The 56,959-nt window shown below is 65.0% G+C and carries 54 protein-coding genes, 1 tRNA gene and 1 riboswitch (2 of these 56 running past the window's edge); of the genes, 38 read left to right on the top strand and 17 right to left on the bottom strand.

The annotated features are described in order from the left end of the window. The 3 genes from mmsB to AC50X7_RS15475 form a co-directional block, all read right to left on the bottom strand. Nucleotides 1-705, bottom strand: the 5' portion of a protein-coding gene (gene mmsB, locus AC50X7_RS15485; RefSeq protein WP_494979828.1) for a multiple monosaccharide ABC transporter permease. 582 nt of this gene lie to the left of the window's left edge; only the first 705 of its 1,287 coding nucleotides appear in the window; it begins with the start codon at nucleotides 703-705; its stop codon lies beyond the left edge, outside the window. 44 nt (nucleotides 706-749) lie between these two features. Continuing rightward, entirely contained in the window at nucleotides 750-2,306 is a 1,557-nt protein-coding gene (mmsA, locus tag AC50X7_RS15480; protein ID WP_494979827.1) for a multiple monosaccharide ABC transporter ATP-binding protein, read from the bottom strand. Nucleotides 2,307-2,437: 131 nt separating this feature from the next. Further along, entirely contained in the window at nucleotides 2,438-3,628 is a 1,191-nt protein-coding gene (locus AC50X7_RS15475; RefSeq protein WP_494979826.1) for an ROK family transcriptional regulator, read from the bottom strand. 203 nt (nucleotides 3,629-3,831) lie between these two features. On the opposite strand from AC50X7_RS15475, the gene AC50X7_RS15470 reads away from it, so the two are divergent. Beyond that, nucleotides 3,832-4,626, top strand: coding sequence for a nitrilase-related carbon-nitrogen hydrolase (locus AC50X7_RS15470; protein ID WP_494979825.1), 795 nt, complete (start codon nucleotides 3,832-3,834; stop codon nucleotides 4,624-4,626). Here AC50X7_RS15470 and AC50X7_RS15465 read toward each other — a convergent pair. Next, nucleotides 4,605-6,251, bottom strand: a complete 1,647-nt coding sequence (locus AC50X7_RS15465) for a PucR family transcriptional regulator (protein ID WP_494979824.1) — start codon at nucleotides 6,249-6,251, stop codon at nucleotides 4,605-4,607. The genes AC50X7_RS15470 and AC50X7_RS15465 overlap by 22 nt on opposite strands. Nucleotides 6,252-6,358: 107 nt before the next feature. Between AC50X7_RS15465 and AC50X7_RS15460 the strand changes: the two genes are divergently transcribed. Then, a complete protein-coding gene (locus tag AC50X7_RS15460; protein ID WP_494979823.1) occupies nucleotides 6,359-7,906 on the top strand; it encodes an amino acid permease in 1,548 nt (515 codons plus the stop codon). Next, nucleotides 7,903-9,636 (top strand): flavin monoamine oxidase family protein, encoded by a 1,734-nt coding sequence (locus AC50X7_RS15455; RefSeq protein ID WP_494979822.1) that lies wholly within the window; start codon nucleotides 7,903-7,905, stop codon nucleotides 9,634-9,636. Before AC50X7_RS15460 ends, AC50X7_RS15455 begins: the two co-directional genes overlap by 4 nt. Here the strand turns inward: AC50X7_RS15455 and AC50X7_RS15450 are convergent. The 3 genes from AC50X7_RS15450 to purU all read right to left on the bottom strand — a co-directional run bounded on the left by AC50X7_RS15450 (nucleotide 9,633) and on the right by purU (nucleotide 11,792). Continuing rightward, complete coding sequence (locus AC50X7_RS15450; RefSeq protein ID WP_494979821.1) at nucleotides 9,633-10,151, bottom strand: gamma carbonic anhydrase family protein; 519 nt, start codon at nucleotides 10,149-10,151, stop codon at nucleotides 9,633-9,635. The two genes, AC50X7_RS15455 and AC50X7_RS15450, sit on opposite strands and share 4 nt — an antisense overlap. 84 nt (nucleotides 10,152-10,235) lie before the next feature. Then, nucleotides 10,236-10,904 carry a class I SAM-dependent methyltransferase gene (locus AC50X7_RS15445; protein WP_494979820.1) on the bottom strand — a complete coding sequence of 223 codons (669 nt, stop codon included), beginning with the start codon at nucleotides 10,902-10,904 and terminating at the stop codon, nucleotides 10,236-10,238. 27 nt (nucleotides 10,905-10,931) lie between these two features. Further along, a complete protein-coding gene (gene purU, locus AC50X7_RS15440; RefSeq protein WP_307096005.1) occupies nucleotides 10,932-11,792 on the bottom strand; it encodes a formyltetrahydrofolate deformylase in 861 nt (286 codons plus the stop codon). A 43-nt stretch (nucleotides 11,793-11,835) separates the two neighbouring features. Continuing rightward, nucleotides 11,836-11,921: riboswitch (ZMP/ZTP riboswitch) on the top strand. A 145-nt stretch (nucleotides 11,922-12,066) separates the two neighbouring features. Between purU and glyA the strand changes: the two genes are divergently transcribed. From glyA to AC50X7_RS15390, 10 genes are all read left to right on the top strand, one after another. Beyond that, complete coding sequence (glyA, locus tag AC50X7_RS15435; protein ID WP_494979819.1) at nucleotides 12,067-13,365, top strand: serine hydroxymethyltransferase; 1,299 nt, start codon at nucleotides 12,067-12,069, stop codon at nucleotides 13,363-13,365. Nucleotides 13,366-13,368: 3 nt separating this feature from the next. After that, nucleotides 13,369-14,286: a bifunctional methylenetetrahydrofolate dehydrogenase/methenyltetrahydrofolate cyclohydrolase gene (locus AC50X7_RS15430; RefSeq protein ID WP_307096001.1), complete on the top strand. Its 918-nt coding sequence runs from the start codon at nucleotides 13,369-13,371 to the stop codon at nucleotides 14,284-14,286. 142 nt (nucleotides 14,287-14,428) lie between these two features. Beyond that, on the top strand, nucleotides 14,429-15,412 hold the full coding sequence (locus tag AC50X7_RS15425; RefSeq protein ID WP_494979836.1) for an ABC transporter ATP-binding protein: 984 nt from the start codon (nucleotides 14,429-14,431) through the stop codon (nucleotides 15,410-15,412). Next, nucleotides 15,405-16,271, top strand: coding sequence for an ABC transporter permease (locus AC50X7_RS15420; protein WP_494979818.1), 867 nt, complete (start codon nucleotides 15,405-15,407; stop codon nucleotides 16,269-16,271). Before AC50X7_RS15425 ends, AC50X7_RS15420 begins: the two co-directional genes overlap by 8 nt. After that, a complete protein-coding gene (locus AC50X7_RS15415) occupies nucleotides 16,268-17,101 on the top strand; it encodes an ABC transporter permease (protein WP_494979817.1) in 834 nt (277 codons plus the stop codon). The genes AC50X7_RS15420 and AC50X7_RS15415 overlap by 4 nt, the downstream gene beginning before the upstream one ends. Nucleotides 17,102-17,178: 77 nt before the next feature. Further along, a complete protein-coding gene (locus tag AC50X7_RS15410) occupies nucleotides 17,179-17,739 on the top strand; it encodes a hypothetical protein (RefSeq protein WP_494979816.1) in 561 nt (186 codons plus the stop codon). A 10-nt stretch (nucleotides 17,740-17,749) separates the two neighbouring features. Then, nucleotides 17,750-18,583 carry an exodeoxyribonuclease III gene (locus tag AC50X7_RS15405; RefSeq protein WP_494979815.1) on the top strand — a complete coding sequence of 278 codons (834 nt, stop codon included), beginning with the start codon at nucleotides 17,750-17,752 and terminating at the stop codon, nucleotides 18,581-18,583. A 20-nt stretch (nucleotides 18,584-18,603) separates the two neighbouring features. Next, nucleotides 18,604-19,647 (top strand): tryptophan--tRNA ligase, encoded by a 1,044-nt coding sequence (gene trpS, locus AC50X7_RS15400; RefSeq protein WP_494979814.1) that lies wholly within the window; start codon nucleotides 18,604-18,606, stop codon nucleotides 19,645-19,647. Nucleotides 19,648-19,708: 61 nt separating this feature from the next. After that, nucleotides 19,709-20,374 carry a 2'-5' RNA ligase family protein gene (locus AC50X7_RS15395; RefSeq protein WP_494979835.1) on the top strand — a complete coding sequence of 222 codons (666 nt, stop codon included), beginning with the start codon at nucleotides 19,709-19,711 and terminating at the stop codon, nucleotides 20,372-20,374. A gap of 37 nt (nucleotides 20,375-20,411) precedes the next feature. Next, nucleotides 20,412-21,482 carry a YihY/virulence factor BrkB family protein gene (locus AC50X7_RS15390; protein ID WP_494979813.1) on the top strand — a complete coding sequence of 357 codons (1,071 nt, stop codon included), beginning with the start codon at nucleotides 20,412-20,414 and terminating at the stop codon, nucleotides 21,480-21,482. Here AC50X7_RS15390 and AC50X7_RS15385 read toward each other — a convergent pair. From AC50X7_RS15385 to sdhC, 5 genes are all read right to left on the bottom strand, one after another. Further along, complete coding sequence (locus AC50X7_RS15385) at nucleotides 21,439-22,209, bottom strand: alpha/beta hydrolase family protein (RefSeq protein WP_307095986.1); 771 nt, start codon at nucleotides 22,207-22,209, stop codon at nucleotides 21,439-21,441. The two genes, AC50X7_RS15390 and AC50X7_RS15385, sit on opposite strands and share 44 nt — an antisense overlap. A 101-nt stretch (nucleotides 22,210-22,310) precedes the next feature. Next, nucleotides 22,311-23,093 carry a succinate dehydrogenase iron-sulfur subunit gene (locus AC50X7_RS15380; protein ID WP_307095984.1) on the bottom strand — a complete coding sequence of 261 codons (783 nt, stop codon included), beginning with the start codon at nucleotides 23,091-23,093 and terminating at the stop codon, nucleotides 22,311-22,313. Between the two features lies 1 nt (nucleotide 23,094). Beyond that, nucleotides 23,095-24,894: a succinate dehydrogenase flavoprotein subunit gene (gene sdhA / locus AC50X7_RS15375; RefSeq protein WP_494979812.1), complete on the bottom strand. Its 1,800-nt coding sequence runs from the start codon at nucleotides 24,892-24,894 to the stop codon at nucleotides 23,095-23,097. Between the two features lie 108 nt (nucleotides 24,895-25,002). Then, nucleotides 25,003-25,464, bottom strand: a complete 462-nt coding sequence (locus AC50X7_RS15370) for a succinate dehydrogenase hydrophobic membrane anchor subunit (protein WP_104043020.1) — start codon at nucleotides 25,462-25,464, stop codon at nucleotides 25,003-25,005. Between the two features lie 3 nt (nucleotides 25,465-25,467). Then, the gene (sdhC, locus tag AC50X7_RS15365; RefSeq protein WP_015936418.1) at nucleotides 25,468-25,848 is read right to left on the bottom strand and encodes a succinate dehydrogenase, cytochrome b556 subunit; all 381 of its coding nucleotides are present in this window, start codon (nucleotides 25,846-25,848) and stop codon (nucleotides 25,468-25,470) included. 265 nt (nucleotides 25,849-26,113) lie between these two features. Here sdhC and AC50X7_RS15360 point away from each other — a divergent pair, with 265 nt between their 5' ends. The 24 genes from AC50X7_RS15360 (at nucleotide 26,114) to AC50X7_RS15245 (ending at nucleotide 51,098) form a co-directional block, all read left to right on the top strand. Next, on the top strand, nucleotides 26,114-27,247 hold the full coding sequence (locus AC50X7_RS15360) for a mannose-1-phosphate guanylyltransferase (RefSeq protein WP_494979811.1): 1,134 nt from the start codon (nucleotides 26,114-26,116) through the stop codon (nucleotides 27,245-27,247). Nucleotides 27,248-27,333: 86 nt separating this feature from the next. After that, the gene (locus tag AC50X7_RS15355; RefSeq protein ID WP_494979810.1) at nucleotides 27,334-28,533 is read left to right on the top strand and encodes an amidohydrolase; all 1,200 of its coding nucleotides are present in this window, start codon (nucleotides 27,334-27,336) and stop codon (nucleotides 28,531-28,533) included. A 182-nt stretch (nucleotides 28,534-28,715) separates the two neighbouring features. Beyond that, a complete protein-coding gene (locus AC50X7_RS15350; RefSeq protein WP_494979809.1) occupies nucleotides 28,716-29,150 on the top strand; it encodes a MarR family winged helix-turn-helix transcriptional regulator in 435 nt (144 codons plus the stop codon). Nucleotides 29,151-29,197: 47 nt separating this feature from the next. Next, on the top strand, nucleotides 29,198-29,626 hold the full coding sequence (locus AC50X7_RS15345) for an organic hydroperoxide resistance protein (RefSeq protein WP_494979808.1): 429 nt from the start codon (nucleotides 29,198-29,200) through the stop codon (nucleotides 29,624-29,626). After that, complete coding sequence (locus AC50X7_RS15340) at nucleotides 29,623-30,654, top strand: NADP-dependent oxidoreductase (protein ID WP_494979807.1); 1,032 nt, start codon at nucleotides 29,623-29,625, stop codon at nucleotides 30,652-30,654. The genes AC50X7_RS15345 and AC50X7_RS15340 overlap by 4 nt, the downstream gene beginning before the upstream one ends. Nucleotides 30,655-30,900: 246 nt before the next feature. Further along, nucleotides 30,901-32,010 carry a BMP family lipoprotein gene (locus AC50X7_RS15335; RefSeq protein ID WP_494979806.1) on the top strand — a complete coding sequence of 370 codons (1,110 nt, stop codon included), beginning with the start codon at nucleotides 30,901-30,903 and terminating at the stop codon, nucleotides 32,008-32,010. 180 nt (nucleotides 32,011-32,190) lie between these two features. Next, a complete protein-coding gene (locus AC50X7_RS15330; RefSeq protein ID WP_494979805.1) occupies nucleotides 32,191-33,771 on the top strand; it encodes an ABC transporter ATP-binding protein in 1,581 nt (526 codons plus the stop codon). Continuing rightward, nucleotides 33,764-35,137: an ABC transporter permease gene (locus tag AC50X7_RS15325; RefSeq protein ID WP_494979804.1), complete on the top strand. Its 1,374-nt coding sequence runs from the start codon at nucleotides 33,764-33,766 to the stop codon at nucleotides 35,135-35,137. The genes AC50X7_RS15330 and AC50X7_RS15325 overlap by 8 nt, the downstream gene beginning before the upstream one ends. Beyond that, complete coding sequence (locus AC50X7_RS15320) at nucleotides 35,134-36,459, top strand: ABC transporter permease (RefSeq protein WP_494979803.1); 1,326 nt, start codon at nucleotides 35,134-35,136, stop codon at nucleotides 36,457-36,459. The genes AC50X7_RS15325 and AC50X7_RS15320 overlap by 4 nt, the downstream gene beginning before the upstream one ends. A 7-nt stretch (nucleotides 36,460-36,466) precedes the next feature. Continuing rightward, complete coding sequence (locus AC50X7_RS15315; protein ID WP_494979802.1) at nucleotides 36,467-36,874, top strand: cytidine deaminase; 408 nt, start codon at nucleotides 36,467-36,469, stop codon at nucleotides 36,872-36,874. Continuing rightward, nucleotides 36,868-38,202, top strand: a complete 1,335-nt coding sequence (locus AC50X7_RS15310) for a thymidine phosphorylase (protein WP_494979801.1) — start codon at nucleotides 36,868-36,870, stop codon at nucleotides 38,200-38,202. Before AC50X7_RS15315 ends, AC50X7_RS15310 begins: the two co-directional genes overlap by 7 nt. A gap of 6 nt (nucleotides 38,203-38,208) precedes the next feature. After that, nucleotides 38,209-38,838 carry a DedA family protein gene (locus AC50X7_RS15305; protein ID WP_494979800.1) on the top strand — a complete coding sequence of 210 codons (630 nt, stop codon included), beginning with the start codon at nucleotides 38,209-38,211 and terminating at the stop codon, nucleotides 38,836-38,838. Nucleotides 38,839-38,964: 126 nt separating this feature from the next. Then, nucleotides 38,965-39,693 carry a DedA family protein gene (locus AC50X7_RS15300; protein WP_494979799.1) on the top strand — a complete coding sequence of 243 codons (729 nt, stop codon included), beginning with the start codon at nucleotides 38,965-38,967 and terminating at the stop codon, nucleotides 39,691-39,693. A 40-nt stretch (nucleotides 39,694-39,733) separates the two neighbouring features. Continuing rightward, the gene (locus AC50X7_RS15295; protein ID WP_494979798.1) at nucleotides 39,734-40,870 is read left to right on the top strand and encodes an adenosine deaminase; all 1,137 of its coding nucleotides are present in this window, start codon (nucleotides 39,734-39,736) and stop codon (nucleotides 40,868-40,870) included. A 64-nt stretch (nucleotides 40,871-40,934) separates the two neighbouring features. After that, on the top strand, nucleotides 40,935-41,555 hold the full coding sequence (locus tag AC50X7_RS15290; RefSeq protein ID WP_494979834.1) for a MazG nucleotide pyrophosphohydrolase domain-containing protein: 621 nt from the start codon (nucleotides 40,935-40,937) through the stop codon (nucleotides 41,553-41,555). A gap of 132 nt (nucleotides 41,556-41,687) precedes the next feature. Continuing rightward, nucleotides 41,688-42,968, top strand: coding sequence for a phosphopyruvate hydratase (gene eno / locus AC50X7_RS15285; protein WP_307095956.1), 1,281 nt, complete (start codon nucleotides 41,688-41,690; stop codon nucleotides 42,966-42,968). A 124-nt stretch (nucleotides 42,969-43,092) separates the two neighbouring features. Next, nucleotides 43,093-43,776 (top strand): FtsB family cell division protein, encoded by a 684-nt coding sequence (locus AC50X7_RS15280; RefSeq protein ID WP_494979797.1) that lies wholly within the window; start codon nucleotides 43,093-43,095, stop codon nucleotides 43,774-43,776. 28 nt (nucleotides 43,777-43,804) lie between these two features. Further along, nucleotides 43,805-44,476 carry a DUF501 domain-containing protein gene (locus AC50X7_RS15275; protein WP_494979796.1) on the top strand — a complete coding sequence of 224 codons (672 nt, stop codon included), beginning with the start codon at nucleotides 43,805-43,807 and terminating at the stop codon, nucleotides 44,474-44,476. Then, nucleotides 44,473-45,420 carry a Ppx/GppA phosphatase family protein gene (locus AC50X7_RS15270; protein WP_494979795.1) on the top strand — a complete coding sequence of 316 codons (948 nt, stop codon included), beginning with the start codon at nucleotides 44,473-44,475 and terminating at the stop codon, nucleotides 45,418-45,420. The genes AC50X7_RS15275 and AC50X7_RS15270 overlap by 4 nt, the downstream gene beginning before the upstream one ends. 27 nt (nucleotides 45,421-45,447) lie before the next feature. Beyond that, nucleotides 45,448-46,824, top strand: a complete 1,377-nt coding sequence (locus AC50X7_RS15265) for a S8 family serine peptidase (RefSeq protein WP_494979794.1) — start codon at nucleotides 45,448-45,450, stop codon at nucleotides 46,822-46,824. A gap of 58 nt (nucleotides 46,825-46,882) precedes the next feature. Beyond that, nucleotides 46,883-48,358: an NAD(P)/FAD-dependent oxidoreductase gene (locus AC50X7_RS15260; protein WP_494979793.1), complete on the top strand. Its 1,476-nt coding sequence runs from the start codon at nucleotides 46,883-46,885 to the stop codon at nucleotides 48,356-48,358. Nucleotides 48,359-48,472: 114 nt separating this feature from the next. After that, nucleotides 48,473-49,435, top strand: coding sequence for an N-acetyltransferase (locus AC50X7_RS15255; protein ID WP_494979792.1), 963 nt, complete (start codon nucleotides 48,473-48,475; stop codon nucleotides 49,433-49,435). A gap of 20 nt (nucleotides 49,436-49,455) precedes the next feature. After that, a tRNA-Leu gene (locus tag AC50X7_RS15250) sits at nucleotides 49,456-49,529 on the top strand. 219 nt (nucleotides 49,530-49,748) lie between these two features. After that, nucleotides 49,749-51,098 (top strand): ABC transporter substrate-binding protein, encoded by a 1,350-nt coding sequence (locus AC50X7_RS15245; protein WP_307095948.1) that lies wholly within the window; start codon nucleotides 49,749-49,751, stop codon nucleotides 51,096-51,098. A 64-nt stretch (nucleotides 51,099-51,162) separates the two neighbouring features. Here the strand turns inward: AC50X7_RS15245 and AC50X7_RS15240 are convergent, their stop codons facing one another. Genes AC50X7_RS15240 through AC50X7_RS15225 form a run of 4 tightly spaced genes read right to left on the bottom strand, consistent with a single transcriptional unit; the run spans nucleotide 51,163 to nucleotide 55,297 of the window. Beyond that, nucleotides 51,163-51,936 (bottom strand): ABC transporter ATP-binding protein, encoded by a 774-nt coding sequence (locus AC50X7_RS15240; protein WP_307095947.1) that lies wholly within the window; start codon nucleotides 51,934-51,936, stop codon nucleotides 51,163-51,165. Beyond that, on the bottom strand, nucleotides 51,933-53,027 hold the full coding sequence (locus AC50X7_RS15235) for an ABC transporter ATP-binding protein (protein ID WP_494979791.1): 1,095 nt from the start codon (nucleotides 53,025-53,027) through the stop codon (nucleotides 51,933-51,935). Before AC50X7_RS15235 ends, AC50X7_RS15240 begins: the two co-directional genes overlap by 4 nt. After that, nucleotides 53,024-53,992 (bottom strand): branched-chain amino acid ABC transporter permease, encoded by a 969-nt coding sequence (locus tag AC50X7_RS15230; RefSeq protein ID WP_494979790.1) that lies wholly within the window; start codon nucleotides 53,990-53,992, stop codon nucleotides 53,024-53,026. The genes AC50X7_RS15235 and AC50X7_RS15230 overlap by 4 nt, the downstream gene beginning before the upstream one ends. A 9-nt stretch (nucleotides 53,993-54,001) precedes the next feature. Next, nucleotides 54,002-55,297 carry a branched-chain amino acid ABC transporter permease gene (locus tag AC50X7_RS15225; protein ID WP_494979789.1) on the bottom strand — a complete coding sequence of 432 codons (1,296 nt, stop codon included), beginning with the start codon at nucleotides 55,295-55,297 and terminating at the stop codon, nucleotides 54,002-54,004. Between the two features lie 484 nt (nucleotides 55,298-55,781). Here AC50X7_RS15225 and AC50X7_RS15220 point away from each other — a divergent pair, with 484 nt between their 5' ends. Beyond that, on the top strand, nucleotides 55,782-56,681 hold the full coding sequence (locus tag AC50X7_RS15220) for a Bax inhibitor-1/YccA family protein (RefSeq protein WP_494979788.1): 900 nt from the start codon (nucleotides 55,782-55,784) through the stop codon (nucleotides 56,679-56,681). A 96-nt stretch (nucleotides 56,682-56,777) separates the two neighbouring features. Here the strand turns inward: AC50X7_RS15220 and galK are convergent, their stop codons facing one another. After that, nucleotides 56,778-56,959 carry the 3' end of a galactokinase gene (gene galK / locus AC50X7_RS15215; protein WP_494979787.1) on the bottom strand. 1,006 nt of this gene lie beyond the right edge of the window, so the window shows 182 of its 1,188 coding nt (coding positions 1,007-1,188); its start codon lies beyond the right edge, outside the window; its stop codon occupies nucleotides 56,778-56,780.

The raw sequence follows: 56,959 nt of genomic DNA, 5'->3' as shown, positions 1-56,959 counted from the left end.
GGAAGTACCGGGACGGCCGGTGGCAAACAGGTACGTGGCGTAGAGGATGGCGCCGCAGATCAGGACCAGCTTCAGCACGGTGACCCACATTTCCGGAACTTCAGCGCCAAGAGCCTTGGCGCGGGCCCGGGAGCGCAGTTCGCCCCACACTACGAAGGCCGCGGCTGCGATGCCCAGCAGCAGCGTGAGGTTATTGAAGCCGGTGTCGGGGCCAACCTCGGGGAGGTAGCCCGATCCGAGGAACTGGAAATCGGCGGGCACCGGAATGGTGTTGGACTTGCCCACGAACTGGTTGAAGCCGCGGAAAAGGAGCATGCCGGCGAGGGTGACGATAAAGGCCGGTATGCCCACGTACGCTGTCCACCAGCCCTGCCAGGCGCCGATCACCGCGCCGAGCACCAGGCCCAGGAGCACGCCGGCGTACCACGGGATTCCCCAGTCACGGATGGCGAGGGCCACGGTGACTCCCACGAAGGCGGCGACTGAACCGACGGAGAGGTCGATGTGCCCTGCGATGATCACCAGCACCATGCCGATCGCCAGGATCAGGATGTAGGAGTTGCCGTTGAAGAGGTTGATGACGTTGCCGGGGGTGAGGGTGCGGCCGTCGGTGGCGATTTGGAAGAAGACGATCAGGGCCACCAGGGCGAAGATCATGCCGAATTGGCGGGTATTTCCGCCAAAGAGCTTCTTGAGGGCGTTCATTGTGTGAGTCCTTGTGTCCGGAAGGTTCTGGGGTGGTCCAGGGGTCAGGCGGCTTTGCGGGCAGAGGTCATCAGTTTCATCAGGCTTTCCTGGCTGGCCTCTTCTTTGTCCAGGACACCGGTGATGGCGCCTTCGAAAATCGTGTAGATACGGTCTGAAAGGCCCAGGAGTTCGGGCAGCTCCGAGGAAATGACGATGACACCCTTTCCCTGGTTGGCCAGTTGCTGGATGATGCCGTAAATCTCGTACTTGGCTCCGACGTCAATGCCGCGGGTCGGTTCATCCAGGATCAGCAGGTCCGGGTCCGTGAACATCCACTTGGCAAGGACTACTTTCTGCTGGTTTCCGCCGGACAGTTTGGCCACGCCCTCCTCCACCGACGGGGTCTTGGTCCGCAACGACTTGCGGTACTGCTCCGCTACGGTGAATTCCTGGTTGGGGTCCACCACCGAGTTGTGGCTGATCTTGCGCAGGTTGGCGGCCACCGTGGTGGTTTTGATGTCATCGAGCAGGTTCAGTCCCAGTGACTTGCGGTCCTCGGTGACGTATCCGAGTCCGGCGTCAATGGCCTGCCGGACGGACTTGAGGGTCACCTGCTTGCCGTCCTTGTAGACCTGGCCGCTGATGAACTTGCCGTAGGACCGGCCAAATACGGACCGGGCAAGCTCGGTGCGGCCGGCGCCCATGAGTCCGGCGAAGCCTACAATTTCACCGCGGCGGACGAAGAAGTTCGAGTTCTTGCAAACCAGCCGGTCCTGGACGTTGGGGTGGCCCACCGTCCAGTCCTTGACTTCGAAGAACACCTCGCCGATTTTCGGAGTGTGGTCCGGGAAGCGCGATTCGAGGGTGCGGCCCACCATCCCTTTGATGATGCGGTCCTCGTCCACGCCGTCCGCTTTCACATCCAGCGTCTCGATCGACTTGCCGTCGCGGATGATGGTGATGGAATCGGCGATTTGTTCAATCTCGTTGAGCTTGTGCGAAATGATGATGCTGGTAATGCCCTTCGCCTTCAGGCCAAGCATCAGGTCCAGCAGGTGCTGGGAATCGGACTCATTCAGCGCGGCCGTGGGCTCGTCCAGGATGAGGATCTTTACCGACTTGTTCAAGGCCTTCGCGATTTCCACGAGCTGCTGCTTGCCGACGCCGATTTCCTTGATGGGCGTATCCGGGTCCTCGCGCAGGCCGACACGGGCCAACAGATCCAGGGAGCGCAGCCGGGCCTCGGCCCAGTTGATTACGCCGCGCTTTGTTGGCTCGTTGCCCAAAAAGATGTTCTCCATGATGGAGAGCTCCGGGATCAGCGCGAGTTCCTGGTGGATGATCACGATGCCGGCGTGTTCGCTGGCCCGGATGTCGCGGAACTGCTGGACCTGGTTCTGGTAGACGATGTCGCCGTCGTAGCTGCCGTAGGGGTAAACACCCGAAAGGACCTTCATCAGGGTGGACTTGCCGGCGCCGTTCTCGCCGCAGATGGCGTGGATCTCGCCAGCCTTCACCCGCAGGTTCACATCGGCCAACGCTTTAACGCCGGGGAATTCCTTGGTGATGGACCGCATCTCGAGGATGATCGGGTCGGTTTGCGTGGTCTGGGACGTCATGTGCCCTAACCCTCCAATGCAATGACTTCTTTGTCCGGCCGGCAAAGCGCAGGGCCGTCTGATGAGAAAGTAAACTGGATCACGCCGGTTGTCGTCAAGTCTTTAACGCATATCCCGGATAACAAAACGGTCTAGGTCTTCCTGATTCCGGCGTGTTGGAACACTAGGGCAGCCGCTCCAAGGGCCTCCGCGCGGTCGCCGAGGGAGGACATGGCCAACGCGGTGGTCTCCCCGATGACGGGCACGGCATGCCGCACCAGTCCCCGCTTAATGGGGTCCAGGAGGAGGTTGCCGAGGCCGGCAAGTGGCCCGCCGACCACGATGACTTCAGGGTTGATCAGGTTGGCAACGTTGCCGAGCGCGCGGCCGACGGCGAGCCCAGCGTCATCGAGTACCCGGAGGGTTGCCGAGTCACGGGCCAGGGCCTTGCGCACGATATCCGCGGGGGTGAGCGGCCGGTCCTCACCGCGGCTCAGGAGTTCAATCATGGTGGTGGTGGACGCGATGGTTTCAAGGCAGCCTCGGTTACCGCAGCGGCAGACAAGCCCTTGTTCATGGATGGTGGCGTGGCCGATTTCGCCAGTGATTCCGACGTTGCCGTAATAGGGTGCCCCGTTCAGGATGAGGCCGGCTCCGATGCCTGATCCGATCTTCAAGAACAGCAGGTTGCTGACCCCGGTGTGTTGACCCCAGGTCACCTCGGACCAGGCGCCCAAATTGGCGTCGTTGTCAACAAAAACGGGGATTTTGAGCCGTTCCTCCAGGTGCTGGAGGATGTTGATGCCCACCCACTCCGGAAGGATTGCCCCTTGGGCGACGGTGCCGGTGCGCCGGTCGATCGGTCCGGGGATTCCGGCCCCTGCGCCCACCACTGCGCTGCGCGCGATGCCGCTTTCCTGCAGGAGTTTCTCGAGCAGGATTACTGCCGCCTGGATGCCTTCCTCAGCCTGGTGGCCCAGAGGGAGCGTGACTGATTCCTCGGCAATGACGTGGTAACTCAGCGAGGCCAGTACCACCCGAAGGTGGCGCCGGCCGAAGTCGATTCCGACTGCCACCGCGCCGTTGCTGTTGAGCCTGACGTTAAGCGCCCGGCGGCCGGAACTGGTGATGGGCTCCGTGGATGCCATACCTGAATCGAGCATTATTCTGACGATGTTGGAGACCGTCGCTGTGGAGAGCCCGGTCTGCCGGGCCAGTTCAGCCTGCGTGGAAGGCCCGCCCATCAGCGATTCGATAATCCGTTGCTGGTTCAGTTGCCGCAGGGCGGATTGCGAGCCGGGATTTCTGGGCTTGCTCCTCGTTGAGCGCGAAGTTGCGGGCATGCTTGAAAGAGTGCCTTATCGGAAGTTTGTAGTCAAGAAGTTAACGCAACGGGCCTGAGGAGCGTCGTGGGAAAAGCCAGGATGATCTGCCCGCCTTGAGGGGCGGAGCGGTGCAAATAGGCCCTACGGACCCTGCTAAACCGTGCCTAGTCTGTTCCTAGGCCTTCTTTTGAGGGCCGGTCCGACGACGGAAGGTGGCCGCTGTGTTGCTGGCACTCCTGCAGGCCAACGCGGTTGTGATGGATGTGGACGCCAACTGTGCCGCCATCGATGCAGCCGCAGAAGCTGCTGCTGCCGCGGGGGCCCGCGTCCTGGTGACACCCGAACTCTTTCCCGTGGGTTACGCACCCCGCAGGGTCCGGGCTGAACTGGATCCCGCCCGCCTGCCAGCCCTGCACAGGAAGCTTGCCGGCATCGCGCGGCGCCATCAGGTGGGCCTCGTATACAGCCTTCCCCAAGTCACCGGGGAGGGGGAGTGGCACATCAGCGCCACGCTTCTGGACGCCAAAGGCAACAGCCTGCTCGGCTACTCCAAGGTGCACCTCTTTGGTCCTGACGAACGCGCGGCGTTCAGCCCGGCGGCCGAGCCTCCCGCCGTCGTGGATTTCAACGGCGTGCCAACTTCCATGGTGATCTGCTACGACGTCGAGTTTCCCGAAGCCGTCCGTGCCGCAGCCGTGGCCGGAGCCGAACTGCTCCTGGTACCCACCGCCCTGGCGCACGGGTTTGACGACGTTCCGCAGGTTTTGCTGCGTGCTCGCGCGCTGGAAAGCCAGTTGGCCATTGCCTATGCCAACCACTCGGGAGTGGAGGAGGGCTGCAGGTTCCTTGGCGGCAGCGTCATCGCCGGGCCGGACGGCAGGTTGCTGGCCGCGGCTGGCGAGGAAACGCAGCTCCTTTTCGCGGAGCTAAACGAAGACTCCGCCGCCGAGGCCCGCGGCGAGGTGCCGTACCTCGCCGAACGGCGGCCGGATCTCTACCGTTCCTGGGGCGGCTGAGAGTTTTCCGTTACCGGCCCATCCACGTACTGCAGCGCAATCCACAACTCTGCCCGTGACTGGGCCTGGCCCAAGTCCATGTCCAACAGTTCCGCGATGGCGGTGATTTGTCGCCGCACGCTGTTCCGGTGCAGGTCCAGTTCCTTGGCCGTGGCGTCCCAGCTTCCGTTTGCCGCCAGCCAGGACCGGAGAACCCGGAGCTGGGCGTCACGGCGTTCGGGCTCCAGCTCGAGGACCGGCGCCAGGATTCTGGCCGCCAGCATGCTGCCGGCCTCCCTGCCGAGCAGGCCGGTCACGGACCAGGTCATCTCCTCGACGCGGGCGCTTTTGCCCGTCGCCGATACCCGGGGCCGGAGCGAGGAGGCACGCCGGTAGGCCTCCGGCAGGCCCGACAGCTCCGTGGGCTCGCCCACCACCAGTCGCCACCCGAGGTGCTCCACTTCGGCCAGCAGCTGGTCATCCACCTTTAGCCGGGTCACGGCCGCGAAGCCGTAGTCGGTCAGCTCCACCATTTTGCTGTCGAACAGCCGGCGCCACTGCAGCAGTTCCCGGACCGGCCCGTCGTCTGCGGCGGGTGCAACCGCTGCCCGCACGCCCTGGATCACGCGGACCTGTCCGGACCGTGTTCCCGCGACGCTTTGCGCCAATAGATCCTTCAGCGCATTCAGCTGCCGGGTGTTGCCGCCGGCCAGCGTTTCGGGATGGAGCAGGAGGGCGGTGGCCAGCTGGCTGGGCGCCAGGGACCCGCTGGTGCGCTGGCGGACCAGCAGTTCCAGGAGGCCCACCACAGAAGAAACCACACTGTTCTGAGCGGGAGTCAAGGCCTTGTCCGTGCCGAGCACCAGCCCGCCCAAGGTGGCGTCTTTGCTGCTCCGGAGGGGATGGGCGAAGACCAGCGCCGAGCCGGGGGCATCAAGCGTTTCTGTTTCCACCCGGGGTCCGGTCCCGCTGAGGAGCTTCTTGAGCAGGGGCTGGAGTTGGGAAAGGTCGACGGCGGCACCCGCCCGGGCACGCACGCGGCCGTCGGCCCCCAAAAGGACGGCCCACGCCGGGACGCGCTGGGACAGCGCCGCGAGCAGTTCATGCTCCGGCCGGGCCGAAAGCACCGCCCGCATGAGGTGCCTGTTGGTCTCCGCCAGTTGCCGGAAAACCTGGGCGTTTCCGGACTCAAGCAGCTTGGAGAATTCCAGGCCCAGGGCGGCAAACGGCACGCTCGCGGGCACCTCCACCAAGGTGAGTCCCTGCTTCCGGCAGGCTGCCAGCACGTGGTCCGGGACGGCGTCGTAATAGGGCTGCAGGCCGAAGCCCAGCGCAGCCACTCCGGCCTCCACCAGCCGGCGGACATACTCCTCCACCCGGGCGGCATTTTGGCCCCCGTGGGCGCTGGCGCCGTCGTTTCCGCCGTCCCGGAAGGGCATGCCGGCGGTGAGGACAAACTCGCCGTCCAGCAGGTAGGGGGTGGGGTCCTCCAACTCGCTCGGCTCCACCCACCGCAGAGGCACCTGGCCGTTTCCGGCGTCGTGCACGACTGCTACTTCGGCGGGCAGGGCGGCGAGGAACTGTTCGAGCGTCACGGCGTCCAACTGGTCCGGACTACCAGCGGCGGCTGGTGCATTACGTCTCATGAGTGAACACTATAGGTCACTTTGCACTCCTTGAGATGCGCCTCACACCCCTACTGTGGGTGAGGGGAAAACCGCTCAACCAGCCAACGACAGAACGGACGTCAACGATGACTGTGCCTACACTCTCCGGCCCGGCTCCGAACGGCACCGCCGGACCAGCAGCCCGCCCGGCCCTGGGCGCACAGCTGCTGCGCCGCAAGCCAATCGCGCAGATGGTCAACGAGGCAGAAAGCTCCGACGGCAGCCCCCGCCTGGTTCGCAGCTTCGGTGTCCTGCAGCTGACCATGATCTCTGTTGGGGCCACCCTCGGCACCGGCATCCTGGTGATTTTGGGCGAATCCGTTCCGCTTGCCGGGCCTGCCATCTGGATTTCGTTCGCGATCGCCGGCCTGGCCGCACTGCTCTCCGCGGTTTCCTATGCGGAAATGGCAGGGCTGGTGCCCGTTGCCGGATCCAGCTATTCCTACACGTACGCCACCATGGGCGAGGGGATGGCGTGGATCTGCGGCTGGTGCCTGGTGCTGGAGTACGCCGTTTCCGTGGCCGCCGTCGCCGTGGGTGCCGGCCAGTACGTGAATGAAACGCTTGCCGTCTTCGGCTCCGTCCTGCCCGATGCAGTGTCGCAGCCACCGGGGGACGGCGGCGTGGTCAACATCCCCGCCATGGTCATCGTGGTGCTCGCAACCGTCCTCCTGGTCCGCGGCGCGAAGGAAAGCGCCTGGATCAACACCTCCATCGTGGTGGTGAAGGTGGGCATCCTGCTGTTCTTCTGCGCCGTGGCCTTCACCGCATTCAACGCCGGCAACTTTGAGCCCTTGCTGCCCATGGGTGCTGCCGGCGTCTCCGCCGCAGCCTCGCGCGTCTTCTTTTCCTACATTGGTTTCGACGCCGCCTCCACAGCAGGCGAGGAAGCGCGGAACCCCAAGCGCGACCTGCCCAGGGCCATTATGCTGTCCATGCTGATTGTCACCACCATCTACGTCCTGGTGGCCGTCGCTGCCATCGGCGCCCGGCCTTGGGGATGGTTCGACGGAACCGAGGCGGCCCTGGTGAAGATCCTCGAAGAGACCACCGGTCAGCCGTGGATCGCACTCGTCTTCGCAGTGGGCGCGGTGCTGGCAATCGCCAGCATCGTACTGACGGTGCTCTACGGGCAGACCCGTATCCTGCTGTCCATGTCCCGCGACGGGCTCATCCCCAAGGTCTTCGGCCGCGTTTCCCGCCGTACCGGCACCCCCGTGGCAGGGACACTCCTGGTGGGAGCCGCCGTCGCGCTGACCGCCGGGCTGGTGCCCCTGGGTGCGCTCGCGGATGCCACCAGCATCGGTACCCTGTTTGCGTTCGCCCTGGTGAACGTCGCCGTCATCTACCTCCGCCGTACCCGGCCGGAGCTGGAACGCACCTTCCGCGTGCCACTCTTCCCACTCACCCCCATCCTCGGCGCCGCGATGTGCGCATACCTGATGGCGAACCTCGGCGCTGACACCTGGGTGGTCTTCGCCCTCTGGATGCTGGTGGGCGTGGCCGCGTACTTTGGTTACGGCCGCCGGAACTCACGGGTGGCGGCACTCAGCAACGAGGAATACCGCGAGCTCTCCGGACCACCACTTTCAACCCAGCAAACCTCAGAACAGACGAAGGCAGAACTTCCATGACCATCGCCACCGAACTGCCGGCCTCAGATCCATCCAGCACATCAGCCACTCCCAGTGCAGCTCCGGGCCCAGGCGGCGCCGACGCAGGTCCCATCACCATGCTGAACCCGGACTTCCCGTTCAGCTACGACCACTACCTCGCGCACCCGGACGGCCTGGGTACCGTGCCGCCCGAACTTCTGGGCACGGAAGTCGCCGTCATCGGGGCCGGGCTTTCGGGACTGGTCACTGCGTACGAGCTCATGAAGCTGGGACTGCGGCCGGTAGTGTACGAAGCCGATCGGATCGGCGGACGCCTGCGCACTGCGTCGTTCCCCGCTGCGCCCGGTGTTGTGGCGGACCTCGGCGGCATGCGCTTCCCGGAATCCGGCAAGGCGTTCTACCACTACGTGGACCTGCTCGGCCTGGAAACAGAGGAGTTCCCGAACCCGCTGTCCCCAGCCACCTCCAGCACGGTGATTGAACTGGCAGGCGAGAAACACTATGCGGAGAAAGCCGGCGACCTGCCGCCGTTCTTCCGCGAAGTGGCGGACGCCTGGAAGGCAGCCGTGAATGATGGCGCCCAGTTTGTCGAAATGCAGCAGGCCATCCGGTCCAGGGACACGGCACGCATCAAGGAGCTGTGGAACGAGCTGCTGCCGCTGATGGATGAGCAGACCTTTTACGGATTCATCGCGGCCAGCGAGTCATTCAGGAAGGCCGGGTTTGCGCACCGGGAAGCCTTCGGCCAGGTGGGCTTCGGCACCGGCGGCTGGGACACCGACTTCCCCAACTCCATCCTGGAAATCCTCCGGGTGGTGTACACGGACGCCGACGACCAGCACCGGCTCATCCGCGGGGGAGCGCAGCGGCTCCCCGAGGCACTGTGGCAGCACGCGCCGTCGGGCATGGCCCACTGGCCGGAAGGAACCTCGCTGGCGTCGCTGCACTCCGGCTCCCCGCGCGGCGCCGTGGGCAGGATCAGCCGCGACCCGGACGGAAACCTGCGCATCCGCGAACGCTGGGGCCGCGAAGCCAGCTACCCCGCCGTGGTCACCACCTGCCAGTCCTGGCTGCTGTCCACCCGAATCCACACGGAGGAGGCCCTGTTCCCGGCCGAACTGTGGACGGCCATTGAGCGCTCGCACTACATGCAGTCCTCCAAAACGTTTGTGATGGTGGACCGGCCGTTCTGGAAGGACATCGATCCTGAAACCGGGAACGAGGTGCTTTCCATGACGCTCACGGACAGGCTCAACCGCGCAACGTACCTCCTGGACAACGGGCCGGACCAACCCGCCGTCATCCTGCTCTCCTACACCTGGAACGACGACGCTCTGAAGTGGCTGGCGCTGGACGCGGACGAGCGCGTGGAACTGATGCTGCATTCGCTCGAGCAGATTTACCCGGGAGTGGACATCGCAGGACACATCGTGGGCCAGCCGATCACCGTTTCCTGGGAGGCCGATCCCAACTTTATGGGTGCCTTCAAAGCCAACCTGCCCGGCCACTACCGCTACCAGCAGCGGCTGTTCACGCACTTCAAGCAGGACGCGCTGCCGGACTCACAGCGCGGGATCTTCCTGGCCGGCGACGACGTCTCGTTCACAGCAGGCTGGGCGGAAGGCGCCGTCACCACCGGTCTCAACGCAGTGTGGGGAGTGCTGAACCACCTGGGTGGTTCCGCCGCACCCGGCAACCCCGGGCCCGGCGAACTGCTCGACGAAATTGGCCCAATTTCCTTGGACTAGGCGTGCATCTCCCGGTGCGCCTTGGCCAACTCCACGTAGCGCGCCGCGTTGGCCCGGACGCCGTCGTACTCTTCGTCGGTGAGTTCGCGGCGGACCTTACCCGGCACGCCCGCCACGAGTGAGCGGGGTGGGACGATGGTGCCCTCCAGGACGACGGCGCCGGCCGCCACGAGCGAGCCGGTGCCGATGACCGCGCCGTTAAGTACGGTCGCCCCCATGCCGATCAGGCAGTCGTCCTCCACAGTGCAGCCATGCACGACGGCGGCGTGCCCCACGCTGACACGTTGGCCCACCGTGCAGGGGAAGCCGGGGTCCGCGTGCAGCACCACGTTGTCCTGCAGGTTGCTGCCCGCACCGACGGTGATGGCGGCGGTGTCGGCGCGTACGGAGACGCCGTAGAACGCGCTGGAGTCCTCGGACATCGTGGCGTTGCCGATGATCGCGGCGGTCGGCGCAACAAAAGCGGATTCGTGGATGGCCGGGGTGTTGCCGGCGAAGGGGTACAGAGGAGCCATGCGCCAAGCCTAGGACATACGCCGTTGCCCAAGTAGCTCCCAGTTAAAGTCGTGAAAACCCGAAATGAGGACGTTAACTGCGAGCTAGTTGGGTTGGGGAGGCGCAGGGGTGCGCAGGACCAGGAACTGGTAGTGCTGGGTCCAGTAGCCGGCACCGGGCCCGGATTCTGCACCCGTGCCCTCGGGCCACGTAACAAAGTCTTCGAAATCGCCATGGCGGCCAAAAACTTCCTGGACCGTCGCGTCGCTGCGCCGGCTGAAAAAGCGGGGTTCGACGTCGTCCTCGGGATTCAGTCCCTCTTCATCATCGCCAGACCAGAGGCCGACGGCGATCAGCCCGCCGGGAGCGGTGACGCGCACCAGCTCTGCCAGGACGGCGTCGATGTCGTATGCGGGGATGTGCAGCAAGGTGCTCATCGACCACAACGCCGCGAACGAACCGTTTGGGAACGGCAGGCGCCGGGCGCTCCCAACCGACACATCCAGGCCCCTGGCCCGGGCCAGCCGGACCTGCCCCTCAGCGAGATCCACCCCCGTGTAATGGATGCCCGCTTGAACGAATTTCAACCCGTCCAGGCCTGTCCCGGTCCCGACTTCGAGGACGGAGTGGCGCCCTTCTGCCTTCAGCAGGGCGATGAAGCGCTGGCGCTGCTCCACGCGGTTGCGCGACGGCGGGCGGTCGGCGCCGGAAGCGGCCCGCCGGTTGTAGAAGTCGGCCAGGCGGCGCTCGCCGTCCTCCGCCCCCGGTTCCATCGCGCCTCCCTGACGCTTAGTTCACCGTCAGTTGAAGACGACGGTGCGGTTGCCGTCCAGCAGCACCCGGTGCTCTGCGTGCCACTGCACTGCCTGGACCAGCGTGCGGCCTTCAACGTCCCGGCCCATCTGGACGAACTGCTCCGGCGTGCGGGCGTGGTCCACGCGGATGACTTCCTGCTCGATGATGGGGCCCTCGTCCAGTGCAGCCGTCACGTAGTGGGCGGTGGCGCCGATCAGCTTCACGCCGCGGGCGTGCGCCTGGTGGTACGGCTTGGCGCCCTTGAAGGACGGCAGGAAGGAGTGGTGGATGTTGATGGCCTTGCCGGTGAGCTCGGTGCAGAGCTCGTCGGAAAGGATCTGCATGTAGCGGGCCAGGACCGTCAGTTCAATATCGTGTTCGGCCATGATGGCGCGGAGCTTGTCCTCCGCCTGCCCCTTGGTGTCCTTGGTGACAGGGATGTGGTGAAACGGAATGCCATAGAACTCGGCCAGCCCGGCAAGGTCCTGGTGGTTGGACACGATGGCGGGGATCTCGATGGGCAGGGTTCCGGAGCGCTGCTGAAACAGCAGGTCATTAAGGCAATGGGCGGCGGTGCTGGCCATGACCAGGGTCCGGACCTTTTGCCCCACCGCATTCAGGCTCCACTGCATACCGAATGCCTGTACCACCGGCTCCAGGGCGACCCGAAGCTCTGACGCGGCGGCCACCGTCGTCACCTCTACCCGCATAAAGAAGTTTCCCGTTGCCGGGCTGCCGTACTGCTGCGAATCGGTAATATTGCACCCCGCCACCAGCAGGGCGCCGGCCACCGCATGGACGATCCCCGGGCGGTCCGGGCAGGACAGGGTTACTACGTACGCTTGGTTCAGCTGTTCTTCACTCACGCCTACAAGCGTACCCGCGCAGGGCGCTGCGGATTTGGTAGGCTGAAAGGGTCGCAACTGGCGTTGGGTGGCTAACCACCAGGGAGCGGCAATTACGAAGACCACGGATCGTACGCCTGGGCCGAGGGTCATGTCTTGCCGGAATTGGGGCTGCACCCCGTCAGTACTTGCAGCGCCATGACCGCACTTTTGCGCTGTCATATGGAGGTGCGAAAGTGCGTCAACCGGTAGCCTGACCTAAGCAGTGCCCGTTATCCCTAGCCAGGAGTTCTTCGTGACTACTACAGCCACCTCCACCACCGCCGTCAGCAACCAGCCGCTGGCTGAGCTTGATCCCGAAATCGCAGCAGTCCTGGACCAGGAGCTCGGCCGCCAGCGCGGCACCCTGGAAATGATTGCTTCCGAGAACTTTGCCCCGCGCGCCGTGATGGAAGCCCAGGGCTCCGTCCTCACCAACAAGTATGCAGAGGGCTACCCGGGCCGCCGCTACTACGGCGGCTGCGAGTACGTTGACATCGCCGAGCAGTTGGCCATCGACAGGGTCAAGGCCCTCTTCCGCGCGGAGTACGCCAACGTCCAGCCGCACTCCGGCGCCCAGGCCAACGCCGCAGCGCTGTCCGCCATGATCACCCCGGGCGACAAGATCCTCGGCCTGTCCCTGGCCCACGGCGGCCACCTGACCCACGGCATGAAGCTGAACTTCTCGGGCAAGCTCTACAACGTGGCTGCTTACCAGGTGGAGGAAGACAACTTCCGCGTGGACATGGACAGGCTCCGCGAGCAGGCCATCGCCGAGAAGCCCCAGGTCATCATCGCCGGCTGGTCCGCCTACCCGCGGCACCTGGACTTCGCTGCCTTCCGTTCCATCGCCGACGAGGTTGGCGCTCTGCTCTGGACCGACATGGCGCACTTCGCCGGCCTGGTTGCCGCAGGCCTGCACCCGAGTCCGGTGCCCTACTCCGACGTCGTTACCTCCACTGTGCACAAGACCCTCGCAGGTCCGCGCTCGGGTGTAATCCTGGCCAAGCAGGAGTGGGCCAAGAAGCTGAACTCCAACGTCTTCCCGGGCCAGCAGGGCGGCCCGCTGATGCATGTCATCGCCGCCAAGGCCGTGGCCTTCAAGATCGCCGGCACCGAGGAGTTCAAGGAGCGCCAGGAGCGCGTCCTGGAAGGTGCGAAGATCATCGCCGACCGCCTCAACCAGGCGGACGTCGCCGAAGCCGGCGTCTCCGTCCTCACGGGCGGCACCGACGTGCACCTGGTCCTCGTTGACCTGCGCAACTCCAAGCTGGACGGCCAGCAGGCTGAGGACCTCCTGCACTCCGTGGGCATCACGGTCAACCGGAACGCCGTTCCGTTCGATCCCCGCCCGCCAATGGTCACCTCCGGCCTGCGCATCGGCACCCCGGCCCTGGCAACCCGCGGCTTCGGTGCCGCCGAATTCACCGAGGTGGCAGAGATCATCGCCACCGCGCTGAAGGCCGGCAGCGGCGCCGACGTGGAGGCCCTGCAGTCACGCGTCGACAAACTCGCGGCCGACTTCCCGCTGTACCCGACGCACGAGCAGTGGTGACCCATGACTAAGACAACCCAGACTGCGAAGGTCCTTGACGGCAAGGCGGCCGCGGCCGCCATCAAGTCCGAGCTGACCGAGCGCGTCGCGGCCCTGAAGGCCGCCGGCGTCACTCCCGGCATTGCCACTGTGCTCGTGGGCGCTGACCCCGCTTCCCAGCTGTATGTGTCCATGAAGCACAAGCAGTCCGAGGCGATTGGGATGAACTCCATCCAGCGTGAGCTTCCGGCAGATGCCACCCAGGCGCAGGTTGAAGCCCTCATCGACGAACTCAATGCGGACCCTGCCTGCCACGGGTACATCGTGCAGCTGCCGCTGCCCAAGCACCTGGACACCGATGCCATCCTCGAGCGCATCGACCCCGCCAAGGATGCCGACGGCCTGCACCCGACCAACCTTGGCCGGCTGGTACTCAACGTCAACAACGAGATCACCTCGCCGCTGCCGTGCACGCCCCGTGGCGTCATCGAGCTCCTCGAGCGCAACGGCTACAGCCTCGCCGGCAAGCACGTTGTGGTGGTGGGCCGCGGCGTCACCATCGGCCGCTCCATCGGTTTGCTCCTCACGCGGCGCGCCGTGAACGCCACTGTGACACTGACGCATACCGGGACCGAGAACCTCTCGGAACTGCTGCGGCAGGCGGACGTGATTGTGGGCGCGGCGGGTGCGAAGCACATCGTCAAGGCCGCGGACGTGAAGCCGGGCGCTGCCGTGCTCGACGTCGGTGTCACCCGCGAAACCGACCCCGAGACGGGAAAGAGCAGGGTCCACGGCGACATCGAGCCCGCCGCGGCCGAGGTGGCCGGCTGGATTTCGCCGAACCCCGGCGGCGTCGGTCCCATGACCGTTGCACTGCTGATGACCAACGTGGTGGAAGCCGCGGAACGCCAATTGGCACAGCAAAGCGGAATCACCCGGTAGTTCGTCTCTCTACGCCCGACGACGGCGCGCCCCTTGCGCTCAAGGGGTGCGCCGTCGTCGGACTTTAAAGACAGAACCGACGGTCCTCTTCCACCTGCCGGGCAGCTCTACTAGTCTGCGGAGGGTGCACAACAAAGCCACCGTGTCCTCCGGCGCCGCAGCCGGTGCCGTCCAGCCCGCCGGCGAACCCCACACCGAAGCCCGCCGCACCGTCATCACGGCTGAGAACCTGAGTAAGATCTACGGCGACGTTGCCGCTGTGGACGGCATCTCGTTCAGCGTCCCGGCGGGGGAGTCGTTCGGACTGCTGGGACCCAACGGCGCCGGCAAGTCCACCACCATGAAGATGATCGGCGGGGTCACCCGGCGCACGGCCGGGAACCTCCACATTATGGGCCTGGACCCGGACTCCCACGGACCGGAGGTGCGCGCGCACCTCGGTGTGGTGCCGCAGCAGGACAACCTGGACGAGGAACTCCGGGTCCGGGACAACCTGCTGGTGTACGGCCGCTACTTCGGCCTGCCCATGAGCTACCTGAAGCCGAAGGCCGACGAGCTGCTGGAGTTTGCCCAGCTGACGGACAAGGCAAAGTCCAAGGTGGACGCGCTGTCCGGCGGCATGAAGCGGCGCCTGACCATCGCCCGTTCGCTCATCAACGAGCCGCAGATCCTGCTGCTGGATGAACCCACCACCGGGCTGGACCCGCAGGCCCGGCACATCCTCTGGGACCGGCTGTTCCGGCTCAAGGAGCAGGGCGTCACGCTGATCCTGACCACGCACTACATGGACGAGGCCGAGCAGCTTTGCGACCGGCTCATCGTGGTGGACAAGGGCCGCATCATGGCCGAGGGGTCCCCGGCGCAGCTGATCCGCGAGCACTCCACCCGCGAGGTGGTGGAGCTGCGGTTCGGGTCCGAACGGAACACCACCATTTCTGCGGAGCTGGACGGCATCGGAGAGCGGCTGGAGGTCCTGCCGGACCGGGTGCTGATTTACGCGCACGACGGCGAGGCGGCCCTTGAGCAGGTAGCGTCGCGCGGCCTGCGGCCGTTGACATCACTGGTCCGGAGGTCCTCGCTGGAAGACGTGTTCCTCCGGCTGACGGGCAGGAGCCTCGTTGAGTGAGGTCGTGAAGGCAGGCTTGGCCGGCAAAACGGAGGTGCCTTCCCGGGCGCACAGCCCTGAGACGGCAGCAGCAAAGGCGAGGCGCTGGGGCGCCTTCTATTACGCCGAGCAGGTGCTCCGGGTGATGAAGGGCTACAGCTGGTCCATCATCATGTACAGCGTGGGCCACCCGGTGGCTTACCTGTTTGCCATGGGCGTGGGGCTGGCCACCCTGGTTGACTCCCAGGGCGCCGGAGCCTTCGGGGGAGTGGGCTACGTGACGTTCGTAGCGCCGGCACTGGTGGTCTCCGCCGCGGTCATGACGGCCGCCAACGAGTTCACCTTTCCCGTCATGGACGGCTTCAAATGGCGCCGGACCTACTACGGACCGCACGCCTCGCCGTTGACGCCCCAACAGATAGCCGCCGGCCACATCATGGCGGTGACCCTGCGGTTCCTGCTGCAATCCGCCGTCTATTTTGCTGCCGTTGCCCTTTTTGGTGCGGCGCCCGGCGGCTGGGGTTGGGTCACCATCCTGGTTGCGACGCTGGCGGGGCTCTCCTTTGGCCTGCCGCTGATGGCGTACGCCGCGTCCATTACCGAGGACAAGGGGCAGTTCGCGCTGGTGATGCGCTTCATCGTGATGCCGTTGTTCCTGTTCTCCGGAACGTTCTTTCCCCTGGACAGCCTCCCGCTGGCGGTGCGTTGGATTGGCTGGATCTCGCCGATCTGGCACGGCACCGAACTGGGCCGGGTCTTCAGCTACGGGTACCATGAACCGCCGCTGTTGACCATCCTGCATGCCGTGGTGCTGGTGGGCCTGGCAGTGCTGGGCTGGTTCCTGACGCGGCGGCAGTTCGCGGCAAGGATGGGCCGATGAGCGCCGGGCTGCCCGTGAAGAGCGCCGCGGACGAGGCCCGCAACAGGACGTTCGGGGCGCTCTATTCCCGCAACGCCAAGGCCGTGATTTCGCGTGGCCTCCTGGCTACGAAAAGCACCAACTGGCTGGTGATGCTCTCCGGATTCTTTGAACCGGTCCTGTTTCTGATCTCCATGGGAGTAGGGCTGGGTGCGATTGTGGGTTCGGTTCAGGGCCCGGGCGGTGGGGAGATCAGTTACGCCGCCTACATTGCTCCGGCCCTGCTGGCGGTCTCGGCGATGAACGGCGCGGTCTACGACTCAACGTGGAACGTGTTCTTCAAGATGAACTTCGCCAAGCTGTACCAGGGCATGCTGTACACGTCGCTGGGGCCGCTGGACGTGGCATTGGGGGAGATCTTCCTGGCCCTTCTGCGTGGGCTTCTCTATGCCATGGGGTTCACAGCCGTGATGGGCGTGATGGGTCTAATCACCACACCCTGGGCGCTGCTGATGGTTCCAGCCTCGGTGCTGATCGCATTCGGGTTCGCCAGCATCGGAATGGGGATCACCAGCTTCCTGAAGACGTTCCAGCAGATGGACTGGATCAACTTCATCATGCTGCCCATGTTCCTGTTCAGCGCCACGTTCTACCCGCTCAGCGTCTACCCGCAGGCTATTCAATGGCTCATCCAGGCCATGCCGCTGTGGCACGGGGTGGAACTCCTGCGCCAGATCAGCGTTGGCACGTTCACGGCGGCGACCCCCATCCACATCGGTTATTACCTGGTGATGACCGCCGTCGGAATGCTCCTCACCACAGTGCGGCTGCGGCAACTCTTCCTGAAGTAGGCTGCCTGCCGGAGGGGGCTGTTCGCCGGGGGTGGAAGGCGGCGGGAGCATACTCCGGCATTTGAGAGAATGGGTGCATGCAATCTCTGGGCAGCTCCAAGTCATCCTCCAAACCCGCCAGGGGCGGATTCTCCATGTTCCGCATCAGCGGGCCAGGACTGATGGTCCTCGTCACCGCGTTCGTGGTTGCCGTCATCTTCGCGGCCAACCAGAACGACGTCGTGGGCTGGGTTGTTGCCGTTATCGCCGCCTTCTGGCTCGCCCTCGCATGCTTCGTTGTCTTCAGCATCCAGAAGGCCGCAAAGAAAGCCGGAGCCAAGCTGACTGAAGCCCAGAACGCCTTCACCACAGCCGCCGGACGCGGGCCGTCCTCCTACGCGGACCAGGGCGGAACCCGTGTTGTCGCCGAGCGCAGCCAGGTCGAAGAGGTCCGGGACCTCAAACTGGACCACTCCTTCAAAATCGTCCAGGTTCAGATCCGCGTGGTGGAGGAGGAACGTGCCAAGGGTGCGGCCGCCAACCAGGACACCATTAACCGGGCCCTGGAAACCATCGAGATCACCGCTACGAATGCAAGGGACATGATCAAGTCCTCCGGCGGCAGCGGAGAGCCGGTCACCGGAACCATCATCGACTAGAGTGGAGCGGGTGATCTCGGCATTGAAGAAGGACCACCTTCGCATCGCATCCGTTAATGTCAACGGCCTTAGGGGTGCTTACAAAAACGGCATGGCGGCGTGGCTCGAGCCGCGCGAAGTGGACATCCTCTGCCTGCAGGAAGTCCGCGCCCCGGACGCCATCGTCCGGCAGCTGCTGGGCGACGGCTGGCACATCCTGCACGCCGAGGCCGAAGCAAAGGGCCGTGCCGGCGTCGCAATCGCCTCCCGTGAAGAGCCCCTGGAAACGCGGAACGGCATCGGCGATGACTACTTCGCTACCGCCGGCCGCTGGGTGGAGGCTGACTTCCGGTTCGCCGACGCCGCCGGACACCCTGTCCAGCTCACTGTTGCCAGCGCCTACGTCCACTCCGGCGAGCTGGGCACGCCCAAGCAGGACGACAAATTCCGGTTCCTCGACGCCATGAGCACCCGCCTCCCGGAACTGACAAAACACAGCGACCACGCCTTGGTGGTGGGGGACCTTAACGTGGCCCACACGCCCCGGGACATCAGGAACTCGAAGGGCAACGTGAAGAAGGCGGGCCACCTGCCCGAAGAACGCGCCTACTTTGACCGGTTCTTAGGCGAGGAAATCGGCTGGCAGGACGTCCACCGCAACCTGGCCGGCGCCGTTGACGGGCCCTACACGTGGTGGTCCCAGCGCGGGAAGGCGTTCGATAACGACACCGGCTGGCGCATTGACTACCACCTGGCCACCCCCGAACTGGCGTCCGCCGCCATCTCCGCGGTGGTGGACCGGGCGGCCTCGTGGGACACCCGCTTCTCCGACCATGCCCCGCTGGTAGTGGATTACCAGCTCTGAGCCCCGAAGGTTTCCTCCCCATGACTAGCCAGACTTCCACGGCAACCAAGAAGCGCGTCCTCTCCGGCGCCAAGCCCACAGCGGACTCGCTGCACCTGGGCAACTACATCGGCGCGGTCCGCAACTGGGTGGACATGCAGGCCGAGTATGACGCCGTTTTCTTCATCCCGGACCTGCACGCCATCACCGTGGACTTTGACCCCGCTGAGCTGGCGAAGCGTACGCGCATCGTGGCTGCCCAGTACATCGCGGCCGGCATCGATCCGGACAAAAGCATTTTCTTCGTCCAGTCCCATGTGCCCGAGCACGCGCAGCTGGCCTGGGCCCTGAACTGCATCACCGGTTTCGGTGAAGCCTCCCGGATGACCCAGTTCAAGGACAAAACCCAGAAGTCCGGCGCCGACGCCGCCACGCTGGGGCTGTTCGCCTACCCCACCCTCATGGCCGCGGACATCTTGTTGTACCAGACGGACCTAGTGCCGGTGGGGGAGGACCAGCGCCAGCATCTGGAGCTTACCCGGAACCTGGCCCAGCGCTTCAATACGAGGTTCGGCCCCACATTCACGGTTCCTGAGGCCACCATCGTCAAGGAACGTGCCAAAATCTACGACCTCCAGAACCCGAGCGCCAAGATGTCGAAGACGGGTGAGTCACCCAATGGCGCCATCCAGCTGCTGGAAGACCCCAAGATCGCCGCAAAGCGCATCAAGTCCGCAGTGACTGATGCCGGGACGGAAATCAGGTTCGACTCTGAAGAGAAGCCCGGCGTCTCCAACCTGCTGACCATCTACTCGTCCCTGACGGGTAAGTCCGTGGCGGAACTCGAAGCCGAGTACCAGGGGAAGATGTATGGCCACCTGAAGGTGGACCTCGCCGAGGTGGTGGTGGAGTTCGTCACGCCGCTCCGTGACCGCACCAACGAGCTGATGTCAGACCCGGCGGAACTGGACAGGCTGCTGGCGCACGGCGCCGAGCGCGCCCGCGAAATCGCTTCCGTAACTCTCGGTCAGGTTTACGAGCGCATGGGCTTCCTTCCGTCCTTCTCCCTTGCAGGAGTCCGCTAGCGCCATGCCATCCAGCAAAGTCACCGCAAGGGAAGGCTCCCGCTCCACCAGGGTGGCGGGAATGTCCGGTAACCCCCAAGGCGACCCAGGGGAGGCTTCCGGCAGGAAGGCTGCCACCGTGCCCCGTACGGAAGACGTCAGTGTGGGCGTCATCCTGGGCTTTCCGCCGGATGTGGCTGAAGAGCTGCAGCGTTGGCGGGCTTCGTTTGGCGACCCTCTCGCCGACGTCGTGCCGGCCCACATCACACTGGTCACCACCACTCCAACCCAGGACTGGGAGGCCACTTTGGAGCATGTCCGGCAGGTGGCACTGAACCAAAGTCCCTTTATGGTCACCATCGCCGGGACCGGGACGTTCCGTCCGGTTTCGCCCGTGGTCTTCATCAATGTGGAGGACGGCTTCGCGGACTGTGTTGACCTGCACGAAAAGCTGCAGCAGGGCCCGCTCCAGCGTGAACTGCCCTTCGCCTATCACCCGCACGTCACCATCGCCCACGACGTCGCCCCGGAAAGCCTCGATGAGGCCGAAACGGTGCTGAAGAACTACAGGGCCACCTTCCCCGTGGTTAGCATGGGACTTTACGAGCACGATGCTGACGGCATCTGGCAGCTACGGGAAGAGCTGGACTTTGGGACCGAAACTGACAACGACGCCGGCACCAGATTCACGGACACCGCCGCGGACACAGCCTCCGAAGCAAGCGGAACAACAGCCACTTCCCACTGAGCAGGCCCGGCTGAAGCTTGCCGTCATCCAAAAGCAGATGGAGCTGGGCAAGGCACGCCGGGCAGGGGGCGGCCCGTTCGCCACCCTGATGGCCACCTTCCAGTGGCTCCTTGCCCGCCTCAACGCGCTCCGGCCCATGCGCGCCTTCCGGCACTACACCCTTCAGCACGGCCCGCTGATGAGCGCCGGCATTGGCTTCAACATGTTCTTTTCCATCACCGGCCTGCTCACCACCGGCTTCTCCATTGCCGGGCTGGTGCTGCGCGGACAGCCCGCGCTCCTGGACACCATTATCGGCAGCGTGGCGCAGAGCGCGCCTGGCCTTCTAAAGCTGGACGGCGCCGAAGGCCTCGTTGATCCGCAGGACCTCCTCAACCCGGACGGGCTGGGCCTGACCGCGCTGGTTGCCGCCGTGGTCACAGTGATCACGTCGCTGGGCTGGATTGCCGGGCTTCGGGACGGGCTGCGCGGCGTTATGGTGCTGTCCCCGCTGCTGGTCAACCCCATCCTTTTGAAACTGCGCGACGCCGGCACGCTGCTTCTGCTGGGTGTTGCCCTCGTCATCAGCGCCGGCGCGTCCCTGGTCTTCGGCACGGCAGCCGGGTGGGTCTCGGACTTCCTGCGGCTCGATGCCGTACTGGCGGGCCCGCTGACCACGTCCATCAAGATTGGGGTTCCCCTGGTGTTGAGCTGGGTGACCGCCATCATCATGTTCCGGCTGGCCGGAAGCTTGAAGCTGTCACGGCGGGCGCTCCTCGAAGGCACCATCCTGGCCGCAGTGGGCACTACCGTCCTGCAGGTCTTCAGCACCGAACTGCTGGCCGGCGCCGGACGCAATCCGATCCTCGCGCCGTTCGCCATCATCATCGGGCTGCTGATCTGGTTCAACCTGGTGAGCCAGGTCTACCTCATCTCCGCAGGATGGGCCGCCATCCGGGAGGCCGACCTCAAGCACCAGTCCTCCGGGCACGAGAAGGGCACCTGGGGAGCCCGCCAGGTCCAGCCCGGCAAGGTGCCTGTCCAGCCGGGCAAGCCCTCGGTGCGCACGGACACCGCCGCCCCGGCTACTGGCCGGCGTCGAGGTATTGGTCGGCCCAGGCAGCGATAATCCTGGCAGCCCGAGCGGCCTGGCCCTTTCCGGTCAGGAGGTGGTCACTGCCTTCGAGGGAAACGAAGTTCCGGGGATGCCGTGCTGTCTGGAAGATGGTGCTGGCATTCTCGATGCCCACTGTGTTGTCCGTGGGGGAGTGCAGCACCATCAGCGGCTTGTGCAGCTGCTTGATGCAATCAGTGAGGTCGGCGTTCTCCAGGTCCTCCACAAAGTGCTTGCGGATCTCCACCCGCTTCCCGCCGAGGTCCACCTCGGCGCTGCCTTCGCTCAGGATCCTGTCCAGCGCAGCGTCGAAGACGTGCGCCACATGCTTGGGTGAGAAGGGCGCTCCAACGGTAGCGACGGCGTCGAGCTCGGGAATCTCCCGGGCAGCAGCCAGCACTGCGGCGCCGCCGAAGGAATGCCCCACCAGCAGGGAAATCTGTTTCCCCTCGCTCCGCATAAACTCCGCGGCCTTCACCGTGTCTGCCACCTTGTGGCTGAAGGAACCCGCGGACCACTCGCCGGCCGAGCCGCCCAGGCCCAGGTTGTCGAACCGCAGCATGCCCACGCCGCTGTCCGCCAGCGCCTTGCACATGCGCGAAGCCGACGGCGCGTCCTTGCCCAGCGTGAACCCGTGGGAGAAGACCCCCCAGCCCTTCACCGGGCCCTCGGGAACGTCGATGATGCCGGAGAGCATCTCGCCGGTGGAACCTGCAAAGGAAACTTTTTCAGAGCGGGACACGGCGTCCCCTTTCTTCGATGCGGAGGTGCTCAACTGCTGAAACGACGACGGCGCCGACCCCCTTAGGTGGGGGACAGCGCCGTCGTCCGCTAAATCCTTTGTCAGATCTTGCGGGAGAGGATGGCCTGCTTGACCTCTTGGATGGCCTGGGTCACCTGGATGCCACGGGGGCATGCTTCCGAGCAGTTGAAGGTGGTGCGGCAGCGCCACACGCCTTCCTTGTCGTTAAGGATCTCCAGGCGCATGTCGCCGGCGTCATCGCGTGAATCGAAGATGAAGCGGTGCGCGTTGACGATCGCGGCCGGGCCGAAGTACTGGCCGTCGGTCCAGAACACGGGGCAGGAGGACGTGCACGCGGCGCAAAGGATGCACTTGGTGGTGTCATCGAAGCGCTCCCGGTCCTCGGCGGACTGAAGGCGTTCCTTGGTGGGCTCGTGGCCCTTGTTGATGAGGAACGGCATAACCTCGCGGTAGGACTGGAAGAACGGCTCCATGTCCACAATCAGGTCCTTCTCCACCGGCAGGCCCTTGATGGGCTCCACGGTGATGGGCTTGGACGTGTCCAGGTCCTTCAGGAGCGTCTTGCAGGCGAGGCGGTTGCGGCCGTTGATGCGCATGGCGTCGGACCCGCAGACGCCGTGCGCGCAGGAGCGGCGGAAGGAGAGGCTGCCGTCCATTTCCCACTTGACCTTGTGCAGGGCGTCGAGGACACGGTCGGTGCCGTACATGGTGAGGTGGAAGTCATCCCAGGTGGCTTCTTCGGAAACCTCCGGGTTGTACCGGCGGACGCGCATGTGCACATCGAACGTGGGGATTTCGCCGCCACCGCCGACGCCGGCAGGCAGTTCAATCTTTGAGGCTGGCTCAGCGGTTTCAGCGGTCATCTTAGTACTTCCTCACCATCGGCTCGTAGCGGGTAAAGACAACCGGCTTGGTGGCCAGACGGATACCGGCAATTGCCTCTGCTGATCCGTCCGCCGGCGCGTGGTCGTCCTTGTACGCCATGGAGTGCTTCATGAATTTCTCGTCGTTGCGTTCCGGGAAGTCCTCGCGGAAGTGTCCGCCGCGGGATTCTTCGCGGTGCAGGGCTGCCACGGTCATGACCTTGGCCAGTTCCAGCAGGAAGCCCAGCTCAACGGCCTCGAGCAGGTCAAGGTTGAAGCGCTTGCCCTTGTCCTGGACGTTGATGCGCTTGTACCGTTCCTCGAAGGAGGCAATGTCGCGCAGCACCTGGTTCAGGGTGTCCGCGGTGCGGAATACCTGCATGTTGGCGTCCATGGTGTCCTGCAGTTCCTTACGGATTACAGCCACCTTTTCTTCGCCGACGCCGTTGCGGGCAATGTCCAGCAGTTCGGTGGTGTATGCCAGCGGGTTCTCCGGCAGTTCCACAAAATCAGCCGTCTTGGCGTACTCGGCAGCGGCGATGCCGGCACGCTTGCCGAACACGTTGATGTCCAGCAGCGAGTTGGTGCCCAAACGGTTGGACCCGTGAACGGAGACGCACGCAACCTCGCCGGCTGCGTACAGGCCGGGGACCACGGTGTCGTTGTCCTGCAGGACCTCGGTGGTGATGTTGGTGGGAATGCCGCCCATGGCGTAGTGCGCCGTCGGGAAAACGGGAACCGGTTCCGTGTAGGGCTCCACACCAAGGTAGGTGCGGGCGAACTCGGTGATGTCCGGGAGTTTGGCATCGATGTGCGCCGGCTCCAGGTGCGTGAGGTCCAGGAGGACGTAGTCCTTGTTCGGGCCGCAGCCGCGGCCTTCGCGGACTTCGTTTGCCATGGAGCGGGCCACGATGTCCCGGGGCGCCAGGTCCTTGATGGTGGGGGCGTAGCGCTCCATGAAGCGCTCACCTTCCGAGTTGCGGAGGATGGCGCCTTCACCGCGGGCGGCTTCGGAAAGCAGGATCCCCAAACCGGCGAGGCCGGTCGGGTGGAACTGGAAGAACTCCATGTCTTCCAGGGGAATGCCGCGGCGGAACGCGATGCCCATGCCGTCACCGGTGAGGGTGTGGGCGTTGGAGGTGGTCTTGAAGACCTTGCCGGCGCCGCCGGAGGCGAACACCACGGACTTGGCCTGGAACACGTGCAGCTCACCGGATGCGAGGTCGTAGGAAACCACACCGGCAACGCGCTTCTGCTTGTACGGCGTGCCGTCCTCGCGGACTGCGTCCTCTTCGACCGTCAGCAGGTCCAGGACGTAGTACTCGTTGTAGAACTCAACGTTGTGCTTGACGCAGTTTTGGTACAGCGTCTGCAGGATCATGTGGCCGGTACGGTCCGCGGCGTAGCATGCGCGGCGGACGGGAGCCTTGCCGTGGTCGCGGGTGTGCCCGCCGAACCGGCGCTGGTCAATCCGTCCTTCGGGCGTGCGGTTGAACGGCAGGCCCATCTTTTCCAGGTCCAGCACGGCGTCGATGGCCTCTTTGGCCATGACCTCTGCGGCGTCCTGGTCAACCAGGTAGTCGCCGCCCTTGACGGTGTCGAACGTGTGCCACTCCCAGTTGTCTTCCTCGACATTGGCAAGGGCTGCACACATGCCACCCTGCGCCGCACCGGTGTGCGAGCGGGTGGGGTAGAGCTTGGTCAGTACTGCTGTGCGGGCGCGTTGACCGGACTCGATCGCGGCGCGCATGCCAGCGCCACCGGCACCGACGATGACGACGTCGTACTTATGGACCTGCATACCAGACGCTCTTTCTCTCAAAATTCGCTATAAAACAACGGTCGGGCGTTGCCCGCTCCGCAAAACAAGGCCCGCGGTTGTACCCGCGGGCCCGGGATGCTGCCGGTGCTAGGCAGGGCAGAATCCGCCAGGCAGGGGAACGCCGTCAACCACGGGGCACGGGTTGAAGGTGAAGATCACCAGGGTGCCCAGCACGATGATGACGACGGTGGCCGAGTAGAGGACCGTCTTCAGCCAGCGGCGGGTTGAATCCTTTTCGGCGTAGTCGTTGATGATGGTGCGGACGCCGTTGGTGCCGTGCAGCATGGCCAGCCAGAGCATGGTGAGGTCCCAGAACTGCCAGAACGGGTCTGCCCACTTGCCGGCAACAAAGCCGAAGTCGATGGCGTGGATGCCTTCGCCCACCAGGAGGTTCACAAAAAGGTGGCCGAAGATAAGGACTACCAGCACCACGCCGGAAAGCCGCATGAACAGCCAGGCGATCATCTCGAAGTTGCCACGGCTTCCGCCCGTGCGGCGGTACTGGGGGGCGATACGACCGCTGCGCGGGCTCTCGATGGTTGCAGACATGGCTTAGTGACCTCCGAGCGCGAGGGACAGGTGGCGGATGGAGAAGGCGACCATGGTGACCACCCAGAGGCCCAGGACTGCCCAGAGCATCTGGCGCTGGTACTTGGCGCCCTTCTTCCAGAAGTCCACCGCGATGATGCGCAGGCCGTTGAAAGCGTGGAAAACGATGGCGGCAACAAGGCCGGTCTCACCCAGGGCCATCAGGGGGTTCTTGTAGGCACCGATCACCGCGGTGTAGGCCTCCGGAGACACCCGTACCAGGGAGGTGTCCAGGACATGGACCAACAAGAAGAAAAAGATCACTACACCGGTAATCCGGTGTCCTACCCAGGACCACATGCCTTCACGGCCGCGGTACAAGGTGCCAGCTGGTTTTGTCGGCACTGATAAACCTCCCTGCAACACAGCGGCGCTGGCATGGGATCCACGCGGGGGGAACGCCTGCTGCGAGAGCACTCGTAGCTCGGAGCCTAAATCTAGGCTCCGCTAACAGCTTATTCAATTTAGGAACTCCTTGGTGCCCAGTAACGGCACGGAATCCGCCGATTAATGAGACAAACGCCACATTCCCTGCACTCCGGGCGGTATATGTTGCGGCTGGGGGCGCTGGAAGGGGCCCTCTGTATCCAGTCGGCTAAAGTGGGGACTGATGAGTACAGACAAAGTGACAAGCCCGGTTTCACCCCTTGACCGCTTCATTGCGGTGATCCCGGCAGGCGGAGTGGGGACCCGCCTTTGGCCCCTGTCGCGAGCCGCAGCTCCCAAGTTCCTGCACGATCTCACCGGTTCGGGCAGCACGCTGCTGCGCGCCACCTACGACCGGCTGCACCCGCTCGCCGGAAGCAGGGTGCTGGTGGTTACGGGGCAGGCCCACCGTGAAGCGGTGTGCCGGCAGCTTCCGGAAGTCCAGGATTCGGACCTGGTCCTGGAGTCCGAGCCCAAGGATTCCGGCGCGGCAATCGGCCTTGCCGCCGCCATCCTCCACGAGCGTGATCCGGACACCATCATGGGTTCCTTCGCGGCAGACCACGTGATCAGTCCGGACAGCCTCTTCCAGCAGGCCGTCCGGGAGGCCATCCACACTGCCGCCGCCGGCAAGATTGTCACGATCGGCATAAAGCCCACGCACCCCTCCATCGGGTTCGGCTACATCCGGTCCGGCCGGGACCTCCACATCGAGGGTGCCCCCAGTGCCCAGGACGTAGTGGAGTTCGTCGAAAAGCCGAACGAGGAAGTAGCCCAGCAGTACGTGGACAGCGGCAACTACGTCTGGAACGCCGGCATGTTTGTCGCGCCGGTTGCACTGCTGCTCAAACACCTCGAAGCCAACCAGCCCGAGCTGTTCCAGGGCCTGCAGGAAATTGCGCGCGCCTGGGATACCCCCGCCCGCGACGAAGTCACGGCCCGCGTCTGGCCCACCCTGCCCAAAATAGCCATCGACTACGCCGTTGCCGAACCTGCCGCCGAAGCGGGGGACGTCGCCGTCGTGCCCGGCTCCTTCCGCTGGGACGACGTCGGCGACTTTGCTTCCGTGGGCAGGCTCAACAGTGCCAAGGAAGTGGACGACGTCACGGTGCTCGGGGAGGGCGCGCGCGTCTTCACCGAAAACTCCAGCGGTGTGGTGGTCAGCGACACCAAGCGCGTGATCGCCCTCATCGGTATCGAGGACGTTGTCATTGTGGACACTCCGGATGCGCTGCTCGTGACCACCATGGCCAACTCTCAGCGGGTCAAGGCAGCGGTGGACGCGCTCAAGGCCAGCGGGGATACCGACGTCCTCTGAGGCGCCGTTTCTGCCGTCGCGGTTCCCGGATGTAACGCGGGGACCGCAATGGCCCGTATTCCAGCGACCCTCGCTAGAGTGAACCAGTGCGCAATTACACTACGGAAGCCGAGCCCACCGCGCTGGTGGCTCCCTGGCTTGAGCCGCTCCTGCCGGAACTGATCGATTTCCGCCGGGACCTGCATGCGCACCCGGAACTGTCCTTCAAGGAATTCCGTACTACGGACAAGCTGGCCGACAGGCTCGAAGCCGCGGGCCTCAATCCGCGCCGGCTGGACGGCACCGGACTCACCGTGGATGTGGGTGAAGGCCCCATCGCCACCGCACTGCGTGGTGATATTGATGCCCTGCCCATCATCGAGGAAACAGGTCTGCCCTTCGCCTCGAAGAACCATGGCGTCACGCACGCGTGCGGCCACGACGTCCATACCACCACCATGCTGGGCATTGCCCTGGTGCTGCACCGGATGCACCTGGAGGAGCCTCTCGGCGCCACCGTCCGCATCATCTTCCAGCCCGCAGAGGAAACCATGCCCGGCGGGGCCCACTCGTGCATCGAGCAGGGCGTTTTGGACGGCGTCCCCCGGATCCTTGCCCTGCACTGCGATCCGCGCATCGAAGTGGGCAAGATCGGTACCCGCATCGGCGCCATCACCTCTGCCTCGGACACCATCCGGATCGAACTTTCCGGCCGCGGCGGCCACACGTCCCGCCCGCACCTTACCGAGGACCTCGTCTTCGCCCTGGCCCAGATCGCCGTCAATGTTCCCGCCGTCCTGTCCCGGCGCGTGGACGTCCGCAGCGGAGTTTCGGTGGTGTGGGGCCAGATCTCCGCCGGCTCGGCGCCGAACGCAATCCCGGGAACCGGCTATATGGCAGGGACCATGCGCTGCCTGGACCGCGAGGCGTGGCACGCCGCCGGGGAGCTGCTGGATGAGGTGGTCCACCAGGTGGCCGCCCCGTACGGCGTTGACGTGCGCCTCGAGCACACCAGGGGAGTGCCCCCGGTAGTGAACTCCGAGCATGAGACGGCCATCATCGAAGCGTCTGCCCGCGCTGAAATCGGCGAAAGCGCCGTGGTGCTGACGCCGCAGTCCATGGGCGGGGAGGACTTCGCCTGGTTCCTGGCCGAGCTCCCCGGCGCCATGATGCGGCTTGGTACCAAGACCCCCGGCGGCGAGGAGTACGACCTCCACCGCGGCGACTACATCCTGGACGAACGCGCCCTGGGCCTCGGCATCCGGGTCCTCACAGCAGCGGCGCTGCGCACTATCCGCGACCTTTAGGGCCAAGGGCGCGGGGCGCCGTCATACGAGGCTGCGGACTGAAGCCCGGGCTCGCTGCGCCGGGGCAGTCGCTGCGCAATCAGGGCTTTTTCCATCGCACCGTCCCGCAACGTCCAACCCGGCCTGGCCGCAGGCGGGTGTTTTAAGTTGTGCCCAATTGAATTGGGCCCTAGGATGTTCTTATGACTGATGCTCCACGGCTGAACCGCCAGGTGTGCTTTGCGCTCTACTCAGCCTCCCGCGCCGCGACTGCCGTCTACCGGCCTGTCCTTGACGAGCTCGGCCTGACCTATCCCCAGTACCTGGTGATGCTGGTGCTCTGGGAAAACGAGCCGCGCGGCGTGAAGGAACTGGGCGAGGAGCTCGGACTCGACTCCGGCACGCTCTCGCCCCTGCTGAAGCGCCTGGAGTCACTGGGCCTGGTGGAACGCCGCAGGTCGGGCGAGGACGAGCGCCGCGTGGCCATCCACCTGACGGCCGCCGGACGGCAACTCAGCGGAAAAGCCGGCGCCATCCCCAAACGGCTGGCCGAGGCGGCAGGGCTGACGCCCGAGGAGCTCGACCAGCTCCACAACACCCTGGGCCGGCTGACTGCCGCCCTCCATAACAGCCGCTGACAGCATCGGCCCGGAAGTTTTCAGCCTCAGAACAGAACGGATACACCATGAAACCTCTTTACACTGCCGAGGCGCTCGCCTCGGGCGAAGGACGCGACGGCAATGCCCGCTCCAATGACGGCAAGCTGGACGTCACCCTGTCCAGCCCCGTGGAGCTGGGCGGAGACGGGCAGGGAACCAACCCCGAGCAGCTCTTCGCCGCCGGCTATGCAGCCTGCTTCCACTCCGCGCTCCGCCTGGTGGGCCGCAAGGAAAGGGCCGACCTGACAGACTCGGCGGTAGCTGCCAAAGTCCACCTCGGCCAGCTGGACGGGGCCGGCTTCGGTCTTGCCGCGGAACTGGAAATCGCGCTGCCCGCACTGGACTTGGCCACGGCAGAGGCACTGGTTGCCAAGGCGCACCAGATCTGCCCGTACTCCAACGCCACTCGGGGAAACATCACCGTGGACATCAGGATCATGGAGTTCGCCGCGTGAGCCTTGGAACCCTCCCTGCCACCACCCGCGAAATCCAACTGGCCTCCCGCCCGGTGGGGCGCCCCGTGGCGGGAAACTTCCGGCTTGCCGAATCGCCGCTGACCGCGCTGCGGGACGGCCAGATCCTGGTCCGGAACCTCTACATGTCCGTGGACCCCTACATGCGCGGACGCATGAACGACGTCAAGTCATACTCCGCGCCGTTCGCCCTGGACAGAGCGCTCGACGGGGGCGCCGTGGGTGAGGTGATCGCGTCCCGATCCCCGGAGCACCAGGAGGGCGAGGTTGTAGTGCACAGCCTCGGCTGGCGCGAGTACGCAGTAGTGGACGGCCGCGCTGCCCAGCCTGCCCGCACCGATCTCGCCCCCGCGTCCGCGTTCCTCGGCGCCCTGGGCATGACCGGGCTTACCGCATATGCCGGACTGCTAAAGGTGGCCGGGTTTAAAACCGGCGACGCCGTGTTCGTCTCCGGTGCCGCAGGGGCAGTGGGTTCGTTGGTGGGCCAGATCGCCAAGGCGATGGGTGCCTCCCGCGTGATCGGATCGGCAGGTTCACCCGCCAAGGTGGCCCGGCTTCTTGAGCTCGGCTTTGACGCCGCCTTCGACTACCACGACGGTCCCGTGCGCGGGCAGTTGGAGGAAGCGGCCGGTGCCGGCGGTATCGACGTCTACTTCGACAACGTGGGTGGCGAGCACCTCGAGGCAGCGCTGGCCACCCTCAATGTCGGCGGCCGGGTGGCGATGTGCGGAGCCATTGCGCAGTACAACTCGACGGAGCCGACGCCTGCACCGCACAACCTGATGCTGGCCATCGGCAAGCAACTCACCCTGAAAGGTTTCCTGGTGGGCGGCCAGCGGCAGCACGCCGCCGAATTTGCCTCGACAATGGCAGGGTGGCTGGCTGACGGCACCGTGCAGTACGACGAAACAATCGTTGACGGGCTCGAGAACGCCCCGCAGGCCTTTATGGACCTGCTTGACGGAGCCAACACCGGCAAGATGCTGGTCCGCCTCCAGCCTGGGCAGTAACCAGCCGGACCAGTACGGGCACCGCCGTCCGGACGCGGCACCCGTACTGGTTGGTAACAACTTGTAAACAATCTCCGGGAACAAGTCCCGCTGTGCTATTAGGACGTGGTGCAGGCCACTAAGGTAGGTGGCATCAGTGCGCTCCGGCGCAGTGCTGCGGACCTCAGTGAAAACAGAATTTCAGTGCAGAAACGGACACTCATTGAATTCCAGCCGTAGCGCCACTCTCTTCATCCTGGAGGAAAATTGAAGACATCACTGCGTGCACAATTCAAGCGCGGTTCAATGGCCGGCCTGGCTACCGTCAGCGCTTCGGCCCTTCTGTTGACCGCCTGCGGCGCAGCGCCCGAAGCCGGAAACACTTCGACCGCCGGGGCCACCGACTACACCGGCTGCATCGTTTCCGACTCCGGTGGATTCGACGACCAGTCCTTCAACCAGTCCTCCTATGAGGGCTTGAAAAAGGCTGAAGCCGACCTCGGCATCAAGGTCAACCAAGTGGAGTCCAAGACCAACAACGACTTTGAGCCCAACCTGCGCGCCATGGTCACCGCAGGCTGCAACCTGACCGTCACCGTTGGCTTCCTCCTGGGCGACGCCACCAAGGCACAGGCAACGGCCAACCCGGACAGCCACTTCGCCATCATCGACTTCGGCTACGAAACACCCATCAGCAACGTCAAGCCGATCATCTACGACACAGCCCAGGCTGCCTTCCTCGCCGGCTACCTCGCCGCAGGAACCACCAAGACCGGAACCGTAGCCACCTTCGGCGGCATCAAGATTCCCACCGTCACCATCTTTATGGACGGCTACGCGGACGGCGTGAAGTACTACAACGAGCAAAAGGGCAAGAACGTCAAGCTCCTTGGCTGGAACAAGGCCGCCCAGGACGGCAGCTTCACGGGCGACTTCGAAAAGCAGGACGTGGGCAAGCAGCTGACCCAGAACTTCCTGGACCAGGGCGCCGACATCGTGATGCCCGTGGCCGGCCCGGTGGGCAAAGGTGCCGGTGCCGCGCTGAGCGAAGCCAAGGACGCCGGCAAGGACGTCAAGCTGATCTGGGTCGACTCCGACGGCTACCTCACGGCCCCTGACTACAAGGACATCATGCTGTCCTCCGTCATGAAGCAGATGGGCGACGCCGTGGAGGCCGTGGTCAAGGAGGACAAGGAAGGTAAGTTCAGCAACACCCCGTACGTCGGCACCCTGGCCAACGAAGGCGTGCAGCTGGCCCCGTTCCACGATCTCGAGTCCCAGGTCCCTGCGGAGCTGAAGACCGAACTTGAGCAGATCAAGAAGGACATCGTTGACGGCAAGCTGAAGGTGGAGTCCGCCGCCAGCCCCAAGGCCTGACCCGCATCTGAAGCGCCACCCCCGGTTGGTCAATGACTGGCCGGGCGGTGGCGCTTTTTGCTGTGGGCTTCCTCTTTCGGGCCACCGCCCGCTCATCCCAGGACTGCACCCACTAGGCTGGTGCTGCAGCCACATATCCCGTCCGGTCGATCACTGGACGCTTCGAGATTGGTCAGAGTTTTGAAACTTGAACTCAGAGGGATCACTAAACGCTTCGGAACCCTGCTCGCCAACGACCACATCGACGTGGTGGTTGAGCCCGGACAGATACATTGTCTGCTCGGCGAGAACGGGGCCGGAAAATCGACCCTGATGAATGTGCTGTACGGCCTCTACGAGCCGTCCGGGGGCGAAATCCTCGTGGACGACAAAGCGGTGGCCTTCCGCGGACCAGGCGATGCGATGGCGGCCGGGATCGGGATGGTGCACCAGCACTTCATGCTTGTCCCCGTCTTCACGGTGGCTGAGAACGTGGCGCTCGGTGCAGAACCCACCAAGGCCGCCGGTTTCCTCAACCTGGAAGAGACGCGCCGCCGGATCAAGGAAATCTCCGACCAGTACGGCTTCGACGTCGATCCGGACGCCCTCGTGGAGGACCTGCCCGTGGGCGTCCAGCAGCGCGTCGAAATCATCAAAGCGCTGGTCCGCAACGCCAAGGTCCTGATCCTCGACGAACCCACCGCGGTCCTGACACCCCAGGAAACCGACGAACTGCTGGACATCATGCGCCAGCTCAAGGCCGGCGGCACGTCCATTGTCTTCATCTCGCACAAGCTGCGCGAAGTAAAGGAAGTTTCGGACACCATCACCGTGATCAGGCGCGGCAAGGTGGTGGGCACTGCAGACCCCGCTGCCCCAACAGCGGAACTCGCCTCGATGATGGTGGGCCGCGCCGTCAGCCTGACCCTCGACAAAGCACCCGCGGAGCCGAAGGAGAAAACCTTCGAAGTCCGGGACCTCACAGTCATCGCTTCCAACGGCCAGCACGTGGTGGACGGGCTCAGCCTCGACATCGCCCGCGGCGAGATCCTCGCCGTGGCAGGCGTCCAGGGCAACGGGCAGACCGAGCTCACCGAAGCAATCCTTGGCCTCCAGGACCGGGTTTCCGGCTCCATCAGGCTCGACGGCAAGGAACTGCTGGGCCGGTCCGTCAAGGAAGTCCTGCACGCCGGCGTCGGGTTTGTTCCGGAAGACCGCAAGGTGGACGGTCTGGTGGGCACGTTCTCGGTGGCCGAGAACCTGGTCCTGGACCTTTACGACAAGCCTCCCTTCGCGAAGGGCATCAGCATGAGCCCGGCGAAGATCCTGGAGAACGCCAAGGCCCGCATCGGCGAATTCGACGTCCGGACGCCCTCCGCCGCAGCCGCCGCAGGTACGTTGTCCGGCGGCAACCAGCAGAAAGTGGTCATGGCGCGCGAACTCTCCCGCCCGCTGCGCCTGTTCATCGCCTCCCAGCCAACCCGCGGCGTGGACGTGGGCTCCATCGAGTTCCTGCACCGCAGGATCGTGGCGGAACGGGACCAGGGCACTCCGGTGATGATCATCTCCACCGAGCTGGACGAGGTGATGGAACTGGCAGACCGCATTGCGGTGATTTACAAGGGCAAGCTGGTGGGCGTTGTTCCGGGCGGCACCAGCCGTGACGTCCTGGGCCTGATGATGGCGGGCATCCCGCCGGAGGAACACGGGCACACCACAGGGCAGGCGCCCGCCGCTGCCGCAGCCTCCACTTCCGACGCCGAAGGAGGCGACCATGTCTGACAAGCATCCACCCAAGCACGCAGCCGAAGAGGGCGGCAGCAAAGCGCACCGACCCGCCCCCGCTCCGGAGGAGACAGCCGCCGTCGTATCCGTTGATACTGCCGGCGGCGCCATGGAACCGTCGGCGGTTCCGGCCACTGCCCAAAGCGGGCAGCTCCCGGGCGGCCCCGACACCCGGCTCCGCAAAATCTTTACCGGGAGCGGCATGGTCTCGGTCCTGGCCGTCCTGCTGGCGCTCATCATAGGCGGCCTCCTGATCGCGAGCACGGACAAGCAGGTGGCCACGACCTCCACCTACATTTTCGCCCGCCCCACCGATTTCCTGACGGCTGTGTGGAACGCCGTCACCCGCTCCTATATCGCCCTGTTCCAGGGTTCGGTCTTCAACCCCCGGGGCAACAGCGTCGCGGCCCAGTTCGCACCGTTTATGGAAACGCTCACCATTGCCACGCCGCTCATCACAGCAGGCCTGGGCGTGGCACTTGCCTTCCGCGCGGGACTGTTCAACATCGGCGCGCAGGGGCAGATCATCGTGGCCGGCATCCTTGCCGCCTGGGTGGGCTTCGCCCTCCACCTGCCCCTGGGACTGCACCTGCTGCTGGTCCTGGTGGCCGGCATCATTGGCGGTGCCTTCTGGGGCGGCCTTGTGGGGCTGCTCAAAGCCCGGACGGGCGCCCATGAAGTCATCCTCACCATCATGTTCAACTACATCGCGCTGTACTTCCTGCGGTACCTGCTGAACACGCCGGCCTTCCAGCGGCCGGGAGAGACGAACCCCATTTCGCCCATCCTGGACCCCACCGCCGTGTACCCGCAGATTTTCGGCACGCAGTACCGGCTGCACCTGGGCTTCCTCCTGGCAATCGCGGCCACCGTCCTGGTGTGGTGGCTCCTGAACCGATCCACCGTGGGCTTTGAGTTCCGTGCCGTGGGCGCCAACCCCAAGGCTGCCCAGACCGCAGGCATCAATGTTTCCCGCTCCACCATCCTGGTGATGGCCATCGCCGGTGGCCTGGCGGGTATGTCGGGCGTCGCCCAGGTGGCCGGCACGGAGAAAGTCCTCACGGATGGCGTGGCGGCCACCTATGGATTCGACGCGATCACCGTCGCCCTCCTGGGACGTTCGACGCCGTGGGGCACTTTCGCTGCCGGCCTGCTGTTCGGCGCCTTCCGCGCCGGAGCCGTCCAGATGCAGATCCAGACCGGAACCCCGATCGACATCGTCCTGGTGGTCCAGTCCCTGATCGTCCTCTTTATTGCGGCCCCGCCGCTGGTCCGGGCCGTTTTTGGCCTGAACCCCCGCCGCAAGAAGCCGGCCCGTGCGGCCAAGTCCCGCCAGGCAGCCACAACCGGAGGTGCAGCATGAGCACAAAACTATCGGCGCCCCGCCCCGGAAACCCACAGCAGGGTGACACCTCCAAAGACACCGGCTCCGCCGCCGTCTCCGCCAAGCCGGTGACCTGGCGGACGCCTGTCCTGCTCACCGTCTTCGGTCTGATCGCCCTGGTCTTCTTCGGTTTGCTGGCACCCAACCAGACCGCCAGTTTCGGCATCTCCACGGGCGAAGACTTTTTCCAGCTGCCGGCCCTCGCCGTGAACGCGTTCGTGGGCGGCATCGTGTTGTCCGTACTCCTGCTGGGGCTCGCAGCCTATGCGGTGTACCTGAAAACCAAGGACCGGCCGGCTCCCGGGTGGCTGACAGTTACCTTCATCGTCCTGTTCGTGGCCGCCTTCCTCATCTGGGTGGTGGGCGGCGCCCGCACCCCGAGCATCTCGCTGGCCGGACTGATCGCCGGGTCCGTCACCCTCGCCGTCCCGCTCGTGTTCGGCTCGTTGTCCGGCGTCCTGTGTGAGCGCGTGGGCGTGGTCAACATCGCCATCGAGGGCCAGCTCCTGGGCGGCGCCTTCACCGCCGCCATCGTTGCCAGCATGACGCAAAACCCCTTCATCGGGCTGTTGGCCGCCGCAGTGGCCGGGGCCGTGGTGTCCATGGTGCTGGCGGTGTTCAGCATCAAATACCTGGTCAACCAGATCATCGTGGGTGTTGTCCTGAACGTCCTGGTCTCAGGTGTTACCGGCTTCCTCTTCAGTACGGTCATGCAGGCGGACAGCGACCAGTTCAATTCACCTCCCGGCCTCGACATCATCGAGATCCCCGTCCTGTCCAGCATCCCCATCATCGGGCCCATCCTGTTCCGCCAGTCCCTGGTGGGATATCTGATGTACATCGCGGTCCTGGTGGTCTGGGTAGGCCTCTTCAAGACCCGGTGGGGCCTGCGCGTACGCGCCGTGGGCGAGCACCCCCAGGCGGCCGACACCCTGGGCATCAACGTGAACGCCACCCGGTTCTGGAACGTCACCCTGGGCGGCGCCGTCGCCGGCATTGGCGGGTCCTTCTTCACCCTCGTGGCGATCGACAGCTTCACCAAGGAAATCTCCGGCGGCCGCGGCTTCATTGCGCTCGCTGCCCTGATCTTTGGCCGGTGGAACCCCATTGGCGCATTCTTCGCCGCGCTGCTGTTCGGGTTCGCTGACAACCTGCAAAGCATCGTGACCATTATCGGCACCCCCGTGCCCAGCCAATTCATGGCGATGCTGCCCTACCTGGTGACGGTTCTCGCCGTGGCCGGACTGGTGGGCAAGTCCAGAGGGCCGGCAGCCAGCGGCATCCCGTATGTCAAGGGCTGACGGGCGGGTGGGACCCGCAAGGGCCGTGGACTGGCCCGCCCTGGAAGCTGCCGCCGTCGACGCCATGGGCAGGGCCTACACGCCCTACTCGAAGTTTCCGGTGGGGGCGGCAGCCCTCACCGAGGACGGCCGCATCGTCAGTGGCTGCAACGTCGAAAACGCCAGCTACGGGCTGACCCTGTGCGCTGAGTGCGCTCTCGTGGGCAACCTCCACATGACCGGCGGCGGACTGCTCCGGGCGTTCTACTGCGTGGACGGCAAGGGCAACGTCCTGATGCCGTGCGGGCGCTGCCGCCAGTTGCTCTACGAATTCCGGGCACCAGGAATGGAGCTCATGACCACCCAAGGCATCAAGACCATGGACCAGGTGCTGCCAGACGCCTTTGGTCCCGAACACCTGGAGGAAACATGGTGACAGAGGCCCGCGCAGCAGAAAACATCGCCGAAGCGTTCGACGCCGTGGACATCATCCGCATCAAGCGGGACAAGGGCACGCTGAGCGCGGACCAGATTGACTGGACCATCGATGCCTACACGCGGGGAGCCATCGCGGACGAGCAGATGGCCGCCCTGAACATGGCCATCCTGCTCAACGGCATGAACCGCACCGAAATCGCCCGGTGGACGGCCGCCATGATCGCCTCCGGCGAACGGATGGACTTCTCCAGCCTGCGCCGCCCCGACGGTGGGCTGAAGTACACCTCGGACAAGCACTCCACCGGAGGCGTGGGGGACAAGATCACCCTGCCTTTGGCGCCACTGGTAGCGGTCTTCGGCGTCGCCGTTCCTCAGCTCTCCGGCCGGGGACTCGGGCACACCGGCGGCACGCTGGACAAGCTCGAGGCAATTCCCGGCTGGCGGGCCTCCCTCAGCAACGAGCAGATGCTGGCCCAGCTCCAGGACGTGGGCGCGGTCATCTGCGCAGCCGGCGCAGGCCTCGCTCCCGCGGACAAGAAGCTTTACGCACTCCGCGACGTCACCGGCACGGTTGAGGCCATCCCCCTCATCGCCTCGTCGATCATGAGCAAAAAGATCGCCGAGGGCACCGGGTCTCTGGTGCTGGATGTGAAGGTGGGCAGCGGCGCGTTTATGAAGGACGAGGCAACGGCCCGTGAATTGGCGGAGACCATGGTGGCGCTCGGTAAGGATGCCGGCGTCAACACCGTGGCTCTACTCACCAACATGAGCACGCCGTTGGGCCTGACTGCGGGTAACGCCATCGAGGTGGAGGAATCCGTTGAGGTGCTGGCGGGCGGCGGACCCGACGACGTGGTGGAGTTGACGGTCCGGCTCGCCGAGGAGATGCTCGCCGCTGCAGGAGTGCACGACGCCGACCCTGCGGCTGCCCTCAAGGACGGCCGCGCCATGGACGTCTGGAACCGGATGATCGAGGCGCAGGGCGGGGACCCGCGGGCCAAGCTGCCAGCGGCCCGGGAGTCCGAGGTGGTTTACGCCCCGGCGGACGGAGTGCTGGTGGAACTAGATGCCTTGTCCGTGGGCGTGGCAGCCTGGCGGCTCGGTGCCGGACGGGCCCGCAAGGAGGACGTGGTGCAGGCAGGCGCGGGAGTCCGCATGCACGCCAAGCCAGGCGCCGTGGTCCGGGCGGGCGAGCCCCTGATGACCCTGCTCACCGACACCCCGGAACGGTTCGCCCGCGCCAAAGAAGCGCTGGAAAACGCAGCAGTCATCGCACCCGAGGGATCACGGCCCGCACAGCGCCTCATCATTGACCGCATAGCATAGGGACCCATGCAGGCCATCAATGACTTCATTCTCGCGGCAGCCGGACAGCCCTGGGTGTTGTTCCTTGTTTTGGCATGCTGCATCATTGATGGCTTCTTCCCGCCCATCCCCAGCGAGTCAGTGGTGGTGGGTCTGTCCGCCGTTGCAGCCACCGCAGACGTTCCCAACCCCTGGCTCCTAATGCTGGTGGCGGCTTTGGGCGCCTTTTCCGGCGACAACATCGCTTACCTGATCGGGCGCAGGGTGGGCACCCGGCGCTGGGCCTGGATGCGGGGCCCCCGCATGCAAAGTGCCTTTCGGTGGGCAGGCCGGGAGCTGCGCAAGCGCCCTGCCTCGCTCATCCTTGTGGCGCGGTTCGTCCCGATCGGCCGGGTTGCGGTGAACCTCACAGCCGGGGTCACGCATTATCCGCACCTGCGCTTTGTGGGGCTGACTGTCCTGTCGGCCAGCCTGTGGGCGGCCTACTCGGTGGGAATCGGCCTGTTCTTCGGCCAGTGGTTTGAAAACAACCACCTCCTGGGCGCTGTCATCGCCATCATTTGCGCGGTGGCGCTGGGGATCGTGGTGGACCTCGTCATCAACCGGGTCCGGCGCAGGGCTCCGATGGTGGAACGGATGAAGGAACCAGAAGCGTAGCCGGACCGTTGTTCGGGCAGGACGGGGCGTAGCGTGTTGCGCCGCGGCCGTGGGACACTTAGGAACGATTTCCGCTTTGGCTGCGGCACTTTTGGCCGGTGCCATTTTGCATAGGAGCAAGACCGCGTGGAGTTTATTAATGAGGCCGTGCTCCATGCAGCTGGCCAATGGTGGATCTACCCGGTCCTGCTGTTGTTTTTCTTTGTGGACGGCTTCGCCATGGTGGTCCCCAGCGAGACCCTCATCGTGGCCCTTGCAGCGTTTTCCCGCCACAGCGGGGAACCCAATCTGTGGATCCTCGGCCTCACCGCGCTGATCGGTGCCATTGCCGGGGACAACATGGCTTTTATGCTCGGACGCCGGATCGGCCTGAACCGGTGGAAGTGGATGCGCCGGCCCAAGGTCCAGAAGGCCTTCGGCTGGGCCCGCTACGAACTGGACAAACGCGGCGCCGTGCTGGTCTTCACGGCCCGCTACATTCCCTGGGGCCGGGTGGCTGTCAACTACGTCGCCGGAAGCACAGGCTTCTCCCACCGCCGCTTCTTCCTGCTGGACGCCTTCGCCTGCTTCACGTGGGTGGGGTATTCCGTCGGGATTGGCCTGCTGGCCAGTTCCTTCCCGTGGCTGCACCACAACCCCCTGCTCAGTGCGGGCATTGCGGTGGTGTTCGCAATTGTGCTCGGTATCCTCATCGACCACCTGCTCCGGTTGTGGCACAAGCATCTTGCCCGCAACGACGCCGAAGAAGTGGATGAGTGGCTCGACGGCGGTCCCAACGGGGCACGGCACGGACAAACCGGCGCCACCGCGGTCATGGCACCCGCAGCCGCAGACGGCGGACCGGCCGCCACCTAGCCGCTGGCATTGAACTGCTGCCCACCCTAAGGTGGGGTACGTGACTGAGCCTATTGTTGACGCTGCCCCTGCCATCGATTTTGACCTGAAGAACCTGCCCAAGGTTTCACTTCACGACCACCTGGACGGAGGACTCCGTCCGGCCACCATCATCGAACTGGCCGAGGCCGTTGGGCACACCCTTCCGTCGACCGATCCGGTCGCGCTCGGGCAATGGTTTCGGGAATCCGCGAACTCCGGCTCCCTGGTCCGCTACCTGGAAACTTTCGACCACACCGTTGCCGTGATGCAGACCGCCGAAGGGCTCATCCGCGTAGCTAAGGAATTTGTCGAGGACCTTGCTGACGACGGCGTGGTGTACGGCGAAGTGCGGTGGGCGCCAGAGCAGCATCTGCAAAAGGGCCTCACCCTGGACGAAGCTGTGGAAGCGGTGCAGGAAGGCCTCGAGGCCGGCGTCGAGGCCGTGGGGGAGACCGGCCGGGAAATCCAGGTGGGCCAGCTGATCACCGCCATGCGCCACGCCGAACGCGGCCAGGAGATCGCTGAGCTTGCAGTCCGCCACCGCAACAAGGGCGCCGTCGGCTTCGACATCGCCGGAGCCGAGGACGGTTTCCTGCCCTCCCGTTTCAAAGAGGCTTTTACCTACCTTGCCCAGCAGAACTTTCCCGCCACGGTGCACGCCGGCGAGGCAGCCGGCCTGGAAAGCATCCAGTCCGCCCTGGTGGACGGCCGGGCGCTTCGGCTCGGACACGGCGTCAGGATCGCCGAGGACATCATGGTGGAGTTCGACGACGATGACGAGACCGAGGACACCATCGGCCTGGTGACCCTCGGCGACCTCTCCAGCTGGGTCCGCGACCGTGGCATCGCCCTGGAGATCTGCCCGTCCTCGAACCTCCAGACCGGCGCCATCGCCGGCTTCGGTGACGGCATCGAAAGCCATCCGCTGGACATGCTCTACCAGCTCGGCTTCAACGTCACCATCAACACCGACAACCGGCTGATGAGCGGCGTCACCCTGACGGACGAGTTCGACCTCCTGGTGGAAACCTTCGACTACGATCTCGACGACCTGCTGGAGCTCACCCTGAACGCCGCCGAGGCATCCTTTCTGCCCCTTGAGGAGAAGGAAGCACTGGTGGAGTACATCAACGACGCCTACGCAAACCTTGGCTAGCCAGCCGTCACCCCTGCCGGAGCTCATCGGCGTGATCGCCGCCCTGCGGGAGCACTGCCCCTGGATGGGCGCGCTGACCCATGAGTCGCTGGTGGAGTACCTCCTGGAGGAGGCCTACGAGGTGGCCGAAACCATCGAGGCCGGAACCGGCAAAGGAACCGACGACGCCGAACTCCGGGGCGAGCTGGGCGACGTGCTGCTCCAGGTGGTGCTGCATGCCCGGCTTGCCGAAGAGCGCGGCGCCTTCACGTTCGACGACGTCGCTCGCGGCCTGAGTGCCAAGATGGTACGCCGGAACCCGCACGTGTTCCGCCCGGACGGCTCCCTGCAGGACAGTTTTCCTGCCACGGTTGATGAGATCGTGCAGAAGTGGGACGCCGTCAAGCGGTCAGAGCGGCCCGGGCGGCGGGATCCGTTCGAAGGCATTCCGCGGGCGCTCCCCGCGCTGGCCCGGGCGCAGAAGTCCATCGACCGCGCGGCGAGGGCCGGGTTTCCGGAGGTTCAACCACCGGTGGTTCAACCACCGGTGGACGTGCCCGCTTTCACGTCGGAGGACGAGCTCGGCGAGCTGCTGCTCGCCGTCGTGCGTTCTGCCCGCGCCGGCGGATTCGACGCCGAGCGTGCCCTGCGCGGCGCGGTCCGGAACTACCAGCAGCGCGTCCCCGAGCAGCACCAACAGAGGTAACCGCACCATCATGACGTCCGGGGCCGGATAGGTTTCCGTAACCCGGACCACTCTCGACTACGCTGGTCCGTGACGAGTACGTCGAGTTTTCAGCTGTATTTCCCCCGTTAATCAGCCATAAGGAGCAAATTCATGGCGCTTATCGATGCCATCCACGCCCGCGAAATCCTTGATTCCCGCGGCAACCCCACAGTAGAAGTTGAAGTACTGCTCTCGGACGGCCAGATCGGCCGCGCGGCAGTTCCCTCCGGTGCCTCCACCGGTGAGCACGAAGCCGTTGAGCTGCGTGACGGCGACAAAGGCCGTTACCTCGGCAAGGGCGTCCAGAAGGCTGTTGACGCCATCATCGACCAGATCGCTCCGGCCCTGACCGGTTTCGACGCCACGGACCAGCGCAGCATCGACCAGGCCATGCTGGACCTGGACGGCACGCCGAACAAGGGCAAGCTGGGCGCCAACGCCATCCTCGGCGTTTCCCTGGCCGTTGCCAACGCAGCCGCCGCCTCCGCTGACCTGCCGCTGTACAAGTACCTTGGCGGCCCGAACGCCCACGTCCTGCCGGTCCCGCTGATGAACATCCTCAACGGTGGCTCGCACGCCGATTCCGACGTCGACATCCAGGAATTCATGGTTGTCCCGCTGGGTGCCGAGACCTTCTCGGAGGGCCTGCGCTGGGGCGTTGAGGTCTACCACGCCCTCAAGGCCGTGCTGAAGGAAAAGGGCCTCGCAACCGGCCTGGGCGACGAAGGCGGCTTCGCGCCGAACCTGCCCTCCAACCGTGCAGCACTGGACCTGATCCAGGAAGCCATCAAGAACGCCGGCTACACCCCGGGCAAGGACATCGCCCTGGCCCTGGACGTCGCCTCCTCCGAGTTCTTCACCGACGGTGCCTACCAGTTCGAAGGCAAGGCCCTGACCTCCGCCGAGATGAGCGCCTACTACACCGAGCTCGTCGCCGACTACCCGCTGGTCTCCATCGAAGACCCGCTGGACGAGAACGACTGGGACGGCTGGAAGACCCTCACCGACTCCATCGGCGACAAGGTCCAGCTGGTGGGTGATGACCTCTTCGTCACCAACCCCGCCATCCTGCAGCGCGGCATCGACACCAAGACCGCCAACTCCCTGCTGGTCAAGGTGAACCAGATCGGTTCGCTCACCGAAACGCTCGACGCCGTGAGCCTGGCCCAGCGCGCCGGCTACACCACCATCACCTCGCACCGCTCCGGCGAAACCGAGGACACCACCATCGCCGACATCTCGGTGGCCACCAACGCCGGCCAGATCAAGACCGGCGCCCCGGCCCGCTCCGAGCGCGTTGCCAAGTACAACCAGCTGCTGCGCATCGAAGAGGAACTCGACGACGCCGCGCGCTACGCAGGCCGCAGCGCGTTCCCGCGTTTCAAGGGCTAGTAGCCGCATCAACGACGCGTCGGTGGCTATGGTTGAAAGACCATAGCCACCGTTTTTGTTTCGGCAGTATTAGTTCCAGCCCAGCTAGTGGCGGCCCAGGCAGGCTGCGTGTTTCAGGAGTGTCATGGCTACCCGCCGTCCCAAAGTCCCAAAGGTCGCCCCACCCCGCCAGGCAACGATTGCGGAGGCCGACGTCATCCGCGCGGATTTCGGTACCGCCAAGGACAAGCCCGGCACGCATGGGGCCGGCGGGAAAGCCGCGGCACCGAACGCAGGCCACGCCGCGGGCGGCAACCCGCCCGGCTCCAGGACTTCGTCCGGATCCCACGGCGTCACCGCATCTGCCGGTGGAGGGAAAGGGAACCGTTCCCAAGGCACCTCCCCGGCAGCCGGCACCGAAACCGCGGATGACCAGCAGCCCGTCCCCGCCAAGGCGTTTTCCGGACGGATGCTCGCGCTGGCGGTGGTCATGATTGCCATTACCATCATGCTGGCGCCCACGGTGAAGATTTTCTTCGACAAAAGGGCAGAAATCGAAGCCCTGAATGCGGACATCGCAGCCCGGGTGGCTGAAGGTGACAGCCTGCGCCAGCAGGTCTCCCGCTGGGAGGACCCCAACTACGTGAAACAGCAGGCCCGCGACCGCATTAACATGGTTATGCCGGGCGAAACCGGCTACTGGGTCTTCGGCAGCGATTTGCCGGCCGGAGAAAGCAGTAGCCAAACCGGTGCAGCAGCACAAGACCCCGCCGATCTGCCGTGGGTGGATTCCCTGTGGGAGTCCATCACGCGCGCGGCCACAGACTGAACCGCAAAAGGAAGGACGGCCCGCGACAGTGGAACTTAACACGGCAGCCGCCCGGGACGAATCCCGCCAGCCATCAGCACGAGACCTGGAGGTACTGAGCCGCCAGTTGGGACGGCCGGTACGGGACGTCGTCGAGATTCCCGCGCGCTGCGTCTGCGGCAACCCGCTGGTGGCCGCAACCGCTCCACGCCTCGCCAATGGAACCCCGTTTCCCACCACGTACTATCTGACTCATCCGGTCATCACCTCTGCGGTTTCCCGGCTGGAAGCAGCAGGTGTGATGACCGAAATGAACGAGCAGCTGGCCGGTAACGATGAACTGGCCAACGCCTACCGCTCCGCGCATGAGGCGTACCTGGCAGCGCGTGCGGCCATCGGTGAACGGTCTGGAATCGGAGCTGTTCCTGAGATCGACGGGATATCCGCCGGCGGCATGCCGACCCGCGTCAAGTGCCTCCACGTCCTGGTGGGGCATTCCCTCGCAGCCGGTCCAGGAGTCAACCCGCTGGGGGACCAGGCCATCAACGCGATCAGTGAGTGGTGGACCACAGACAGGTGCTACTGCGAAGGCGCCTGGGATACGGCAGGGGAAGCTCCGTCCAGGGACCTCAGCCGGCACGGGCCGCAGGGGCTGCCGGACATCGTGGGCCGCCCTGCGCCGGTCCGGAAGACTTCCGGGACTGCCGAGGCCGGTAAATGACCCGCGTCGCCGCCATCGACTGCGGCACCAATTCCATCCGCCTCCTGATCGCGGACATCGACCGCAGCAACGGAACCACCAGCCTCACGGATGTCGTGCGCGAGATGCGCGTGGTGAGGCTGGGCGAGGGAGTGGACGCCACGGGCGAACTGGCCCCGGAGGCCTTGGAGCGGACGTTTGCGGCCACCGCCGACTACGCCAGCCTGATAAAGGAACACGGTGCCGTCAAGGTCCGCTTCGTTGCCACCTCCGCCAGCCGTGACGCACGGAACCGGGACGTGTTCGTGGACGGCGTCCGGGACCTCCTGGGCGTGGAACCCGAGGTCATTTCCGGTGACGAGGAAGCTGCGCTGTCCTTTGCCGGAGCCAGCAGCGTCCTGCCCATCCTTGACGGCCAGGAGGTGCTGGTGGTTGACCTGGGCGGCGGCAGCACCGAGTTCGTCCTGGGTACGGCAGCCGGGGTGACGGCGGCCAAGTCCGTGGACATCGGTTGTGTGCGCCTGACCGAACGGCATCTGCGCCAGGACCCGCCCACCGCCGAACAAATAGCTGCCGCGGAAGCTGACGTGGACGCCGCCATCGCCCGCGCCGGGCAGGACGTACCCCTGGAACGCGCCACCGCCGTCGTGGGCGTTGCCGGTTCCATTACCACCATCACCGCGCATGCCCTTCGCCTTCCTGAATATTCACCAGACGCGATTCACGGCACCGAACTGCCCCTCGGCACAGTCCGGGCGGCCTCCACCGAGCTCCTCACCATGACGCGATCGGAACGCGCCGGCCTGCCCTACATGCACCCCGGCCGGGTGGACGTCATCGGCGCCGGGGGACTGGTGTGGGGCCGGATCCTCGAACGGCTGGCAAAGCTCACCGGCGGGCGCATCGCAACAGCCACAGCCAGCGAACACGACATCCTCGACGGCATCGCCCTGAGTATCGGCTGACGGCCCATGCAGATATCCACCACCCGAATGAGAGCACCGCTTGGACGGACCGGCGCAGCCCTGCTCGCGCTGGTCCTGGCCGGCGGCTGCCTCGTCACCGGCCTGTTCACTGCCCAGGCGGCGCAGGCGGACGAATGGCGCGACAAGCAGTACTGGCTGGCGGAGTCCGGCATCACCAAGGCCTGGGAGGTTTCCAAGGGCGCCGGGGTCAAGGTGGCCGTGATCGACAGCGGCGTGGACGCCCAGCACCCTGACCTCAAGGGAGCCGTTGCCGGCGGCTATGACGCCTCCGGTTCAGGACAGCCCAACGGGCAGGAGGGCGTAGGCTCCAAGACGGAACACGGCACGCTGGTGGCCACCATGCTCGCAGGACGCGGCCACCAGCCCGCACGCGCCACTGCCTCGCCCAAGCCTTCGCCTTCACCCCGCCCCGGAGCCCTTCCCCCTGACGGAATCGTGGGGGTAGCTCCGGAAGCACAGATCCTCTCGGTCTCCACCTGGCTGGGCTCAACGAACCCGTCCGGCAAAAGCGACCAGGACCAGATCCCCGAGGCCGTCCGCTGGGCGGTGGATAACGGCGCCAGGGTCATCAATATTTCCCTCGGCAGCACCACCCCGCAGTGGCCGCAAAGCTGGGACGCCGCCTTTCTTTACGCCGAGCAAAAAGACGTAGTGATTGTGGCCGCCGCGGGCAACCGGGTGGGCGGCAACATCCAGGTGGGCGCTCCTGCCACCATTCCCGGCGTCCTCACGGTCGCCGGCGTGGACCGCAAGGGCACAGCCAGTGTTGACGCATCCTCCCAGGGAATCAGCATCGGCGTAGCGGCGCCCGCGGAGAACCTGCTGGGCGGCGTGCCCGGCGGCAGCTACGCGGAATGGGCAGGGACCTCCGGCTCTACGCCCATCGTTGCCGGTGTTGCGGCGCTGATCCGTTCCAAGTGGCCGGACATGAGCGCCGAACAGGTCATCAACAGGATTGTTTCAACTGCGAAGGACGCCGGAGCCCCCGGCAAGGATCCCCTGTACGGCTTCGGGGTCCTTAACGCAGAGGCGGCGCTGAAGGCCGACGTGCCGGAAGCAGCGGCAAACCCGCTTGGTTCCATTGCCGAGTGGATCCGGGTCCACCGGCGGGGCAACTTTGCCACCCCCGCACCGCTCCCCACCGCGGAAGTCCCCAGCGCGGCGCCCACCCTGCCGGAGGCCACCGTCCCTGCGGTAGAGCCGCCGTCGCAGCGGGACAGTGCTCTCGGCGCCGCCGTCGTCATCGGTTTCAGCCTGTTGTTCGTGGCGATCATCGCGGCAGCGGTCATCCAGCTCCGGCGGGCGGCGGCGAGACCGGCCGAGCTGGCCGAGGAGCCCGACACAGGGGTGATGGGCAGTGTGGATTCCGAGCGTCAGACCTAAGCCCTGTAGCTTTGGGACAGTTAGTGAAGATTTTCACAAACTGCGGTATCCTTGATCCATGGCAACCACCCCAGAGCTCCAGGACCGTCCCAGGGTACTCGTCGTCGGCGGCGGGTACGTCGGCCTGTACGTAGCACTCAAATTGCAGAAGAAGATCGCGAACGCCGGTGGCATCGTCACCCTCGTGGATCCACTGCCGTACATGACCTACCAGCCGTTCCTGCCCGAGGTGGCCGGTGGCAACATCGAGGCGCGCCACGCTGTGGTTTCCCACCGCCAGCACCTCAAGCAGACCGAATTGATCCAGGGCCGCGTGACCTCGATCGACCACGCCAACCGCACCGCCGTAGTGGCTCCCGCTGATGGCGGCGCGCACTTTGAGGTTCCCTACTTCGACGTTGTGATGGCCGCAGGTGCCATCACGCGTACGTTCCCCATCAAGGGCCTCGCGGACAAGGGGATCGGCCTGAAGACCATCGAGGAAGCTGTTGCCCTCCGCAACAAGGTCCTGGAGCGCATCGAAGTCGCCTCCACCATGACCGACCCCGCTGCCCGCGCCAAGGCACTCACGTTCGTGGTGGTGGGTGGCGGATTTGCCGGCATCGAGTGCATCACCGAAATGGAAGACCTCGCCCGGGCCGCCGTCCGGAACAACCCCCGCATCAAGCAGGAGGAAGTCCGCTTCGTCCTGGTTGAAGCCATGGGCCGGATCATGCCCGAAGTCACCGCCCAGCAGGCGGAATGGGTTGTGGAGCACCTCCGCAGCCGCGGCATCGAGGTACTCCTCAACACATCCCTGGACAACGCTGAGGGCAGCCTCAAGCTCATCAACCTCCCGGACAAGACCCCCGCCCAGGAGTTCGAAACGGACACCCTCGTGTGGACGGCCGGCGTGCAGGCCAACCCCATGGTCCGCTCCACCGACTTCCCGCTCGAGCCCCGCGGCCGCGTGCGCGTCCTGCCGGACCTCCGGGTTGCAGGCGATGAAGGCATCATCGACAACGCCTGGGCAGCCGGCGACGTCGCCGCCGTGCCGGACCTCACCGGAAAGGGCCTCCCGGACGGCACCTGCGTCCCTAACGCCCAGCATGCGCTCCGCCAGGCCAAACGCCTCGCCAAAAACCTGTGGGCCTCCCGCTGGGACAAGCCGCTGAAGGACTACAAGCACAAGAACCTGGGTGCTGTTGCAGGCTTCGGTGAGTGGAAAGGCGTTGCCAACATCAACCTTGTGGGCAGCATCGGCCTCAAGGGCGGTCTCGCCTGGCTCGCGCACCGTGGCTACCACGGCATGGCCATGCCCACCTTCGAGCGCAAATTCCGGGTGGTCTTCAACTGGATCCTCAGCTTCTTCGCGGGCCGCGACACCACGCAGCTGATGGACCTGGACAACCCGCGCGGCGCCTTCGTGGCAGCAGCTACCCCGGCTCCCAAGCCAGCCGCCGCACCCGCTGCGGACGCTCCTGCCCCGGTGGCCGGCGGTTCAGGTTCCACCGCCACCACGAAAGCGGACGTGCTCCCGGCCAGCGTCAAATAGACCTGCCCTGAATTAGCACACGACGGCGGCTGTCCCTTTTGGGGATGGCCGCCGTTCGCGTTTTCCAGGAAGCGTCTGCCCTGCCGCCGGCATCGGGCTTCTAGACTGGGCAGCATGACTGGCGAGAAGAACCTACAGGCCCTGCTGGCAGGGATGCACCCGGTCCGGCGCGCGGGTGAGTACGTGTACGTCCTGTGGCCGCACGGGCGGCCTTTGACGTCGGGCATCGAAGCGGCCGTACGGGAAGCTGAGGGCCTCACTGTGGTCCTGCCCCGTTCGCAGGCGGACAAGGAAGGATTGTCCTACGACTTCGTGGGCGCCTGGATTACCTTGCAGGTCCACTCCGCCTTGGAAGCCGTGGGACTCACCGCCGCCGTCAGCAAGGCACTCACTGATGCCAGGATCAGCTGCAATGTCCTTGCCGGGTTCCACCACGACCACCTCCTGGTGCCAGTGGCAGACGCCCCCCGCGCCCTCGAGGTGCTGGCAGAACTCGCGGCACAGAATGCGCCTGGGCAGGGCCGCGGGCAGGTACCCCGCCCTGAACTCCTGCTGCGCCAGGAGACCCGCGAGGACCGGGATGCGATCCTCGCCCTGACAGCGGAGGCGTTCGCCATCTCGCCCGCCACCGGTCTTCCGGCCGACGGGGAGCCGGTGGAGGTCAACGTGCTCCGGGAGCTCTTTGACGCCCAGGAGTACCTCCCCGGTTTCAGCTTGGTCGCGGTCCTGGACGGCGAGGTGGTGGGGCATGTGATCAGCACACGCGGATGGGTGGGCGGACAGGAACTGCTGGGCCTCGGCCCCATCGGTGTCACGCCGCGGCTCCAGAGGCACGGCATTGGTTCTGCATTGATGAAGGAGAGCATTGCCAGGGCAAACGATGCGGGGGAGATCGGTATCGCCCTGCTCGGCAGCCCCGAATACTACTCCCGCTTCGGCTTTGTCCCGGCCGCAACGTTGGGTGTGCTCCCGCCCGAGGCCCAATGGGGCGAATATTTTCAGCTGTTGCCGCTCGCCCTGTGGCCTGGCGGCGTCCGCGGCACGTTCCGGTATGCCGAACCGTTCTCACGCCTTTGACGGGATACCATTGAGCCGTTGCCCCAGTAGCCCAATTGGCAGAGGCAGCGGACTTAAAATCCGCGTGTTGTGGGTTCGAGTCCCACCTGGGGTACGTGGCAGAACCGGCCGCCAGGGGCCGCAGAGAGAGGAAGCCGTCCGCGCCGCGGGCGGCTTTCCTGCGTTTGATTCCACATATGCAACGACTGTTATGTAAGTGTGACCTCTCTCACTTATCTTCCCCGGGCATATGCATTAGCTTGAAAGCTAAATCAGGAACACCTGATTTTTCGTGTCAAAGGCCGTTCGCACCTTTAGATCGAGGAGCTCGTAAATGACTTTATTCCCCCAGGCGGGAACCCGCGTTGCCAAGCTGACAGTGCTTGGCATCGGCGTCGCCTTTATGGCAACGGCTTGCGGCGGTTCGTCCACACCCACGGCGTCCGAGACCGCCACCGGGTCAGCGGCAGGCATCGCCTGCCCGGCGCCCGGCACCACCAGTAGCAGCGCACCGGCTGCTGACGCGGGCGGCGCGGTCCCTCCGTCCAAGGGCACAACCAAGACTCCGCTGAAGCTCGGCTCTCTCCTGCCCACCACCGGTTCGCTGGCCTACCTGGGCCCACCGGAAATTGCCGGCGTTAACCTTGGTGTTAAGGAAGTCAACGATGCCGGCGGCGTCCTCGGCAAGCCTGTTCAGGTAGTCCACCGCGACTCGGGCGACACCAAGACGGATATCGCAACCCAGTCCACCTCTGCTTTGCTCGGCCAGGGGGTCAACGCCATCATCGGCGCAGCCTCCTCCGGCGTTTCCAAGACCGTCATCAACCAGATCACGGGCGCCGGTGTGCTGCAGTTCTCGCCCGCCAACACCTCGCCGGACTTCACCACGTGGGACGACAAAGGCCTGTACTGGCGTACGGCGCCCTCCGACGTTCTCCAGGGCAAGGTCCTGGGTAACTACATGGTCACCTGCGGTGCCCAGACCGTCGGCATGATCGTCCTGAACGATGCCTACGGCACGGGGCTTGCCACCAACATCAAGGCAGCGTTTGAGTCAGCCGGCGGCAAGGTGGTGGCTGAGGAGCTCTTCAACGAGGGCGACACCCAGTTCAGCAGCCAGGTGGACAAGGTTATTGCAGCCAAGCCCGATGCAATCGCCCTGATCACCTTTGACCAGGCCAAGAGCATCGTGCCGCTGATGACCGGCAAGGGTGTGAAGGCCAGCCAGATGTTCCTGGTGGACGGCAACACCTCGGATTACAGCAAGGACTTCCAGGCCGGCACGATGGAAGGAGCCCATGGCACCTTCCCGGGAACCTTCGCCAACGAATCCTTCACCAAGAAGCTTCTTGAAGTGGACCCGGCACTGAAGGACTTCACCTACGGCGGCGAATCCTACGATGCCGTGAACCTGATTGCACTGGCATCCGAGGCCGCCGGCAGCACCAGTGGAGTTGAAATCGCCAAGCAGCTCAAGGGAGTTTCGGAAGCCGGCGAGAAGTGCACCAGCTTCCCCTCCTGCGTCACCCTGCTGCGTGAGGGCAAGGACATCGACTACGACGGCCAGTCCGGCCCTGTAACCTTCTCCGACGCCGGTGACCCGACAGAGGCCTACATCGGCATCTACGAATACACCAACGACAACAAGCTCAAGCCCCTCCAGTCGGAGTTCGGCAAGCTGTAACGCCACCCGCAACACCAAAGAGCCCCTGTCCAACCGACAGGGGCTCTTTGTGTGGCGTTCGCCTTTACTCGACAGTGTCGGCCAGCGTGCCAAGATACAGCTGAATGACCTTGGGGTCCTTCATCAGTTCACGGCCGGTGCCCGTGTAGGCATCCCGGCCCTGGTCCAGGACGTAGCCGCGGTCGCAGATCTGCAGGCAACGCCTGGCGTTTTGTTCCACCATGATCACCGAGACGCCCGCGCGGTTGATCTCATGCACGCGCAGGAAGGTTTCGTCCTGCTTGACGGGGGAGAGGCCCGCGGACGGCTCGTCGAGCAACAGCACTGCCGGATCCATCATCAGCGCCCGTCCCATTGCCACCATCTGGCGCTCGCCGCCTGAGAGGGAGCCGGCGCGCTGGGCCCGGCGCTTGCCGAGTTCAGGAAACAGGCTGGTGACGAAGTCGAACCGTTCGGCGAAGTCCTTGGGACGCTGGAACATGCCCATCTGCAGGTTTTCCTCGATGGTCAGGGTGGCGAAAACGTTGTTGGTCTGGGGGACGAAACCTACGCCCCGGCTCACCAGCTTGTTCGCCTTCAGGCCTGTAATGTCCTGCCCGCGCACCACCACTGTTCCGGAATGGACCTTGACGAGGCCGAACATTGCCTTCAACAGGGTCGACTTGCCGGCTCCGTTGGGCCCGATGATGCCGATCAGTTCGCCTTTGCGGGCCTCGATGCTGCAGCCGTTCAGGATGTTGACGCCGGGAAGGTAACCGGCCACCAGATCGGTGACCTTGACCACCGAGTCGCCGTCGCTGACGGGCTGGGCGGCGGGTGCTGCGCTGGTGCTGCTCATTGACTGTCCTTCTCTGTGGTGCCGGTCTCCGTGCTTCCGTGACGGCCGCGCGGTTGGTCGCGCTGAGGCTGGCCTTCCTCGGTGTGAACGCGGCTGTCGCCCTCTCCGGCCACGACGTCGACGGCGATGATGCCCGCATTCTCTGTTCCGACGATGGATTCTTCGTCAGCCACCAGTTCTGCTGCAAGTTCCTTGATGCCCTCGGAGTCGCCGAGGTCCACGTCATGGTGCGCGCCCAGGTAGGCGTCGATGACAGCGGGGTTCTTCATGACTTCCCCCGGGGGACCTTCTGCAACCACCTTGCCCTCTGCCATCACCACCACCCAATCGGCGATGTGCCGGACCATGTGCATATCGTGTTCGACGAAGAGAACCGTCATGCCTTCGGCTTTGAGGTTCTTGATGTGATCGAGCAGGGATTGCGTCAACGCAGGGTTGACTCCTGCCATGGGTTCATCAAGCATCACCAGCTTGGGCCGCACCATGAGGGAACGGGCCATTTCCAGGAGCTTCCGCTGGCCGCCGGAAAGGGACGCTGCGTAGTCGTCCTTTTTCGCGTCCAGCTTGAACTTCTCCAGCAGGACATCGGCCTCGGCGGTAATCTGCTTCTCCCGGCCGCCCCAGATGCCCTTGAAGAGTGCCTTGGCGAGGCTCTCACCAGGTTGGTTCGCGGCGCCGAGGCGCATGTTTTCCATCACGGTGAGCTTGCCCATGACCTTGGTGAGCTGGAACGTGCGGACCATTCCCATCCGGGCCACCTTGTAGGGGGACACCCCTGCCAGGCTCTGGCCTTCGAACTGCCACTTGCCGCTGTTCGGCGTATCAAAACCGGTCAGCAGGTTGAACAAGGTTGTTTTGCCGGCTCCGTTGGGGCCGATCAAAGCGGTGATTTTGTGCCGGGGAATTTCCAGGTAGTCGACGTCCACCGCATTGATGCCGCCGAAGCTTCGCGTGACGTTCTCTGCGACGACGATAGGATCCCGTTTCTTGCACCCGGGGCCGGTTTCGTCGGCTGCTATGGGACGGCTGTCGGTCATGTAGTCCGGTTCCCCGGCACGTGCGGTGGTGGGTTCTTCGCTGTGCTTGCTCATGCGAACGCCAGCTCCTTCTTGTTTCCGAAGACGCCCTGCGGCCTGAAGATCATCAACAGCATGAGGGCGACGCCAACCAGGATGTAGCGCAGCTGCCCGGCCTGGACCGTGTTCAGCCACGTGACGGCACCGGACTCGATCAGGCCATAGAGGATCCCCTGGGTCAGGGAAAGGACCACCCAGAAGATCATTGCACCGATGACCGGGCCGAGGACTGTGGCCATGCCACCGAGCAGGAGGCAGGTGTAGAGGAAGAACGTGAGTTCCGTTCCGTAGTTTGCCGGCTGCACGGATCCTCGGGGCAGGGTAAAGACCATGCCGGCGAGGGCACCCAGTACGCCGCCGATGATGAGGGCCTGCATCTTGTAGGCATAGACGTTCTTGCCCAGTGAACGCACGGCGTTCTCGTCTTCGCGGATGCCCTTAAGCACCCGGCCCCAAGGGCTCCGCATGAGCAGCCACACGAGCGTACAGCAAAGGATGACCAGCGCCCACGCCACGATGCGGATAAAGAAGTCGCGGTTGTTCATGCCGAAGTAGGAGCCCTCAGGGAACGGGTTCATGGAGTAGAACCCCCCTTCGAAGGCAGCCAGCCCGTTGGCCGATCCGGTCACCGAGGTGAGCTGGTTGGTGGTTACGACGTACCGCACTATTTCGGCCGCCGCGATGGTAACGATGGCGAGGTAGTCGGCGCGCAGCCTCAGGGTGGGGATGCCGAGCAGCAGCGCAAAAATCGCTGAGGCAATGACGGCGATCAGCAACCCCACAAAGAACGGCACGCCGAAGGAAAGGGTTGAGATGGCGAAGCCGTAGGCGCCCACGGCCATAAAGCCGGCCTGGCCGAAGTTGAGCAGCCCGGAGTAGCCGAAGTGAACAGCGAGGCCGAGTGCGGCCAGGGCGTAGGCCGCCGTCGTTGGGCTGAAAATCTCCCCGGCGGCGCTGGCAAGAATGAATCCAAAGTCCATGGCTGTCTCCTAACCCACGCGCTCGCGTCGGCCCAGGATTCCCTGCGGCCGGAACAAGAGGACAACGATCATGATGAACAGGGCTCCCACGTATTTGAGGTCGGCGGCGAGGCCGAACACTGTGGTCAGCTCCACAAAAATGCCGACGATGATGGAACCGATCAGGGCACCAAAGACGGTCCCCAGGCCGCCGAGGGTAACTCCGGCGAAGATCAGCAGGAGGATCGCGGAGCCCATGTCGAAAGTGACGCCGGGACGGTAGTACGCCCAGAGGATGCCGCCAAGCGAGGCCAGCATGCCGCCGGTGATCCAGACAAGCCGGATCACGCCGTCGACGTCGATACCCGAAGCCGCCGCGAGGGCCGGGTTGTCCGCTACTGCACGGGTGGCTTTGCCCAGCCTGGTTTTCAGCAGGACGATGCCGATCAGGGCGATCACCACAGCACTGATACCCAGGGACCAAAGGTTGTTGGGCGAGATGGATACCGGGCCAAGCTGGATTTCCGGGCTTTGGGCAAAAGGCAACTGCTGGGTGGCGCCGCCGAAGAAGAACTGGATGACGTACCGGACGGCAAGGGCAAGGCCGATGCTGACGATCATCATGGGCACCAGGCCCGTGCCGCGGCGCCGCAGAGGCCGCCACAGCCCCCTGTCCTGGACGTAGCCGAACAATCCGCCGCCAAGCAATGACAGGATGATGGCCAGCCAGAACGGAAGTCCGATTGCGTTGAATGCAAACACCAGCACCGCACCGAGGGTGACCATCTCACCATGGGCGAAGTTTGTCAGGCCGGTAGTGCCGAAGATGAGCGAGAGTCCCACGGACGCCAGCGCCAGGAGCAGGCCAAAGCTTAACCCGGCCACAAGGCGGTTGAGCAGGTTCTGGCCAAAGTCCTGCTGCTGGACCACGATGCCCTTGCCGAAGGCAAAGATCACCGAAAGGTTGGACGTCTGGCTGAACGTTACCTCGCGGGGATTCTCTTGGCCCTCCGCGAGGGTGATGCCCTCCGGCAGGGTGGATTCGTCCAACTCCACGGTATAGGTGCCCTGCTCGGGCACCCCGATGCTCCAGGACCCGTTCGCGGACGACCTTGCAGTGCCGGTGAAATCTCCGCTCGTGGCGGTGATGGTCACATCGGCCAGTGGCGCCCGCGCATCGTCCCGGAGGAAGCCGCTGATGTTGTTTTGGAAGGTCTGATTCGACGGGGATGGTGTCGGCGAGGGGGAAGTGGCCTGGGATGCCGGGGCCGCCACGAGGAGGATTGCCAGGATGGATGCGCTGATGGCTCCCAACAGTCTTAGCAACCTGCGGCGCCCTCCGGCCCGCAGGCCTTGGGATGTACTTCTCAAATTGAAAACCTCCACTTGGGGGGCGGTCTCGGCTGCGCCATTGCAACCGCTGCGAACGGATGCAGGGCTGGGATGATGCCATAATGCCCTGCACCCGTCACGCATGTGAGTTCCGTCACCCTGCTTGGCTTATGCTACAGCCCGGAAGAACCGATAAATGCCGCGATTGGGGGCGTCAGGATAGCGATCAGGTAACAACTGCGCGGCGCCGGGAGCCCGAACCGCCGGGAAAGCGGGAGGAAACCTTTGTTGATCCATGGTGCTTCCTGCCGGCTGCCACCCTGCTGGAGGCCGTCATGAAACCGCATGGCCCGCTTCAACACGTCACGGTTGGGTTGCACCCGCCCGCGGCGGGGAACTTTTAGCGGTGCAAGGACGTGAAAATTGGTAGCGTAAACCATAAGGTTCACAACACATCCCCTATTGGAGGAATCCCGCAATGGCACTTGGCGGCAACCCGATCTTCAACGGAAGAAGCTTCCGTGGAGCCACCCAGGCACCGCCTGTCCCGCAGGCTCCCTACGGCCAGGCTCCCTACGGCCAGCAGCCGTACGGCCAGGCTCCTTACGGCCAGCAGGGCTACGGACAGCAGCCCATGACCGACGAGCAGCTGCAGCAGATGTACAACCAGCCGGCAGCCGGCCCCGCCGACACCGGCCGGATGACGTTCGACGACGTTATCGTCAAGACGGCCGCCTGCCTCGGTGTCGTGGTTGCCGGTGCTGCCGTCACCATGTTCGTCAGCATGGGCCTCGCATCGCTCCTGATGATCGTGGGCGCCCTCGGCGGTTTCGTTCTGGCCCTGGTCAACACCTTCAAGAAGCAGCCCTCGCCGGCGCTTATCCTGGCCTACGCCGGACTGGAAGGCCTTTTCCTCGGTGGCCTGACCCGCATACTCGACGCGCAGTTCCCGGGCGTCGGCCTGCAGGCAGTGATCGGCACATTGTCCGTGTTCGCCGTGACCCTCGTTCTGTTCAAGAGCGGCAAGGTCCGCGCCACGCCCAAGGCCATGCGGTTCTTTATGATCGCGATCATCGGCTACGCGGTGTTTTCCCTGATCAACATGGTCATGATGATGACCGGCGCCGTCCAGGAGCCGTTCGGCCTGCGGACCCAAATGGAGATCTTCGGTATCCCGCTTGGTGTTTTCATCGGCCTGCTTGCCATCGGCCTGGCTGCCTTCTCGCTGATCATGGACTTCACCAGCATCGAAGCAGGCGTCCGCAGCGGCGCCCCGCAGCGCTTCTCCTGGACCGCCGCCTTCGGCCTCACCGTCACCCTCGTGTGGCTCTACGTGGAGATCATCCGCCTGCTGGCGATCCTCCGCGGGGACGACTAACCCCCACAGCGGCCTCCCGCCGTCGGACGCAAAGCGCAGCCAGCTAAAAGTTGAGGGCCCCACCGGACGGTGGGGCCCTTAGCTGTTTTAGGGGAACTAGGCAATCCGCATGGCGCCGGCTGCCGGAGTCACGGTGAAGATCTCCGGCGCTGTGAAACCGGCAGCAGCGAAAGCCTTGGCGACGGCGTCGCGCACCTTTTGCTCCGAGCCCACCGGTGTGAGCGCGATGGCCGCGCCGCCAAACCCGCCACCTGTCATCCGGGCGCCGATGGCGCCGC

The sequence above is a fragment of the Pseudarthrobacter sp. Hb11 genome, from assembly GCF_059383655.1.
Note: the sequence above shows the minus strand (reverse complement) of the source record. Positions and strands in the feature narration are given on the sequence as shown.

Coding starts and splice junctions, on each gene's coding strand:
- mmsA (WP_494979827.1), bottom strand. CDS start 2,306: ATGACGTCCCAGACCACGCAAACCGACCCGATCATCCTCGAGATGCGG.
- AC50X7_RS15475 (WP_494979826.1), bottom strand. CDS start 3,628: ATGCCCGCAACTTCGCGCTCAACGAGGAGCAAGCCCAGAAATCCCGGC.
- AC50X7_RS15465 (WP_494979824.1), bottom strand. CDS start 6,251: ATGAGACGTAATGCACCAGCCGCCGCTGGTAGTCCGGACCAGTTGGAC.
- AC50X7_RS15460 (WP_494979823.1), top strand. CDS start 6,359: ATGACTGTGCCTACACTCTCCGGCCCGGCTCCGAACGGCACCGCCGGA.
- AC50X7_RS15455 (WP_494979822.1), top strand. CDS start 7,903: ATGACCATCGCCACCGAACTGCCGGCCTCAGATCCATCCAGCACATCA.
- AC50X7_RS15450 (WP_494979821.1), bottom strand. CDS start 10,151: ATGGCTCCTCTGTACCCCTTCGCCGGCAACACCCCGGCCATCCACGAA.
- AC50X7_RS15445 (WP_494979820.1), bottom strand. CDS start 10,904: ATGGAACCGGGGGCGGAGGACGGCGAGCGCCGCCTGGCCGACTTCTAC.
- AC50X7_RS15430 (WP_307096001.1), top strand. CDS start 13,369: ATGACTAAGACAACCCAGACTGCGAAGGTCCTTGACGGCAAGGCGGCC.
- AC50X7_RS15415 (WP_494979817.1), top strand. CDS start 16,268: ATGAGCGCCGGGCTGCCCGTGAAGAGCGCCGCGGACGAGGCCCGCAAC.
- AC50X7_RS15410 (WP_494979816.1), top strand. CDS start 17,179: ATGCAATCTCTGGGCAGCTCCAAGTCATCCTCCAAACCCGCCAGGGGC.
- trpS (WP_494979814.1), top strand. CDS start 18,604: ATGACTAGCCAGACTTCCACGGCAACCAAGAAGCGCGTCCTCTCCGGC.
- AC50X7_RS15395 (WP_494979835.1), top strand. CDS start 19,709: ATGTCCGGTAACCCCCAAGGCGACCCAGGGGAGGCTTCCGGCAGGAAG.
- AC50X7_RS15390 (WP_494979813.1), top strand. CDS start 20,412: ATGGAGCTGGGCAAGGCACGCCGGGCAGGGGGCGGCCCGTTCGCCACC.
- AC50X7_RS15380 (WP_307095984.1), bottom strand. CDS start 23,093: ATGACCGCTGAAACCGCTGAGCCAGCCTCAAAGATTGAACTGCCTGCC.
- sdhA (WP_494979812.1), bottom strand. CDS start 24,894: ATGCAGGTCCATAAGTACGACGTCGTCATCGTCGGTGCCGGTGGCGCT.
- AC50X7_RS15370 (WP_104043020.1), bottom strand. CDS start 25,464: ATGTCTGCAACCATCGAGAGCCCGCGCAGCGGTCGTATCGCCCCCCAG.
- AC50X7_RS15360 (WP_494979811.1), top strand. CDS start 26,114: ATGAGTACAGACAAAGTGACAAGCCCGGTTTCACCCCTTGACCGCTTC.
- AC50X7_RS15350 (WP_494979809.1), top strand. CDS start 28,716: ATGACTGATGCTCCACGGCTGAACCGCCAGGTGTGCTTTGCGCTCTAC.
- AC50X7_RS15345 (WP_494979808.1), top strand. CDS start 29,198: ATGAAACCTCTTTACACTGCCGAGGCGCTCGCCTCGGGCGAAGGACGC.
- AC50X7_RS15325 (WP_494979804.1), top strand. CDS start 33,764: ATGTCTGACAAGCATCCACCCAAGCACGCAGCCGAAGAGGGCGGCAGC.
- AC50X7_RS15320 (WP_494979803.1), top strand. CDS start 35,134: ATGAGCACAAAACTATCGGCGCCCCGCCCCGGAAACCCACAGCAGGGT.
- AC50X7_RS15310 (WP_494979801.1), top strand. CDS start 36,868: ATGGTGACAGAGGCCCGCGCAGCAGAAAACATCGCCGAAGCGTTCGAC.
- AC50X7_RS15305 (WP_494979800.1), top strand. CDS start 38,209: ATGCAGGCCATCAATGACTTCATTCTCGCGGCAGCCGGACAGCCCTGG.
- AC50X7_RS15290 (WP_494979834.1), top strand. CDS start 40,935: ATGGGCGCGCTGACCCATGAGTCGCTGGTGGAGTACCTCCTGGAGGAG.
- eno (WP_307095956.1), top strand. CDS start 41,688: ATGGCGCTTATCGATGCCATCCACGCCCGCGAAATCCTTGATTCCCGC.
- AC50X7_RS15280 (WP_494979797.1), top strand. CDS start 43,093: ATGGCTACCCGCCGTCCCAAAGTCCCAAAGGTCGCCCCACCCCGCCAG.
- AC50X7_RS15270 (WP_494979795.1), top strand. CDS start 44,473: ATGACCCGCGTCGCCGCCATCGACTGCGGCACCAATTCCATCCGCCTC.
- AC50X7_RS15265 (WP_494979794.1), top strand. CDS start 45,448: ATGAGAGCACCGCTTGGACGGACCGGCGCAGCCCTGCTCGCGCTGGTC.
- AC50X7_RS15260 (WP_494979793.1), top strand. CDS start 46,883: ATGGCAACCACCCCAGAGCTCCAGGACCGTCCCAGGGTACTCGTCGTC.
- AC50X7_RS15255 (WP_494979792.1), top strand. CDS start 48,473: ATGACTGGCGAGAAGAACCTACAGGCCCTGCTGGCAGGGATGCACCCG.
- AC50X7_RS15245 (WP_307095948.1), top strand. CDS start 49,749: ATGACTTTATTCCCCCAGGCGGGAACCCGCGTTGCCAAGCTGACAGTG.
- AC50X7_RS15240 (WP_307095947.1), bottom strand. CDS start 51,936: ATGAGCAGCACCAGCGCAGCACCCGCCGCCCAGCCCGTCAGCGACGGC.
- AC50X7_RS15235 (WP_494979791.1), bottom strand. CDS start 53,027: ATGAGCAAGCACAGCGAAGAACCCACCACCGCACGTGCCGGGGAACCG.
- AC50X7_RS15230 (WP_494979790.1), bottom strand. CDS start 53,992: ATGGACTTTGGATTCATTCTTGCCAGCGCCGCCGGGGAGATTTTCAGC.
- AC50X7_RS15220 (WP_494979788.1), top strand. CDS start 55,782: ATGGCACTTGGCGGCAACCCGATCTTCAACGGAAGAAGCTTCCGTGGA.